General features: G+C 38.3%; 56 protein-coding genes, 1 tRNA gene and 1 other RNA gene (2 of these 58 only partly in view). 38 read left to right on the top strand and 20 right to left on the bottom strand.

Going from position 1 to position 57671, the window contains the following annotated elements; translation table 11 throughout:
- The 3 genes from thiD to OQX64_RS05085 all read left to right on the top strand — a co-directional run.
- Nucleotides 1-235: the 3' end of a bifunctional hydroxymethylpyrimidine kinase/phosphomethylpyrimidine kinase gene (gene thiD, locus OQX64_RS05095; protein WP_265817903.1), read on the top strand. It extends 602 nt beyond the left edge of the window; the window shows 235 of its 837 coding nt (coding positions 603-837); its start codon lies beyond the left edge, outside the window; the stop codon is at nt 233-235.
- Nucleotides 236-416: 181 nt separating this feature from the next.
- Nucleotides 417-2576 (top strand): FUSC family protein, encoded by a 2160-nt coding sequence (locus OQX64_RS05090; RefSeq protein WP_265817902.1) that lies wholly within the window; start codon nt 417-419, stop codon nt 2574-2576.
- Between the two features lie 139 nt (nt 2577-2715).
- Nucleotides 2716-3126 (top strand): organic hydroperoxide resistance protein, encoded by a 411-nt coding sequence (locus tag OQX64_RS05085; protein WP_265817901.1) that lies wholly within the window; start codon nt 2716-2718, stop codon nt 3124-3126.
- Nucleotides 3127-3241: 115 nt separating this feature from the next.
- Here the strand turns inward: OQX64_RS05085 and OQX64_RS05080 are convergent, their stop codons facing one another.
- The 4 genes from OQX64_RS05080 to OQX64_RS05065 all read right to left on the bottom strand — a co-directional run bounded on the left by OQX64_RS05080 (nt 3242) and on the right by OQX64_RS05065 (nt 6894).
- Nucleotides 3242-3496: a hypothetical protein gene (locus OQX64_RS05080; protein ID WP_322974937.1), complete on the bottom strand. Its 255-nt coding sequence runs from the start codon at nt 3494-3496 to the stop codon at nt 3242-3244.
- Between the two features lie 114 nt (nt 3497-3610).
- Nucleotides 3611-4960, bottom strand: a complete 1350-nt coding sequence (gene mgtE, locus OQX64_RS05075) for a magnesium transporter (RefSeq protein ID WP_088301807.1) — start codon at nt 4958-4960, stop codon at nt 3611-3613.
- Between the two features lie 201 nt (nt 4961-5161).
- On the bottom strand, nt 5162-6283 hold the full coding sequence (corA, locus tag OQX64_RS05070; RefSeq protein ID WP_265817900.1) for a magnesium/cobalt transporter CorA: 1122 nt from the start codon (nt 6281-6283) through the stop codon (nt 5162-5164).
- Nucleotides 6283-6894, bottom strand: coding sequence for a WbqC family protein (locus OQX64_RS05065; protein WP_088301808.1), 612 nt, complete (start codon nt 6892-6894; stop codon nt 6283-6285). Before OQX64_RS05065 ends, corA begins: the two co-directional genes overlap by 1 nt.
- Before the next feature lie 39 nt (nt 6895-6933).
- Here OQX64_RS05065 and OQX64_RS05060 point away from each other — a divergent pair, with 39 nt between their 5' ends.
- Entirely contained in the window at nt 6934-7806 is an 873-nt protein-coding gene (locus tag OQX64_RS05060) for a lysophospholipid acyltransferase family protein (protein ID WP_265817899.1), read from the top strand.
- A 5-nt stretch (nt 7807-7811) separates the two neighbouring features.
- Entirely contained in the window at nt 7812-8825 is a 1014-nt protein-coding gene (locus OQX64_RS05055) for a glycosyltransferase family 2 protein (RefSeq protein WP_416240465.1), read from the top strand.
- A gap of 100 nt (nt 8826-8925) precedes the next feature.
- Here OQX64_RS05055 and aroQ read toward each other — a convergent pair whose 3' ends face one another.
- Nucleotides 8926-9345, bottom strand: a complete 420-nt coding sequence (gene aroQ / locus OQX64_RS05050; RefSeq protein ID WP_265817897.1) for a type II 3-dehydroquinate dehydratase — start codon at nt 9343-9345, stop codon at nt 8926-8928.
- A 193-nt stretch (nt 9346-9538) separates the two neighbouring features.
- On the opposite strand from aroQ, the gene xerD reads away from it, so the two are divergent.
- Nucleotides 9539-10435 (top strand): site-specific tyrosine recombinase XerD, encoded by an 897-nt coding sequence (gene xerD / locus OQX64_RS05045; RefSeq protein ID WP_265817896.1) that lies wholly within the window; start codon nt 9539-9541, stop codon nt 10433-10435.
- On the opposite strand, the gene prmC is transcribed toward xerD, so the two are convergent.
- Entirely contained in the window at nt 10410-11273 is an 864-nt protein-coding gene (prmC, locus tag OQX64_RS05040) for a peptide chain release factor N(5)-glutamine methyltransferase (RefSeq protein ID WP_265817895.1), read from the bottom strand. The genes xerD and prmC overlap by 26 nt on opposite strands.
- Before the next feature lie 81 nt (nt 11274-11354).
- Between prmC and ribD the strand changes: the two genes are divergently transcribed.
- Genes ribD through OQX64_RS05020 form a run of 4 tightly spaced genes read left to right on the top strand, consistent with a single transcriptional unit; the run spans nt 11355 to nt 14747 of the window.
- A complete protein-coding gene (gene ribD, locus OQX64_RS05035) occupies nt 11355-12410 on the top strand; it encodes a bifunctional diaminohydroxyphosphoribosylaminopyrimidine deaminase/5-amino-6-(5-phosphoribosylamino)uracil reductase RibD (RefSeq protein ID WP_088301813.1) in 1056 nt (351 codons plus the stop codon).
- A complete protein-coding gene (locus OQX64_RS05030) occupies nt 12407-13273 on the top strand; it encodes a DMT family transporter (RefSeq protein WP_265817894.1) in 867 nt (288 codons plus the stop codon). The genes ribD and OQX64_RS05030 overlap by 4 nt, the downstream gene beginning before the upstream one ends.
- A complete protein-coding gene (locus tag OQX64_RS05025) occupies nt 13260-13874 on the top strand; it encodes an IMPACT family protein (protein WP_265817893.1) in 615 nt (204 codons plus the stop codon). The genes OQX64_RS05030 and OQX64_RS05025 overlap by 14 nt, the downstream gene beginning before the upstream one ends.
- A 12-nt stretch (nt 13875-13886) precedes the next feature.
- Entirely contained in the window at nt 13887-14747 is an 861-nt protein-coding gene (locus OQX64_RS05020) for a nucleoside phosphorylase (RefSeq protein ID WP_265818291.1), read from the top strand.
- Nucleotides 14748-14823: 76 nt separating this feature from the next.
- Here OQX64_RS05020 and OQX64_RS05015 read toward each other — a convergent pair whose 3' ends face one another.
- Nucleotides 14824-15219, bottom strand: coding sequence for a DUF1398 domain-containing protein (locus OQX64_RS05015; protein WP_265817892.1), 396 nt, complete (start codon nt 15217-15219; stop codon nt 14824-14826).
- 3 nt (nt 15220-15222) lie between these two features.
- Nucleotides 15223-16269 (bottom strand): aldose epimerase family protein, encoded by a 1047-nt coding sequence (locus OQX64_RS05010; RefSeq protein WP_088301818.1) that lies wholly within the window; start codon nt 16267-16269, stop codon nt 15223-15225.
- A gap of 76 nt (nt 16270-16345) precedes the next feature.
- On the opposite strand from OQX64_RS05010, the gene OQX64_RS05005 reads away from it, so the two are divergent.
- The 3 genes from OQX64_RS05005 (at nt 16346) to OQX64_RS04995 (ending at nt 19618) form a co-directional block, all read left to right on the top strand.
- Nucleotides 16346-17497, top strand: a complete 1152-nt coding sequence (locus OQX64_RS05005; RefSeq protein ID WP_265817891.1) for a galactokinase — start codon at nt 16346-16348, stop codon at nt 17495-17497.
- Nucleotides 17498-17561: 64 nt separating this feature from the next.
- The gene (locus tag OQX64_RS05000; RefSeq protein ID WP_265818290.1) at nt 17562-18092 is read left to right on the top strand and encodes an RNA methyltransferase; all 531 of its coding nucleotides are present in this window, start codon (nt 17562-17564) and stop codon (nt 18090-18092) included.
- 245 nt (nt 18093-18337) lie between these two features.
- Nucleotides 18338-19618 (top strand): OmpA family protein, encoded by a 1281-nt coding sequence (locus OQX64_RS04995; RefSeq protein WP_265817890.1) that lies wholly within the window; start codon nt 18338-18340, stop codon nt 19616-19618.
- 88 nt (nt 19619-19706) lie between these two features.
- On the opposite strand, the gene OQX64_RS04990 is transcribed toward OQX64_RS04995, so the two are convergent.
- Entirely contained in the window at nt 19707-21005 is a 1299-nt protein-coding gene (locus tag OQX64_RS04990; protein WP_265817889.1) for a DEAD/DEAH box helicase, read from the bottom strand.
- Nucleotides 21006-21342: 337 nt separating this feature from the next.
- Between OQX64_RS04990 and OQX64_RS04985 the strand changes: the two genes are divergently transcribed.
- From OQX64_RS04985 to OQX64_RS04975, 3 genes are all read left to right on the top strand, one after another.
- Nucleotides 21343-21504 carry a hypothetical protein gene (locus OQX64_RS04985; RefSeq protein WP_172406563.1) on the top strand — a complete coding sequence of 54 codons (162 nt, stop codon included), beginning with the start codon at nt 21343-21345 and terminating at the stop codon, nt 21502-21504.
- A gap of 7 nt (nt 21505-21511) precedes the next feature.
- Nucleotides 21512-21583: transfer RNA gene (locus tag OQX64_RS04980), tRNA-Met, on the top strand.
- Nucleotides 21584-22003: 420 nt separating this feature from the next.
- Nucleotides 22004-23026, top strand: coding sequence for a S66 peptidase family protein (locus OQX64_RS04975; protein WP_265817888.1), 1023 nt, complete (start codon nt 22004-22006; stop codon nt 23024-23026).
- A gap of 336 nt (nt 23027-23362) precedes the next feature.
- Here OQX64_RS04975 and OQX64_RS04970 read toward each other — a convergent pair whose 3' ends face one another.
- Nucleotides 23363-24679: a nicotinamide mononucleotide adenylyltransferase gene (locus OQX64_RS04970; RefSeq protein ID WP_265817887.1), complete on the bottom strand. Its 1317-nt coding sequence runs from the start codon at nt 24677-24679 to the stop codon at nt 23363-23365.
- A 183-nt stretch (nt 24680-24862) separates the two neighbouring features.
- On the bottom strand, nt 24863-25297 hold the full coding sequence (locus tag OQX64_RS04965; protein WP_088302615.1) for an Hsp20/alpha crystallin family protein: 435 nt from the start codon (nt 25295-25297) through the stop codon (nt 24863-24865).
- A gap of 67 nt (nt 25298-25364) precedes the next feature.
- On the opposite strand from OQX64_RS04965, the gene OQX64_RS04960 reads away from it, so the two are divergent.
- A complete protein-coding gene (locus OQX64_RS04960; protein WP_265817886.1) occupies nt 25365-25856 on the top strand; it encodes an acyl-CoA thioesterase in 492 nt (163 codons plus the stop codon).
- Nucleotides 25857-25941: 85 nt separating this feature from the next.
- On the opposite strand, the gene OQX64_RS04955 is transcribed toward OQX64_RS04960, so the two are convergent.
- Nucleotides 25942-27345, bottom strand: a complete 1404-nt coding sequence (locus OQX64_RS04955; protein ID WP_265817885.1) for an FAD-binding oxidoreductase — start codon at nt 27343-27345, stop codon at nt 25942-25944.
- 1 nt (nt 27346) lies between these two features.
- The gene (gene folB / locus OQX64_RS04950) at nt 27347-27715 is read right to left on the bottom strand and encodes a dihydroneopterin aldolase (protein WP_088302617.1); all 369 of its coding nucleotides are present in this window, start codon (nt 27713-27715) and stop codon (nt 27347-27349) included.
- Nucleotides 27716-27827: 112 nt separating this feature from the next.
- Here folB and OQX64_RS04945 point away from each other — a divergent pair, with 112 nt between their 5' ends.
- From OQX64_RS04945 to OQX64_RS04930, 4 genes are all read left to right on the top strand, one after another.
- Nucleotides 27828-29018 (top strand): acyl-CoA dehydrogenase family protein, encoded by a 1191-nt coding sequence (locus tag OQX64_RS04945; RefSeq protein ID WP_265817884.1) that lies wholly within the window; start codon nt 27828-27830, stop codon nt 29016-29018.
- A gap of 23 nt (nt 29019-29041) precedes the next feature.
- Nucleotides 29042-29422, top strand: a complete 381-nt coding sequence (locus tag OQX64_RS04940) for an SRPBCC domain-containing protein (RefSeq protein ID WP_088302622.1) — start codon at nt 29042-29044, stop codon at nt 29420-29422.
- Between the two features lie 48 nt (nt 29423-29470).
- On the top strand, nt 29471-29686 hold the full coding sequence (locus OQX64_RS04935) for a hypothetical protein (protein ID WP_265817883.1): 216 nt from the start codon (nt 29471-29473) through the stop codon (nt 29684-29686).
- Between the two features lie 226 nt (nt 29687-29912).
- Complete coding sequence (locus OQX64_RS04930; protein ID WP_088302624.1) at nt 29913-30104, top strand: pinensin family lanthipeptide; 192 nt, start codon at nt 29913-29915, stop codon at nt 30102-30104.
- Nucleotides 30105-30144: 40 nt separating this feature from the next.
- Here the strand turns inward: OQX64_RS04930 and OQX64_RS04925 are convergent, their stop codons facing one another.
- From OQX64_RS04925 to OQX64_RS04910, 4 genes are read right to left on the bottom strand one after another with little or no spacing between them, the layout of a single operon-like run.
- Nucleotides 30145-32040: a lanthionine synthetase LanC family protein gene (locus OQX64_RS04925; RefSeq protein WP_265817882.1), complete on the bottom strand. Its 1896-nt coding sequence runs from the start codon at nt 32038-32040 to the stop codon at nt 30145-30147.
- A gap of 5 nt (nt 32041-32045) precedes the next feature.
- Nucleotides 32046-32927 (bottom strand): thiopeptide-type bacteriocin biosynthesis protein, encoded by an 882-nt coding sequence (locus tag OQX64_RS04920; protein WP_265817881.1) that lies wholly within the window; start codon nt 32925-32927, stop codon nt 32046-32048.
- Nucleotides 32920-35592 carry a lantibiotic dehydratase gene (locus OQX64_RS04915; RefSeq protein ID WP_265817880.1) on the bottom strand — a complete coding sequence of 891 codons (2673 nt, stop codon included), beginning with the start codon at nt 35590-35592 and terminating at the stop codon, nt 32920-32922. Before OQX64_RS04915 ends, OQX64_RS04920 begins: the two co-directional genes overlap by 8 nt.
- A gap of 25 nt (nt 35593-35617) precedes the next feature.
- Nucleotides 35618-37819, bottom strand: a complete 2202-nt coding sequence (locus OQX64_RS04910; RefSeq protein WP_265817879.1) for a peptidase domain-containing ABC transporter — start codon at nt 37817-37819, stop codon at nt 35618-35620.
- 87 nt (nt 37820-37906) lie between these two features.
- On the opposite strand from OQX64_RS04910, the gene OQX64_RS04905 reads away from it, so the two are divergent.
- Genes OQX64_RS04905 through OQX64_RS04895 form a run of 3 tightly spaced genes read left to right on the top strand, consistent with a single transcriptional unit; the run spans nt 37907 to nt 43048 of the window.
- On the top strand, nt 37907-39352 hold the full coding sequence (locus tag OQX64_RS04905) for an ABC transporter permease subunit (RefSeq protein WP_265817878.1): 1446 nt from the start codon (nt 37907-37909) through the stop codon (nt 39350-39352).
- Complete coding sequence (locus OQX64_RS04900) at nt 39339-40763, top strand: ABC transporter permease (protein WP_265817877.1); 1425 nt, start codon at nt 39339-39341, stop codon at nt 40761-40763. The genes OQX64_RS04905 and OQX64_RS04900 overlap by 14 nt, the downstream gene beginning before the upstream one ends.
- Before the next feature lie 32 nt (nt 40764-40795).
- The gene (locus OQX64_RS04895; RefSeq protein WP_265817876.1) at nt 40796-43048 is read left to right on the top strand and encodes a TonB-dependent siderophore receptor; all 2253 of its coding nucleotides are present in this window, start codon (nt 40796-40798) and stop codon (nt 43046-43048) included.
- Between the two features lie 70 nt (nt 43049-43118).
- On the opposite strand, the gene lysA is transcribed toward OQX64_RS04895, so the two are convergent.
- Complete coding sequence (gene lysA / locus OQX64_RS04890; RefSeq protein ID WP_265817875.1) at nt 43119-44288, bottom strand: diaminopimelate decarboxylase; 1170 nt, start codon at nt 44286-44288, stop codon at nt 43119-43121.
- A gap of 165 nt (nt 44289-44453) precedes the next feature.
- Here lysA and OQX64_RS04885 point away from each other — a divergent pair, with 165 nt between their 5' ends.
- Nucleotides 44454-44618 carry a hypothetical protein gene (locus OQX64_RS04885; RefSeq protein ID WP_172406565.1) on the top strand — a complete coding sequence of 55 codons (165 nt, stop codon included), beginning with the start codon at nt 44454-44456 and terminating at the stop codon, nt 44616-44618.
- Here OQX64_RS04885 and OQX64_RS04880 read toward each other — a convergent pair.
- The gene (locus OQX64_RS04880; RefSeq protein ID WP_265817874.1) at nt 44607-45920 is read right to left on the bottom strand and encodes an aspartate kinase; all 1314 of its coding nucleotides are present in this window, start codon (nt 45918-45920) and stop codon (nt 44607-44609) included. The two genes, OQX64_RS04885 and OQX64_RS04880, sit on opposite strands and share 12 nt — an antisense overlap.
- Nucleotides 45921-46181: 261 nt before the next feature.
- Here OQX64_RS04880 and OQX64_RS04875 point away from each other — a divergent pair, with 261 nt between their 5' ends.
- From OQX64_RS04875 to OQX64_RS04820, 12 genes are all read left to right on the top strand, one after another.
- The gene (locus OQX64_RS04875; RefSeq protein ID WP_265817873.1) at nt 46182-47918 is read left to right on the top strand and encodes a phospho-sugar mutase; all 1737 of its coding nucleotides are present in this window, start codon (nt 46182-46184) and stop codon (nt 47916-47918) included.
- Between the two features lie 166 nt (nt 47919-48084).
- A complete protein-coding gene (locus tag OQX64_RS04870) occupies nt 48085-48294 on the top strand; it encodes a hypothetical protein (protein ID WP_088302638.1) in 210 nt (69 codons plus the stop codon).
- A complete protein-coding gene (locus tag OQX64_RS04865; protein ID WP_265817872.1) occupies nt 48294-48668 on the top strand; it encodes a type II toxin-antitoxin system VapC family toxin in 375 nt (124 codons plus the stop codon). Before OQX64_RS04870 ends, OQX64_RS04865 begins: the two co-directional genes overlap by 1 nt.
- A 145-nt stretch (nt 48669-48813) precedes the next feature.
- The gene (locus tag OQX64_RS04860; protein ID WP_265817871.1) at nt 48814-49128 is read left to right on the top strand and encodes a hypothetical protein; all 315 of its coding nucleotides are present in this window, start codon (nt 48814-48816) and stop codon (nt 49126-49128) included.
- Between the two features lie 151 nt (nt 49129-49279).
- Nucleotides 49280-50050, top strand: coding sequence for an MbnP family protein (locus OQX64_RS04855; RefSeq protein WP_265817870.1), 771 nt, complete (start codon nt 49280-49282; stop codon nt 50048-50050).
- The gene (locus tag OQX64_RS04850) at nt 50050-51087 is read left to right on the top strand and encodes a cytochrome-c peroxidase (protein WP_265817869.1); all 1038 of its coding nucleotides are present in this window, start codon (nt 50050-50052) and stop codon (nt 51085-51087) included. Before OQX64_RS04855 ends, OQX64_RS04850 begins: the two co-directional genes overlap by 1 nt.
- Nucleotides 51050-52027 (top strand): transporter, encoded by a 978-nt coding sequence (locus tag OQX64_RS04845; RefSeq protein ID WP_265817868.1) that lies wholly within the window; start codon nt 51050-51052, stop codon nt 52025-52027. Before OQX64_RS04850 ends, OQX64_RS04845 begins: the two co-directional genes overlap by 38 nt.
- A gap of 11 nt (nt 52028-52038) precedes the next feature.
- Nucleotides 52039-52494, top strand: coding sequence for a hypothetical protein (locus OQX64_RS04840; protein ID WP_265817867.1), 456 nt, complete (start codon nt 52039-52041; stop codon nt 52492-52494).
- Between the two features lie 415 nt (nt 52495-52909).
- A complete protein-coding gene (locus OQX64_RS04835) occupies nt 52910-53560 on the top strand; it encodes an SCO family protein (protein WP_265817866.1) in 651 nt (216 codons plus the stop codon).
- Between the two features lie 88 nt (nt 53561-53648).
- Complete coding sequence (locus tag OQX64_RS04830) at nt 53649-54071, top strand: c-type cytochrome (RefSeq protein ID WP_088302743.1); 423 nt, start codon at nt 53649-53651, stop codon at nt 54069-54071.
- Between the two features lie 48 nt (nt 54072-54119).
- An RNA gene (rnpB, locus tag OQX64_RS04825) (RNase P RNA component class A) lies at nt 54120-54498 on the top strand.
- 224 nt (nt 54499-54722) lie between these two features.
- Entirely contained in the window at nt 54723-56135 is a 1413-nt protein-coding gene (locus OQX64_RS04820) for a sigma-54-dependent transcriptional regulator (protein WP_088302651.1), read from the top strand.
- Between the two features lie 92 nt (nt 56136-56227).
- Here the strand turns inward: OQX64_RS04820 and OQX64_RS04815 are convergent, their stop codons facing one another.
- Nucleotides 56228-57457 (bottom strand): MFS transporter, encoded by a 1230-nt coding sequence (locus OQX64_RS04815; RefSeq protein ID WP_088302653.1) that lies wholly within the window; start codon nt 57455-57457, stop codon nt 56228-56230.
- Nucleotides 57458-57628: 171 nt separating this feature from the next.
- On the opposite strand from OQX64_RS04815, the gene OQX64_RS04810 reads away from it, so the two are divergent.
- Nucleotides 57629-57671, top strand: partial view of a MarR family winged helix-turn-helix transcriptional regulator gene (locus OQX64_RS04810; RefSeq protein WP_088302655.1) — the beginning only. The gene runs 401 nt beyond the window's last position; the window shows 43 of its 444 coding nt (coding positions 1-43); the start codon lies at nt 57629-57631; its stop codon lies beyond the right edge, outside the window.

The raw sequence follows: 57671 nt of genomic DNA, 5'->3' as shown, positions 1-57671 counted from the left end.
CTTCCGCTCAACGACAATCCAAACACCAAATACCCATGGAACAGGCTGCACGCTCTCTGCCGCCATTGCTGCCTTTATAGCGCTAGGCCATGATCTGCCCGAATCTATTCAAAGAGCGAAAAGTTTTGTGCAGGAAGCCATCAGCGCAGGTGCTGATGTTAAAACGGGAAATGGTAAGGGGCCTTTAAATCATTTTCATAAGACGCAGGATCTGATTAAGAAAGCGCTGGAATAAATGCGATTGACATAAATATTTCATCATGACAGTTCACTTCATAAATCATATTCTGACCATTTTTACATTATAGATATGGAAAATGTTGTCGGTTCTGAAAGTGCCTGAATGCAGTATCGAAATCCTCAAAAAACTTCATTTTCCGCCAACAAAAAGCTGTTGATAATGTTATTTTTGTAACATGCAGATCAGGCAACCCATCCGGAATATTCAGGATTTTTTATTGAGTACATATTTTGCCGATGGTTTGCGCATTACCATGGGCGTCCTCCTGCCCTCACTTATCCTGGCACAATTCTCCATGCTGAAATATGGCATGACTTTATCTTTAGGTGCCTTGTGTGTGAGCATTGTGGATAGTCCGGGGCCAATGGTACACCGGCGCAATGCCATGCTGGTTACAACTGCTTTAATTTTTGTTTTTTCTATTTTAACCGGCCTCACCAATAAAAGTGAGTATTTTGTCGCTTTCCTGCTTGCTGTCTCGAGTTTTGTATTTTCAATGTTTTACATTTATGGCATTCGTGCGGCATCTGTGGGTACAGCTGTTCTGTTGATTATTGTCTTAAGTATCGATGATCTTCGCCCCTGGCAGGAAGTGCTCAAATATGCCTTCATGGTGCTGGCGGGAAGCCTTTGGTATACCGGACTAAGCTATTTTTTTTACAGACTTCGCCCTTTCCGCCTGGTGCAGCAATCTTTAAGTGATTCTATTTTTGAGGTGGCCGAATTTTTAAGAGAAAAGGCAAAATTTTATCATCAGCATGCCAATTACGATAAAACCTACGCAGAACTGCTTCAATTGCAGGTTTCTGTTCATGAGAAACAGGATGCCGTTCGTGAATTATTGTTCAGGACAAGGGAAATTGTTCGTGATTCAAGTCCGGAAGGCCGGTTTTTGTTGTTGGTTTTTGTAGATATGGTTGACCTTTTTGAACAGGTCATGTCAACTTATTACAATTACGAGCATTTGCATGAACAATTTGATAAAGCCGGGATTTTAAAAGATTATGAGATGGCCATCAAACGGATCTCCTATGCGCTGGATGATATTGCTTTTGCCCTGAAAAGTGGTGGGAAACCAGTGCTTTCTAAAAGGTTGTTAATTGAGATTGAAAGGCTTAAAATTAAGATCAATGAACTGGAAAAGAATAACGTCAACCAGGAATATAATACGCTGGGCATCATTGCACTTAAAAATATTGAGGTAAACATCGAAAATATCCTGGCCCGGGTAAAAACGATCTTCAGTTACTTTAAGGTAAGAACGAGTCAGGATATCCGCAAAGCGGAGGTAGATACTGAAAAGTTTATCACCCGGCAGAAATTCGATTTTAAACTTTTTACAGAAAACTTAACTTACAGCTCCTCTACTTTCAGGCATTCGCTGAGGGTTACAGTAGTGATGCTCCTTGGGTTTGTAGTGGCTGAAATCCTGAATTTTTCGCATAGTTACTGGATTCTGTTAACGATTCTGGTGATTTCCAAACCTGGCTTTAGTTTAACAAAAGAGCGCAATTATCAGCGCTTAATTGGCACTACCGTAGGCGCTTTTATAGGGATGGGTGTACTGACTTATATTGATGACCGCCATACCCTGTTTTTTATCCTGCTGATCTGTATGATCGGCAGTTATAGTTTCCAAAGGAAAAACTATGTAGTGAGTGTGTTGTTTATGACGCCCTATATCCTGATCTTATTTGATTTTCTTGGGATGGGTTCTATTGCACTCGCAAGGGAGCGCATTTACGATACCTTTATTGGCTCGGGCATAGCCCTTTTGGCAAGTTATTCCCTATTTCCTACCTGGGAGCGTGAAAAGTTAAAAGAAGCCATGTTGAATATCATCAAGGCAAATAAGGCTTATTATGAACAGGTGGCCGGCTTGTATTTTGAAAAAAACTACAGCAGAACAGATTATAAATTAGCCAGAAAAGAGGTTTATGTGAGTACAGCAAACCTGGCCTCACTCTTTCAGCGCATGTTTTCTGAACCTAAAAGCAAACAGCTTTTTATTAAGGAGGTGCACCAGTTTACCACGCTGAACCATTTATTGTCTTCCTACGTGGCTACATTATCCTTATACAATAAAGAACATGCCTTTACTTTTGAGAGTTTCGATGCCCTGAAGCCAATGTCAAATAATACGGAATACTTATTTGATATGGCGATTGAAAACCTGGAGCAAAATAAGGGTACTTTAGATAATGTACCACTGATCAGAATGGCAGATACCGGTTTTAAAATTCATCAGGGACAGGACCTGATTCCGGAACAATTTGATCTGATACAGAAAGTGGCCTATGATATTTATAAGCTGACCTTAAAGATTAAAATATAATTTCCTTGCAGCGCACTTCCAGTGGTAAACCTTCTGAATAAGAAGGTCTTGAATCTTTTCAACGACCTAACCCATTCTGAGCGGCTCAAACAATGGCCGCAATGCTTTGTTAGATTTAAAAACAAAGACATATTTTATCATGGAAAAATTATATACAGCTGAAGTTACAGCTACAGGCGGCAGAGATGGTCACGTTAAATCAAGTGATGGAATTTTAGATTTTGAATTAAGAAAGCCAAAGGAAATGGGTGGCCAGGGTGGTGCTACAAATCCGGAAGAACTATTTGCAGCTGCCTGGGGACCATGTTACCTGGGCGCATTGGGTTCTGTTGCGGAACGTGAGGGCGTAGATATAAGTGAAGCAAATGTTAAGGTGTTGGTTTCGTTTAATAAGGACGGAAATGCTTTTGCATTATCTGCTGATTTGGATGTTCATATCCCGGGCATTACGCTGGAAGAATCTCAGTCTATTGCAGATAAGGCTCACCGTGCTTGTCCATACTCTAAAGCTGTAAAAGGCAATATTGAGGTAAGGGTAACAGCCGTATAAGCAATTCACTCTTATTATAGTTGATGTCAGTCTCGACAAATCGGTATTGGTTTGTCGAGACTTTTTTGCTGGTGATGAAAATAAATAACATTCAACAGTTTCCTGACTGTCAGGCTTATATAGCGGCATAAAAAATATTCGTTATATCTCCTACTTTTACAAGTGTGTGAGCAGGCCTGCCATTTTTAAACGCATCACGTGCTTTTAACCCTAAGAGTTCAAACATCGCCATATCATCAATAAAAGCAGGATTAGCTGTGGTTAGTAATTTGTCTCCTGCAAAAATGGAACTGGCACCGGCCATAAAGCAAAAGGCTTGTTCTAAAGTGCTCATTTCATTTCTACCAGCAGGTAAATTTTCCCGGTGGATGGTAGCTGCTTCATAAACCAGATCCAGAAATGGCCGGTTATAAATTTCGAGGATTTCTTATTTGCTCCGGTTGTGTCTTGTCGTTTTCATTGGATCAGAGTTTAGATTCATCATCTATAATAAAAGTTTACTGGCCAGGCCTAAAATCAGCATGAAGCCAAAAACATCGGTAAAGGTAGTAATGATGATGGAAGATGCAATAGCCGGATCAATTCCCACCCGTTTTAAAATTAACGGAATGCCGGCACCTGTTATACCTGCAATAAGGAGGTTACCTGTCATGGCAAGGAAGATCACCACCCCCAGCATCGGATTGCCGTCAAAAAAAACAGCAAATACAAATACAATTAAACCATTTACGGCACCATTGATTAAACCAACGGTAAACTCTTTCAATACCGTTCTGTACGCTTGTTTATCCGTCAGGTCATAAAGGGAAATACGCCTTACAGTAACGGCAAGTGCCTGTGTGGCAGCGTTTCCACCCATACCGGCAATGATGGTCATATAGGCCGCAAGTGAAGGAATGAGCTGAATGGTCGGGTCAAAATACCGCACAACCGATGAAGCAAGAAATGCTGTCCCCAAATTGATCACCAGCCAGGGCAAGCGCGATTTTACAGCTTCCACCCAATTTCCGCTTAATTCCTCATCTTCTGATACCCCTGAAATCTTTAAGATATCCTCCGTACTTTCTGCTTCCATAACATCGATCACATCATCGAAGGTGATCCTACCGAGTAATTTCTGATGTTCATCAATTACCGGAATACTGGTAAGGTTATATTGAGAAATCAGGTTGGCTACTTCTTCCTGATCGGTATCCGGATGCACATAAACCGCATCTATTTTAACCAGTTCGGTAATTTTAGCATTATGCCTGGCCTTAATAATATCTTTTAAAGAAACAATCCCCCTGAAAATGTCCTCATCATCTACGACATAAATGGTATAAAATTCTTCCATCTCCTCACTCTGGCGGATAATTTCATCGATTGCATCCTTTTTAGTGAGGTTAATGTTTACGCAGATCAGCTCGGTGTTCATTAAACCACCAGCCGTTTTTTCGTCGTAAGTTAAGAGGTTTCTGATTTCCGAAGCATGTTCATCCTGCAGATCTTCCAGAATTTCATTTTGCTCGTGATCTTCCAGTTGCGAGATAATGTCTGTGGCATCATCGTAATCCAGTTCTTCGATTACTTCTGTACGCTTATCCGGATGAAGCTGAAAAAGTAAATTCTCAGGGTGAGATTCCTCATCCATTTCTGAGATAATCTCAGATGCAATTTCTGCCGGAAGGAGGTTAATAATATGCTGCTGCTCAGATTGATCTAAACGCTCAAAGAGTATGGCAATTTCAGAGGCATGATAATCATCTAAAACCGCCTTTAAGATTTCATCACCAGCTAAAATTGCATTTTTAACCTTTAGTACGTCGCTTTTATCAATTTCGAATGACTGCATTTATAACCTAACCTAAAACTTTCTAAAGCTACTAATAAAAAGTTTTTAAAACCTATTCTTTGCCCATCATTTCAGAGATCACGTGAATGGTTTTCCACTTTTGATGTCCACTCACAAGCATTATTCAAATGAAATGCAGCATCAGAATGTTTAACCTGATTAGATTTCACAAGTCATTAATTAACGTTGGATGCAGTGTTTTTATTTAAACCAGCCCTTACGCCAAAAATAAATGACTTGCGCCAAAGCAATCACCCCCATTACAATCCAGGTCCATAAATAACCATGCGGACTATACAGTTCGGGCATATTGTGTGGCAGAATTTTCCCGGTTACCGGATCTTCGCGGCTAAAGTTCATGCCATAAATACCGGCAATAAAGGTTAAGGGAATAAAAATGGAAGAGATAATGGTGAGCACCTTCATAATTTCATTCATCCGGTTGCTGGTGATGGATAAGTTCATATCAATATTTGCAGAGGCAATCTCTTTCAGCGACTCTATAAAATCAATGATCTGGATGCAATGGTCGTAGGCATCCTTCATATAGGTCTTGGTTAAATCAGAAATCAAGGCGCTATCGGTCCGGATGATATCATTGAGTTTATCCCGTTCCGGCCAGGCTACTTTTCTGATGGTGATCAGCGATCGCTTGATGGCCTGCGTATCGTACATGATTCTTCTATCAGGATGATCATAAAGCCGATCTTCAATGGCATCTAATTCTTCTCCCCAGAAATTAAGCAAGGTAAAATAGTTATCTACAATCACATCCATGATGGCATACATCAGATAGCTGCTGCCGCCAATCCGGATATTGCCCTTCCCCACTTCCAATCGTTTTCTTACCGGTTCGAAACAATCTGCATAGGTTTCCTGAAAGGTGATCAGGGTGCGTTCTGACAAAATAAAGGAGACCTGGTCATTGCATAAAACATCTTCATCTCCTAAATATAAGTGCCTGCTTACTGCAAATAAGTATTTATCATTATCATACTCATCCAGCTTTGGCCGCTGGTAAGAATTGGTAATGTCTTCTAAAACCAACCTGCTGATATCGAATTTTTCAAAAAGTGTTTCAAAAATATTCGGATCTCCCAGTCCTTTTATATCAAACCAATAATAAAAATCTTTATTCTTAACCAGCTGGTCGATGTTATTGATATGGGGTAATTCTTCCTTTTTGTAGGTTCCCTCATGATAAGAATGCAGTGTTATTTTAGGTTTCAACGCATTATCATCAATTTCATACAGCCCCGGACTGGTGCCTGGAACAGGTACATTATAATGTTTATGCCGGTTGCGTGGTTTACTTTTTCCCATTACAGATATAATTTGGCCTGCGGCCCCTGATTAAACAGCAGGTCTACAATACTTAAATTTGGCAAAAATTCATGCCTGTCTTCAAAAACCTGATAATAAGGCTTATTGTTTGCCTGCAGTTCAGCTTTCTTCGGATTCATCATGCCCCGGTAATCCAGTTCAGCAGGAATATCATCCTGATAATCTGATGTTACTTCGAGTTCGAAAGGAAGTTTCAATTTTTTATTTAACCAGGCCAGTAATTCCAGGTTATAATCAAACAGGAAATCAAATTTTTCATGATAAAAACGTGCCAGCTCATCCTCATAAAATTCAAAGTAGGCAGAACTCCGGTAGCAGGTTTCTAAACTGAGCCAATGTAAACGCTGCCATTTAAAATCATAGCTGATGCGTACATCTTTCATTTTAGTATGGTTTTTAGCCCCTTTTATGATCGGAACAGTTAAATCCAGCTTACCATTGGGCGAATAGATACTGGCCCGGTTACGGTAGGTTTGTTTCGCCAGGTGTTCGTTTTTTTCAATTAAAAAATCCTGCCCCACCTTTTGCAATAAACTAAAATAGCCTACCGGCGGAAGATAAAATAATGGAAGTATAGCTGTATTCTGCATTTGAAAATTTATGTTTGTAGCTGAAACGTTTTAAAAATAATGATTAAAAGAGGATTTGCGCATATAGGCGTATTTTTTTTATTTCTGATTTCGCTGCTGCCTCTGCCCCTGCTCTTTTTTTTTGCAAGATTACTATATTATCTGCTTTATTACCTTATCGGCTATCGAAAAAAAGTGGTTCGCGGGAATTTAAGGCAATCATTTCCCGAAAAATCTGAATCTGAAATTATTGAAATTGAAAAAAAATTCTTTAGATTTTTATCTGAACTCATTTTCGAAATTGTAAAAATGACTACCATTTCAAAAAAGGAGACCCTGAAAAGAGTCACTTTTGAAGGTTTGGAACATCTGGAAAAACATTTCAAAGCTGGTGAGAGTGTGCTGGCCTGTACCGGTCATTATGGAAACTGGGAACTGGGAACGCTCGCCCTGGGCCTAAACCTATCTGCCAAAACACTGGTGATTTATAAACCCATGAGCAATAAAATATTTGAATCATGGTTTAGCAAAATCCGTACACAATACGGCAATATTTTTATTGCGATGCGACAAACCTTAAGAGGTATGACTGCGTATAAGAATGAACCTACCCTTTTATGTTTTGCCAGTGATCAGGCACCTACAAGAGAGGAAACCAGGTATTTCGTAGATTTTCTAAATCAGCCCACCGCGGCTTTGCTGGGCGTAGAAAAGATTGCAAAATCGACAAACAGACCGATTTATTATTTTAAGGTAACCGTTGTAAAAAAAGGTTACTACCATGTCAAAGTGCTGCCTATGTGTTTAAATCCTTCAGCAATGAAAGATTATGAAATCACAAACCTGCATTTCAAATTTTTAGAAAATATTATTAAAGAACAGCCTCAATACTGGCTTTGGAGCCACAAACGCTGGAAATTTAAACCTGAATAATGTCAATGAATCCCGCTGTAGCCGTTGTGATCTTAAACTGGAATGGAAAAGCATTTCTGGAAAAATTTTTGCCTGGAGTATTACGCTCTGAATATGATAACCTACAGGTTATTGTTGGCGATAATGCTTCTACAGATGATTCCATTTCTTTCTTAGAGGAGCATTTCCCCACGGTTGAAATTTTAAAGAATGATATTAATTATGGTTTTGCAGGTGGCTATAATAAGGTACTGGAGCGCGTATCAGCTGATTATTACATTCTCCTAAACTCGGATGTGGAAGTCACTGCCAATTGGATTAAGCCGGTTATCTCTTTAATGGAAAGCGATGTTAAAATTGCGGCGGCACAACCTAAAATCAAATGGCAGCTGAATAAAGAGCAGTTTGAATATGCCGGTGCGGCTGGTGGCTACCTGGATATCTATGCCTATCCTTTTTGTCGCGGCCGTTTATTTAATGTTTATGAATTTGACAGCGGACAATACGATGAACAATCAGAAGTGTTCTGGGCAAGTGGTGCTGCTTTTTTTATTAAAAGTCAATATTGGAAAGAAACCGGCGGGTTGGATGCCGACCTTTTTGCCCATATGGAAGAAATTGATCTTTGCTGGAGATTGAAAAACCTGGGTTATAAAATCATGTATTGTCCGGATGCTGAAGTTTACCATGTAGGTGGCGGTACCTTACAAACCGAAAACCCATTTAAAACCTATCTTAATTTTAGAAATAACCTGATTATTATGCAGAAAAACCTCCCTGCAACTGATGCCATTTTCAGGATTGCGATCAGGATGTGTATTGATTTTATTGCCTGGTGGCACTTCCTGCTCAGCGGAAAGCCTAAATTTACTTTAGCTGTAAGTAAGGGACACTGGCATTTTATCAAATCAATCAATAAAACGAATACCAAGCGAAAATTGCATCAGAAACCATATATACAACACGCCGGAGTTTATAATAATAGTGTGGTATGGGCCTTTTTTATAAAAAAAATCAGGTCTTTTGCAAATCTACGCTAGCAGCTTAGGTGATGTCAATAGCGTTTTTGATCTAATACATTAAATTTTTAACCGTGATAAAACCACCTTTAATAACCAAGGCTTCTATCCTCAGGTACTATTATTTAATGATCAAACTTTCCAAAGCCAAACGATAGCCATCCATTCCAAAACCTGTTAATACACCCTGGCAATTTTTTCCGGTTAAAGAGATATGCCGGTACTCTTCGCGAGCATAAATGTTAGAGATATGTACTTCAACCACTGGCGTTTTAATAGCGGCAATAGCATCTGCCAGAGCAACCGATGTATGTGTGTAGCCACCGGCATTTAATATGATTCCATCAAAACTAAATCCGATCTCATGAAGCTTATTAATTAATTCCCCTTCTACATTACTCTGGTAATAATCAATTTCTATGTTTGGGTAAAGTGCTTTTAGTTCCTGAACATAATCTTTAATACTGGTATTACCGTAAATAGAAGGTTCTCTAACACCCAATAGATTTAAATTCGGGCCATTTATAATTTGTACTTTCATGCTGATATTATCTTGTGGAGCTTGTAAAGCTAATATTATTTATCTCCCACACTTATTGAATTGCAATTATACGGAATCCTAATAAAATTATTCGTTATATTATATTGAATACGACGACTCCAGCAATTCATCCTATCTTTGGATTTAAAATGGAGTATCATTTCTGTTTTCAAATCCATTAAATTTATACACTGTGTGGGATTCATATATTAAAGGTTTCAGGTCTTACTTAAAACTAGAAAGATCGCTTTCAGGCAATTCAGTGGAAGCCTATCTGGGTGATATCAGTAAACTCACCCAATATTATGAATCCATCCACCAGGCACCCGGTTTAAATGAGGTTACAGTGGCCGATTTAAAGGCTTTTTTATCCTGGTTAAATGATTTAGGCATGCTGGCCAGTACACAGGCACGTGTGATTTCAGGGTTAAAGGCTTTTTTTACTTACCTCATGATGGAAGAGCTGATTACCCATAATCCGGCAACGTTAATTGATGCACCAAAATTAAGCAGGAAACTTCCTGACACGCTGAATATTCATGAAATCAATGAACTGATAGATGCTATAGATGCCTCCCGGCCGGAAGGTATGCGTAACAAGGCGATTATAGAAGTGTTATATGGTTGTGGTTTACGCGTAACGGAGTTGACAGAACTGAAAATTTCCAATCTTTACCCGCAAATTGAATTTATTAAAGTGATTGGAAAAGGAAACAAAGAACGTTTGGTTCCTATCGGAGGTGTGGCCTTGAAACTGCTCGATATTTATATGCATCAGATCAGGGTGCACATGAAGATTAAAAAAGGAAACGAGGACTTTATTTTTTTAAACCGTTTTGGCGCTAAACTGTCCAGGATTTCCATTTTTAACCTGATTAAAAGCCTGGCGGCAGCCATAGGATTGAAGAAAACCATTAGTCCACATACTTTAAGGCATTCTTTCGCAACACATTTAATAGAAGGCGGGGCAGATTTAAGGGCAGTTCAGGAAATGCTTGGACATTCCAGCATCACCACTACCGAAATTTATACGCATATTGACCGCGATTATTTACATGAAGTAATTACACAATTTCATCCGAGAGCTTAGCCCTGATCATCCTGTCTTTTCCCTGCATGTCTTTTTTTAACTCAATGTTGTTAAACCCTTTGTCGTTTAACATATTCACCATTTCTTTAGTCAGGTATTCATTGATCTCAAAATACAATGCGCCATTATGCTGGAGGTTATTCTTACCCAGTTCGGCAATGGCTTCATAAAAAACCAAAGGACTTTCATCAGTCACAAATAAAGCCAGATGTGGTTCATGCATCAAAACGTTTGCATGCATTTCACTTTTTTCCAGTTCCCTGATGTAAGGTGGATTGCTCACGATGATATCAAATTTCTGTTCTGTATGATAGTTACACGCATCAGCCATTACAAACGTTACCGGCATACCAATGGCTTCGGCATTCCTTGCAGCAACCGCAATGGCCTCAGGAGAAATGTCTATGGAAGTCACCACCGCATCAGGCAGGTATTTTTTTAAGGAAACAGGGATGCAGCCAGAACCTGTGCCGATATCCAATATATGGATATCTGGCCTACTTATTCCGGCATGATCCCGGATAATCCAGTCTACCAATTCTTCCGTTTCAGGCCTGGGAATCAAAACATGTTTGTTCACCTCGAATACGCTGCCATAAAAATGTGCCAGCCCAATAATATGCTGAATGGGTTTGCCGATTTTTAAATCGTTCAGGATGCTTAATAACTTCTGTTGTTCAACAAAACGAAGTGTGCTATCCTTTTCCATGCGTAATTTTACCGGCGATAAGCCCAATACATGTTCTGCAGATAAGCTGAATAAAGCTTCAGCCTCCTCCCCGCCATACATCAATTCCAGTTCAGTTTTATAGTGGGCTGCTAATGCTCCTATTTTCATTGGGCGTAAAATTACAGAATTGCAACCATAACATTTCTACATTCATCTAATCGATCGTTCATTTTTACTACTTTTGCCACAATGAGCGATGCATTTTATCTTAAAAGATGCCTGGAGTTAGCGGCCCAGGCCATTGGACATGTTAACCCCAATCCCATGGTAGGCTGTGTTATCGTAGCTGAAGGCAAAATTATTGGAGAGGGTTATCATCAGCAATATGGTCAGGCCCATGCAGAGCCTAATGCCGTGCGAAATGTAATTGAAAGGTTTGGAGACGAAGCTGCAGATTTATTTAAAAAGGCAACTGCATATGTTAACCTGGAACCTTGTGCACATTTTGGGAAAACACCGCCGTGTGCTGATCTTTTCGTAAAACATCAGCTTAAAAAAGTGGTAATTGGCAACCGTGATCCTTTTGATGGTGTAGATGGTAAAGGAATTGAAAAACTTAAAAATGCAGGTATTGAAGTTGTCAGCGGGGTTTTGGAAGAAGAATGCCGCTATTTCAACCGCAGGTTTTTCACCAGAATCGAGCAAAAAAGACCATATATCATTTTAAAATGGGCAGAAACCGCCAATGGCTATTTTGCCACTAAAGATGGTCACCAGAAATGGATTAGTGGTGCTTTGGCTAAACGGTTGGCGCATCAGTGGCGAACGGAAGAAGATGCCATTTTGATTGGCAAACAAACCGCATTAATGGATAATCCTCAACTTACATCAAGGGAGTTTCCAGGGAAAAACCCGATCCGCTTGGTAATTGATAAGAATCTGCAAATACCTTTATCAAATAATGTTTATAACGCAGCAGCTAAAACCATTATTTTTAATGAGGTTAAAACAGATGTGGTCGAAAATATTCACTACATCCAAATGGAAGATATGCATTTTTACCTCGCACAAAAAATAGCTTTTCAGCTTTACCTGATGGATATCCAATCCGTTATTATCGAAGGTGGCGCGCAAATTCTCCGGCAGTTTCTGGAAGCCGGACTTTGGGATGAAGCACGGATTTTTACCTCATCCAACAGCTGGCATGAAGGTGTAGTTTCACCCGCAATTAACGGCAACCTGGTAGAGCAGACTCAGATTCAAAAAGATCAACTTTCTATTTACATAAATAATTTAATTAAATGATATACATCATTTTAAGTGTTCTTTGCAGCGTTACAGTGGCTGTATTGTTAAAGTTGGCTAAGCGGTATCAGATTAATATCATTCAAGCGGTAACTGTTAACTATTTTACAGCTTTAACGCTTTGTTTTTTATTTTTTAAGCCTGATGTACATTTGCTTGGCACATCTGCACCATGGCCTGTTTATATAGCACTTGCCATCCTGCTCCCCTCTATCTTTCTGGTATTGGCTGCATCTGTAAAAAAACTAGGCATTGTTAAAACTGATATAGCGCAACGCTTATCATTATTCATTCCTGTTTTAGCTGCTTATTTTATTTTTAAAGAGGGATTTAACGAATATAAAATTATCGGATTAGCAATTGGTTTTCTGGCCATTATTTTAACCTTTATCCGTAAATCAGATCAGGAAGCACAATCCAAACAGTGGGTTTATCCTATTGCAGTCTTTATTGGTTTTGGTGTTATTGATGTATTGTTTAAACAAATTGCACTTTACAAAGCCTTGCCTTACACCACTTCGCTTTTTACTGTTTTTGCATTGGCTTTTATTGTATCAATTTTGCTGGTCTTTTTTATGGTCATCACCAGAAAAACCAAATTACAACTGGTTAACCTGGCCTGCGGACTAATTTTAGGCTGCTTTAATTTTGGAAACATTTTATTTTACATGAAAGCGCATAAGGCATTATCTGAAAATCCATCTACCGTGTTTGCGGCCATGAATATGGGGGTAATTGTAGTGGGCAGCTTAATCGGAATTATCATCTTTAAAGAGAAGTTAAGCAAATTAAATTACATTGGCATCTTTTTGGCCTTAGTGGCTGTTATATTTATTACTTTATCACAAAATGTTATTCGATGATGCTTATAAAACGATAGAAGGTACTGCAGCGGGTATTTTCCGTGATAAGGGAAGTAAATTTTTGGCTTATGCTTATCCAATCCGATCGGAAGATGAAGTGAAGCCTATTATCTTAAAACTTAAAGCAGAGCATGGTAAAGCCAATCATTTCTGCTATGCTTATCGTTTAACGCCTGATCGTTCAGTCTTTAGAATCAATGATGACGGCGAACCATCGGGAACAGCTGGCCGGCCGATTCTGAACTGTTTATTATCAGCAGACCTGACAAATATTTTAGTGGTGGTAGTCAGGTATTTCGGCGGAACATTATTAGGAGTGCCAGGTTTAATTAATGCTTATAAAAACGCTTGTTTAGAAGTAGTTAAGGAAAGTAAAATTATAACTAATACTGTAAACGATGTGTATGAGATCTGTTTTGATCACCTGCAAATGAATGACATTATGAAGCTGGTAAAAGATGAAAACCTGAAAATTTTAGCACAACAGTTTGATACCAGTTGCAGCCTTAAATTTGAAGTTAGAAAATCTCATTTAAACCAGGTTTTAGGTAGATTTGAAAAGATAGACAATATAAAACTAAAATACCTGCAAACCATTTAAAACCCAAACATGATGAAAATTGCAGAAAGCGACTTAATTATTAATCCTGACGGTAGTATATACCACTTAAATTTATTACCGGGTGATCTAGCAGATAATATCATCACCGTGGGCGACCCCGACCGCGTGAGCGATGTGAGTAAATACTTTGATCGCATAGAATACAAAAAGGGTAAACGGGAATTCATTACCCATACGGGCTATGTTGGAGAAAAGAGGATTACGGTCATTTCTACAGGTATCGGCACAGATAATATTGATATTGTTTTCAATGAATTGGATGCACTGGTGAATATCGATTTTAATACCAGGCAGGTTAAAGAAAAATTAACCTCACTTAATATTATCCGAGTGGGTACTTCAGGGGCTGTTCAGCCAGATCTTCCCATGGGAACCATTTTGGCTTCTTCATATGGCCTGGGTATGGATGCCTTAATGAATTTTTACCTCAGCGAACCATCAGCAGAAGAAAACGAATTGCTGGCGGCAGTTCAATTGCATTTCAGTCATCTTAAGAAGATTAATCCATACCTCACATCTGCCAGTAAAACATTACTAAATACAATCGGAAAAGGTTTGCCTCAAGGCATCACCATGACTGCACCTGGTTTTTATGCACCACAGGGGAGAATGGTCAGAGCAAAAAATGCAGTCCCGGATTTTATTAAACTCATCAACAGCTTTAATAACGGTCAGCAACGCATTACCAACCTTGAGATGGAAACTGCCGGAATTTATGCGCTGGCCAAAGTCCTCGGACATCAGGCTTTATCCATCAATGCGATCCTGGCCAGCAGGGTTAAATTTGAGTTTAGTCAGACGCCAAACCAAATTGTAGATCAGGCCATCAGGTTAGTTTTGGAGCGGATTTAACAGGAAGATATCAAGTGATAAAAGTGGCTGTATTACATTTCAAATTGATGATACAGCCGCTTTGGAAATCATATGATCAGGTAGCGGATATTTTTTCTTTAACCAGCTCATTCCCTGCTGTATCATAATAGGTGCAGGTCATATCTTTCAAATCTGTAATCCATTTTTCCACGCCGGCATCTGCAGCATGTTCACAAAACGAAATGAAACCTGTTTCTCCGGTTTGATGGATCTTCAACGCATGCTTCAACTTTTCTACAGAAGGTTCTACGCTAATCACCAAATCAGGATATTCTTCAGGACTAATCTGTAACACCTCTTCTTCGCTGGCAAAGTAAGCAGATAATCCGTTTGAAACATATACATCATTCCTTATTACCCCCATTTCATTAAGCTCTTGAATAAAATGAGGAAAATCTGATCCACTTTTAATCCTGGATGTTGCTGCGTGAATATCTTCTTTGGTAAACATATTTTATTTGTTTAATGAAACTTTATAAATAGTAGTTTGTGTATACAGATCCTCTGGTTGCAGAATGGTATTTGGAAATGAAGGAATGTTTACCGCGTTGGGATGATGCTGGGTTTCTACACAAAAGCCCTCAAAACTTCCATAGTCTCTTCCACCCTTTCCGTTTTTCACCTCTAAATACTTGCCGGTATATAAATGTGCAATGGGTTCTGTCGTATAAACACTTAAAGTTAAACCGCTTTGCATTTCTGTTGTTTTGCTCGCCAGAGAGAGATCGCCATAAATTTTATCCAATACAAAAGATTGATCATATCCGGTGCTTTCGTTCCAATCCTTGCCAATCTCTTTTATCGACGTAAAATCAAGTGGTGTACCTGCAACAGGGATCAATTTTCCGGTTACAGAATAACCCTCATCCTGTTCCAGGTAATTTGAAGCGAAGATTTGCTGCTGATGTTTACTGACATTTCCACCTGTTGGCGACAGATTAAAATAACCATGATGGGTTAAGTTTATCGGAGTAGCAGCGTCGGTTTCAGCTTCGTAACTTAAAATCAATTCATTATTTTCAGTTAATTGAAAGGTTAAATCGACAACTAAATTTCCCGGGAAATGCTCCTCACCATCTATACTTTCATATTGCAGGGTAACTGCGTTCTGGTCTTCCTCAATCTCGATGATATCCCATACTTTTCTATCAAAACCTACCAAACCACCATGCAGGGTGCTGTCAGCAGTATTCAGGGCCAGCTGATAATTTTCGGCACCAACAGTAAATTTACCACCTTTAATCCGGTTGGCATATCTTCCTATCACAGCACCTATGTAAGGGTATTCTTTTAAATATTCAGGATCAGTGTATTGCTCAAGCGTATCAAATCCAAGCACAATATCCTGTTTTTCGCCATTGATATTTTCGACGATGAATTGATTAATAATTGCACCATAATTGAATATTTTCACGTAAGTGCCTTTGCTGTTGGTGAGTTCAATGGCGAATACTTCCTCACCATCAATAAATTTACCAGTTGATATTTGCTGAACGCTCATAAATTGTAACTTAGGGCTTTTGTTTCTGAAACAAACATACCATTATTACTCGCTTTTAATAAATATTTTTAGCCAAATGAAAATTGAACTCGCACAAAAATTTGCTGAAGAATACAACAAAATTGCAGATGCAGTTTATTTTACTCCCGGACGTGTAAATTTAATTGGCGAACATATTGACTATAATGGTGGTTTAGTGATGCCTTGTGCCATCACAATGGGAACCTGGCTGGCTATATCAACAAATGAAATAGATTCTTACCGGTTGAAGAGTTTAAATTTTGAAGAAAAAATAACTGTTAAAAGTGCTGAAGTACAGGACAAAAAGGGAGGCCATTGGGCAAATTATCCGATAGGTATTATCAATGAATTTCTTAAAGATGGCAAGAAAATTCCCGGACTGGATTTTCTTTTTTTTGGAAATATTCCAATTGGTTCTGGCCTTTCCTCTTCCGCTTCCATTGAAATGGCTACCGCATTTGCTTTAAATGACTACTTTAACCTGGGATACGATAAGCTTGATCTGGTGAAGATGGCCAAACGCGTAGAAAACGATTTCATTGGTTTAAACTCCGGCATTATGGATCAGTTTGCTGTGGCCTTTGGTGAAAAAGATCAAGCCATCGTATTAGACTGTGAAACGTTGAAATATAAAATGGTTGATCTGGACTTGGGAAACCATGTTTTAGCCATTATCAACACCAATAAACCCAGGGAACTTGCAGACTCCAAATACAATGAACGTGTGGCGGAATGTCAGAAGGCTTTAAATTTATTGAATGAGGAAATTACCCTTCATTATCTTTGTGAACTGACTGCAGAAAAATTTGCCCTGCACAGTCATTTAATTAAAGATGAAATAGTATTGAACCGTGCCACTCATGTAGTTAAAGAAAATAACAGGGTGCATCAGGCGGTCAAAACATTGAATCATGGCGATCTGAAAGAATTTGGTCGTTTAATGTATGCCTCTCATCAATCGCTCAGAACCCTTTATGAGGTTAGCGGTAAGGAACTGGATGCAGTGGTTGATTACTGCTTAACTGATGAACATGTGCTTGGTGCCAGGATGACTGGTGCTGGTTTCGGTGGATGTGCAATTGCAATTCTTGAAAGGGGTTTTGAGGAAGACTTTTCCAAAAAACTTACAGATTTTTATATAGAGCGGATCGGTTACCCAGCTGCAATCTATATCAGTGAAATTGGTAGCGGCCCGCTAAAACTTTAAATTAAAATTCAATATTTAGATAATGCCATGAACGATGATTTACCTCTGCATGGCAAAGATGAGCATGAGAAAATTAAAATTAGACGAATTAAACCGTCCGGATGTTGAGGCATTTAAGGCACAGGAAAAATTGCCGGTAGTTGTGGTTTTAGATAATGTAAGAAGTATGCATAATGTGGGTTCCATATTTCGCACGGCAGATGGTTTTGCTTTAGAAAAAGTAATTTTATGTGGCATTACCGCGCAGCCGCCACACCGTGAAATTGAAAAAACTGCACTTGGAGCGACACAGTCGGTAGACTGGCTTCATTACCCGGATACCGTTTCTGCGGTGGAGGAGCTTAAAACATTGGGATATGAAATTGTTGCCATTGAACAAGCTGAAAACAGTACGATGCTGAATACCTTTAAACCAGATCCAAGTAAAAAGTATGCTTTAATTTTTGGCAACGAAGTAGATGGTGTAAGTGATGAAGTAATGGCTCAAATTGATGAGTGTATTGAAATTCCGCAGTTTGGAACCAAACATTCTTTCAATATTGTGATTTCTGCCGGAATTGTTTTCTGGGATTTCTTTGCTAAATTAAGGTTATAGGCAATCCTTCAGCAGCACATATCTTCTATCTACAAATAATTGGCTAAATGCTAAATTGTATACAAAACTATACATCCGATAACCTAAACTTAATCTTAATGTAACATTCTTGTGCAATTAATTTTACCTTCTAATCTCCTGACGGCTTGATGATTGACGTATTATTTCGACTTTGGCAAGGTTTTTTCTAACTAGTGACAAAACAGTAGGATCAAAATACTGTTTAACAAATATAAAATAGAGAAATGAATACGAGAATTACAAAATCAGCAATGTTGGTTGCATTATTGGGATTATCATCACAATTATTTGCACAAGAATCAACACCAACTACCTCTGGTAGATTTGGTAAACAACCTTTAAGAACCTGGAGTGTAGGTGCTCAGGGAGGTATATTCAGCCAGAATACTTTTTTAGGTGCTGGAAGTGTTACTGCCAGAGAATTTAAAAGTATCGGTTATGGTGCTTTTGTTAAAAAACAAATCTTACCGGCTTTAGGCTTACAGGCAGACTTTTTACGTGGTGAAATGAAAACCATCGTAGCACCTAACTTAGAACAGAAAAACAGCATCAACTGGGCTGGATCATTAACTGCAGTATTAAACATTGCTAACTTCAGCTTAAATACTGAAAACGCGGTATTGATTCCTTACATTAAGGCAGGTGCCGGTTATATGGCTTCTGATTCTCAGGTAGGAACTACTCAGGTTTTCACAGACAGAGAAGGCTGGTACATCCCAACAGGAGTTGGATTTAAATTTGGTGTATCAAAAGGCATCAACATTGATTTAGGTTATGATATTAATTTCATCAAATCATCACCAACAGTTAAAAGTGCTTACTTAGAAAACAGGTATTCTTACTCTCACGTAGGTTTGGAGTTTGCTTTGGGTAACAAAGAAAATTCTCAATTACAAAACTACAGTGCTGTTGCGGATCTTCGCAAACAAAGTGCTGAAGAAAGTGCTGAATTAAGAAGAGCATTATCTACTGCTGAGCAAAATGCACAACGTGACAGAGATCAATATGCTAAAGATATGGCTGATTATGATAATGATGGTGTAGCGAACAAATTTGACAAATGCCCTGGAACAGGTTCAGGAACTGTAGTTGATGGTTCAGGTTGTCCAATCAAAGTACAACGCGAAATCATCAGAGAAACTAAGGTAATCACTGAGGAAGACCGTAAAGTAGTTAAAGATGCAATTTCAAACTTAGAATTTGATTTAGGTAAATCAACTATCCGTTCTAAATCATACGCAAGCTTAAACAGGGTTGCTGGGTTATTGGTAGACAAAAACTTTAGCTTAAAATTAGCTGGCCACACCGATAACACTGGTGGCAGAGAGTTAAACTTACGTTTATCTAAAGAAAGAGCAGAATCTGTAAAAGCTTATTTGGTATCTCAGGGTGCTAATGCTTCCAGAATCGAAGCTACTGGTTACGGACCTGATCAACCGATTTCATCTAACAAAACTGCGACTGGTCGTCAGGAAAACCGTCGTGTAGAATTTACATTATACTAGTCAACAGTAAAATGAAATAGAAAAGCCCCGATGAAAATCGGGGCTTTTTGTGTTTTAAACTTTTCGCCATCTCACTGGCCATGGCCAATTAAGATAATCCCTTTTTATTTTTGTAGGTCATTTTAGCTTTAGTACCTGCGCTATAGTTGTAGTTTTTTAGGTTACTCGCTTTCTTTTCGTGAAATGCAGCGCCTCGTTCAGACTGCTCTTCCTCATCATCCCCCTTCTTTTTCTTCGGTTTGGTGGTGGGATCAACTATTTTCAAATCTTCCGGTAATTCCATGACATCCATCCGCTGGCCAATGGCCTGCTCAATCTTTTTTACTTCACTCAGTTCAATATCTGTTGAGAAAGTAATGGCAACCACTTCATCATCATTATGCTTAATGATCCGCTGAATTAAGGTTTCCTTTTGCTCCGGTAATTCAAAATGAATAATAAAAGGAATACCCTGAATATCAAGGCTATCCAGATTTTCATTGGCTACGATGAGTACTCTTGAATTTGGGTTAGACTTAAAATCTTCGATATCATCATAACCCTTATCATCAAAAAACAATGACCGGTAAATCGCATATTCCTCATCATTGGCATGATTGAAGTTTTTGTAAACGGTTTGTGCTGTTAATCGCGTATTAACAAATACCACTACTTTATCAAAAAACTCAGTATCGTTCATTAACAGGGTTAACAAATTCAGTTTCGTTCTAAAATTAGGAACCTGATATAACATTTGCTGATACACCTCTGCCTGCTTTTCGCCGATCTCATCCACTTCAATCGTAGTGGTTGAATCTTTCATGAAAGGTGATATCATATGATTTAATTTTTCATGTATTACCTCTGTAAACACAACATGTTGAGATTTATAAGCACTGTTTGCCAATTCAACAACAGGTAATTGCAAACCCTTTTTAACAATTAATTCGGCGTTATCAACGATAAATAACTGAATTTTGTTGGTATTAAGTGCAAGTTTGAGGTATAAGGCGCGTGCCCTGTCTGGAACAGCCACGATGATATCACAACCATCAGTGATCTCATTCATTTGTGCATCAACTGCTCCACGGCTATCGATGCCTAAAATTCTGAAAGTTTTATTTCTGTTTAATAAATTAAACTGTTCCAGCACATGATCTACATGTTCAGCATCAGGAACGAGGATTAAAGCTCTTGGTGCTTCTTCAAAAGCATATTTCAACTTCATTAAAGTAGCTAAAACATAAGTTGTTGTTTTCCCCGAACCCTCCGGTCCTACTGCAATAACATCCTGACCACCTAAAATTCTAGACATGGTTTTGACCTGGATTTCTTTTGGCGTTAAAAATCCTGCATCAGTCATGGCAGCAACCAGTGGTTTGCTAAGTTTTAATTTATCTAATGACACACTTATTATTTTAATGTTTGAAATTGCAAATATCCTTAAAATAATTAGCTTTTCAGAAACTGAATTTAAAGACCCCGAAAGGTATACACTCAAATTATACGAAACTTTAATGCTTAATCGCCTTCATTTCAAAGGCATATTGGAATGGCTATCCTCAACTTGCCTATTAAATCTATCAAATATTGAAATAATTAAAAAATTATTTATCTGTAAATCAGTAAGTTAATTAAACACAACTATAAAAGACTATAAAATCCATAGATATTATATACTAATTTATATATTTGCATACATAATCATTAACTAAACAAGTGTTAAACCATTAAAAACTCAAGTGATGTCTGTTTATTTTCAATATCCTGCCATAGCTGAATATCCAAACTTGATTGAGGTCATAACTTCTCAAGTGAAAGATCAGAAAAAAATAAAAGATGAAGATACCTTAAATGATGAACTGGTAAAAGAACTGAGTGATTTTTTAGCGCTTAAATCAGTTTAATAAATACGGCCAGTTGACCGATTGGAAGGTTGGGGTTTCATAAACCCATGTACAATGGTTCGAATCCATTACTAGGCCGCTAAGTGTATCTCAAGCACTTAAAACCTGATTATGCTCAAATCAGGCAAGATTTGGTTATCTTATATTTGTTTTGTTGTTAGCAAGGCTATTCGCGATGGATAGCCTTAACTTTTTTAAGAGATTCAGCTAGATGATGTAAATACCTTTACCTTAAAGTTTCATTTTGAATAAAAAGATTTCAGGATAGTTCTATTGAGAAGTAAATCCGTTATTTCTTCTGGTTGTAAAATCTAAAATATTTTTTTTTAAGGCAAAACATTTTATTTTATTCATGGTTATCTATATAATTCACATTATACTAATCTATTACAGATTAATTTGTTTGGTTTAAAAAAGGGATTTATGGATATGAATCCCTTTTCTTTTGTGCAAATTTTTAAAGGCTTATATTCGTTGTACGAAATCAATTCCCATAATTGTGAACAGAAAACATTTTCTTTCTTCATTTATTGCTGCTGCAACGGTCATGCCTGCATTTAAAACATTAGCTAAAACAGTTGAAAATGAAGGTTCATCTTTTAAAATTCCACCGTATCTAAAACAAGGTGACATGATCGGTATCACCAGTCCTGCAGGTTATATCAATGCTGAACAAATTCAGCCATCAGTTCTGCTTATGCAAAGCTGGGGGTTCCAGATTAAAATTGGCGAAACTATTGGAAAACGTGATTTTACCTATGGCGGAACTGATAAAGAAAGGTTAGCTGATTTTCAAAAAATGCTCGATGATCCGGGTGTTAAGGCCATTATGTGTGCCCGCGGAGGCTATGGTTTTATCCGGATTATTGATCAGCTTGATTTTTCATCATTTAAGAAAAGGCCTAAATGGATTATCGGCTTTAGTGATATCACTGTGCTGCATTGCCATCTGACTAAGAATTATGGTATTGCCTCAATTCATGCGAAAATGTGCAACAGTTTCCCGGATAACTGGGCAAAGGCCGAACCCATTCAGATTGAAACCATTTTATCCATAAAAAGTGCATTAACGGGTGAGCAAATGGGTTATGCTGCCCCGGCTAATTCAAACAATCGGTTAGGAAAGGTTGATGGAATTTTAGTCGGCGGTAATTTAAGCATCATTGAAACATTGGCCGGAACTGATTCTGATTTAGATACCAAAGATAAAATGCTGTTTATTGAAGATACGGGCGAGTACCTTTACAGCATTGACCGGATGCTTTGGAATTTAAAAAGAAGTGGTAAACTGAAAAATTTAAAAGCGCTCATTATCGGTGGCTTTAAAGTTAAACCTGATGATGCAGACGAAGAGTTTGGTAAAACCATCTACGAAATTGTTCTTGAGAAAGTTACAGAATACAAATACCCTATTGCTTTTGATTTCCCTGTTGGTCACCAGCGAAATAATTATGCGCTAAAATGCGGTGTAAATCATGTGTTAGAAGTGAACGAGCTTGGCTCAGTATTAAGAACAGTTTAACTCAACTCTTGGCATCTGAATTTGTTAAGATATCAAATGAGCATATTTAAGATTGAAATTTGTTTAAATGTTCCTTTTCAAAAGAAAGATGAAAGCCCTTATAATCCCCCAATTTGTAGTAAAAATAAAATTACGTATGAAAAGTGCTGAAAAAGGCAATGTTATCAGGATTAAAGATTCCAAAAATATATGAGGAATATTTTATAGCAGTTGAAAAGCAAGCCAAAGAAAGATTTAGAGGTTCAATTTAAATCTGGCGAAAAAGCACATATTAAAAGAATACATCCTTACCGTTACTATTGTCTCTGGTCTAGGTCATTATGGCGATAAATAATGCTAAACCGTTTTCACTTCATCTTCTGCATAATCTTCAATGTCTGTGATATAATTGTTAATCAGCAGGAAATCAAATAAAGGCTTCGCTTCTGGAGTAACAGGCATATTAGAAGTAGTAACCACCTCATTTGTCTTTTTATCAAGATAAGGATAAGCAAATAACCGGACATTTGTATTGAACATATCATTCACATAGCTTAAAAGCTGACCGGAATAGTTCTCTCCTTTAAAATTAGTGGAGTTAAATACAAATTTCAGGTTGTTAATGTTTGTTGCTAAACCTACGCTTTTGGGTTTACACCGGGCCAGGTATTTGGCTAAACGATTGTGCCTGGTAAAGTTGGATACAATCACAATATTACCCGTATCGCACATTTCCTGCGCACGTTTCGCCACTGATTCCAGGTCAATATCATCAGGTGTTTCCTGTTCATCAGTTAAAACATTGGTTAATAAAACTTCAATCATCACCGCGAGATTCCCCTCCACTACCTGATTGGTACGTTTAAACTGATCGGTGGCCTTATTAAACAGATTGAAGTTTGGCAATGATTTCTGGCCGTATTTAGTCCTCAAAATCATGATATCCTTCTTATATAATAAATCCTTAGCCTGGCGGGGATGTGCATCAGCATCAAAAATGGCTGCTGCTGAAAAATCTTTCATAATCATGTAAAGATTAAGCAAGATATTATCTACTTCAGGAAAGGCAGGGCCTTTAACGGAAATTAAATCTATTTCTACCGAGCCTATGGTAAGGTTATCCGCTAAAGATTCAACCATTAACTTCGGATCCTGATAATGATAAAAAGCAGCGTAAAGCAAATTCACCCCAATAATTCCCAGTACACGTTGCTGCATGTTAACATCTGTATCCAGCAATCGGACGTGAAAGAATATTTCATTCGGCAAACCTCCGGGTTCATTCTGAAAGCGAATACCCACCCATCCGTGAGGTTCATTCGTACGTTTATAATTGAGCGTGGTTACCGTATCGGCAAAGGCAAAGAAGGTTCTGCTTTCATATTTCTCACCAGATAGCCGCTCATTCAATAAACCAAATTCATGATCAAGCATCTGAAGGAGCCTGTTCTGGGAAACATATCGTCCGTTTGATTCTGCACCATAAATGGCATCACTAAAAGTCATGTCATAAGCCGACATCGTTTTGGCTACTGTTCCGGATGCTGCACCGGCGTTAAAGAAGTTCCTGGAAACTTCCTGTCCGGCACCGATCTCGGCGAAGGTACCGTAAATTCTGGGATCGAGGTTTATTTTTAATGCTTTACGTTTAGTATCCAGGATTTCTCTTGCCATGGCGCAAAAATAATAAAAATCATTAGTTCATTGGTATTATTGGCCCATTTGTTTAATTACGGCTCATAATGAACTTTTCTATAATCGATATCCTAAAATAAAATAAGGTTAGCACCATCCGGCACTAACCTTATAAAAACCTAAACTTAAACTATGATGAATCCTTTTCAGGAATTCTAGATATTATGATACTACAATTTCCCTGTGTTTCAATTTAGCATCATCCTTTTTACTGATGTTGATGTTTAAAATTCCATCTTTATATTCAGCACTGATGTTATCACCATCTGCAGTATCTGGCAAATTAAATGAGCGTGCAAATGAGCTGTAGTCAAATTCTTTACGGGTAAAATCTTTGGCTACCTGGGTTTCGTCCTTTTTAACTTCTGCCCAAACAGAAAGTGTGTCTTTTTTCAGGTTGATCTGAAAATCTTCTTTTTTTAATCCCGGCGCAGCCAATTCAATTACATAAGCCATTTCATTTTCGTAAATATTGACGTTTGGTGACTGGCTGATCATTTTGTTTTTAGTTACAGCGTCGCTAAACAATGAATCAAAAACATTGTTAAAGTAAGGAGCTGTGTTGCGGGTTCTGTTGTTAAAATTTACAAGTGTCATATCTCTAATTGTTATTTTTTTAATTGATATTAACCCTTATTCAACTTACATACCAAACCAAAATTTTATGATTTTAAAGACATTATGGCAAAAATTTACAAACAACAAAGACAAATTGTCAGAAATAAGATCTTTTTCAGACAAATTCAACTATAAAACGAATATTCACTTGCGGTTTATAGACTTTGATATGATGGGCCATGTAAATAATTCTGTATATTTCACTTACCTGGAAATAGCCAGGACCAAGTATTGGGAAGAGATTGTAAAATGGGATTGGAAGAAAACAGGAATTGTAATCGCTCATGCTGAACTGGATTATATTTTACCAATTGTCATGCATGATAAAATTGCAGTTCATGTTAAAACTTCGAGGATTGGACTAACCAGTTTCGATTTGGAATATCAAATTGTAAAACTTAAGGGCACTGAAGAAATAATTTGCAGTAAAGGCAAAACGGTTTGTATTGCGGTTGACTATAATACAAAAAGACCGACAACCATACCTGAAGCTGAAAAACAAAAGATGCTGGGGTTTGAGCAGTTAACTTACAAGTAAGTCGTTGTGCTGAATTTTGTTTCAGTATCTTAATGATGATAAAAAACATTAAGCCACTGAATCAAGTTCAGGGTGACGAACTACATTAATCTGGCATTATCTTTCCGGGATTTAAAATTCCATTCGGATCAAAAACACTTTTAATACCCCGCATCAGGTTTAAATGAATTTCAGAATATTTGATGGGCATAAATTCTTTTTGAACCAAGCCAATTCCATGTTCACCGGATAATGTTCCGCCTAAAGCTGTTGTCAATTCAAAAATTTCAGTAATACCAAATTTCAGTTTATCTTTCCAGTCTTCATCACTCATCCCAGCTTTAATAATATTCACGTGCAGGTTTCCATCGCCGGCATGACCATAACAAACGCTTTCAAAGCCATATTTAGAACCAATTTCTTTAATTCCGCTGATTAATTTTGGTAATGCTGCACGAGGAACGACCGTATCTTCTTCTTTATAAACAGAATTGGCCTTAACCGATTCAGCCATTGTTCTGCGCATCCGCCACAATTCTTCCTTTTGAGTTGCAGTATCTGCAAATAATACTTCGGTACAATTGTGTTCTTCCAAAACGATGTTTGCTTTCTCACAATTCTTAAAAATATCATCCAAATCATCGCCATCAAACTCAATCATTAATAAGGCGGCCACTTCATCTTTCAAATCAAATTTGATATCGTCAAATTGAATTACCCATTCCACTCCTTTCCGTTCCATAAATTCCAGGGCCGAAGGCGTAACTCCAGCTCTAAAAATGGCCGAAACCGCTGCACAGGCAGCCTCATTGGTACTGAAAGATCCCATCATTAAAACAGACTGACCAGGTTTTGGTAAAAGCTTGGTCACGATTTTGGTTACCACACCCAAAGTACCTTCTGATCCAATCATAAGTTGCGTCAGGTTATAGCCTGATGCATATTTTAACGTATTGGCACCTGTCCAGATGATGTCTCCGTTAGGCAAAACCACTTCCAGGTTTAAAATGTATTCACGGATGGTTCCGTATTTTACTACCCTTGGTCCGCCAGAACCATGTGCCACATTTCCTCCAATAAAGCAAGAACCTTTACTACTGGGATCTACCGGATAAAGCAATCCCTGTTCTGCTACTGCATTAATAAAATCTTCTGTAATCACACCAGGTTCAACTGTTGCCTGCAGGTTTTCAGTATCGATATTGATGATGGATTTAAACTTTTCCATGGATAAGGAAATACCACCAAAAATCGGCAGAGCAGCACCGCTTAAGCCCGTTCCCCCACCGCGTGGCGTTACCGGAACATGATGGTGGTTACAAATCTTGAGCAAAGCAGACACTTCTTCGGGAGAGGTTGGCTTTACCACCACCTCCGGCTGAAAATGTAAGTCTTCCGTTTCATCATGACTGTATTGATCTAAACTTTCTGCATCGGTAAAAACCTTTTCATCACCCAGGGCTGATTTAATTTCGGCTAAAATTGCGGCATTTATTTTGGTAAAAATCATTTTATCGGGCTGAATTATAGGATAACTGTACAAAAGAATGCCCAATTTGTCCGGGCATTGGCGGGTTTAATTTTTTTACACTCACACTTACATGTTGCACAAAGGGATAAATATCGATCACTTTGGAAATAATATTTTTTAAAACCGTTTCTAAAAGCTTTTGCGTATTTTTCATTTCATTCAAAACAATAGTATTTAAATCTTCATAGTTAACGGTTTGAGCAAGTTCATCATCAAAGCCCTGAGGTGTAAATTCCGTTTCCAGATCGATAATAAAATGATTTCCGGTTAACTGTTCTTCCGGATAATAACCGTGTAGCGCAAAGCATTTGATATCTTTTAAGGCAACGGTTTGTTTGAATTGATTCATGTATGTTTTGTATGCTGCAAAATTAAATTTTTATTCATGAATATCACGCCCCTTACCGTAAATTGTTACCTTTGAAAGGAAAGCTATTTCTTAACCAGCGTATAAGAATGATATGAGCAAATCAGCAAAAAAAGACCTTTATGAGGCACCAGATTACTATTTATTAGATGAATTATTAACCGACGAACATAAATTAATTCGTTCTACCGCAAGGGAATGGGTAAAAAAGGAAGTCAGTCCGATCATAGAAGATTATGCGCAACGGGCAGAATTTCCTAAACATTTAATTAAAGGTTTAGCAGAAATCGGTGCATTCGGACCAACTATTCCGGTGGAATATGGCGGCGCAGGTTTGGATTATACCGCTTATGGAATCCTGATGCAGGAAATTGAACGTGGCGACTCCGGGATTCGCTCTACGGCCTCCGTTCAGGGTTCTTTGGTGATGTATCCGATTTATGCTTATGGAACTGAGGAACAGCGTAAAAAATATCTTCCAAAATTAGCCAGTGGTGAAATGATGGGCTGTTTTGGATTAACTGAACCCGATCATGGTTCAAACCCTGGCGGGATGGTAACGAATATTAAAGATGCCGGCACTCATTATATATTAAATGGTGCTAAAATGTGGATCAGTAATGCGCCCTTTGCGGATATTGCTGTGGTTTGGGCTAAAGATGAGGCTGGTAAAATTCGTGGGATGGTTGTAGAACGAGGAATGGAGGGATTTTCTACACCCGAAACGCATAACAAATGGAGCTTACGTGCATCTGCAACAGGCGAACTTGTTTTCGATAATGTTCAGATTCCGAAAGAAAATGTTTTTCCGGAAATCAGTGGATTAAAAGGACCATTAGGTTGTTTAAATCAGGCGCGTTATGGCATTGCATGGGGCGCTTTAGGTGCAGCGATGGATTGTTATGATACTGCTTTACGTTACTCAAAGGAGCGTGTTCAGTTCGGAAAACCAATTGGCGGTTTTCAGCTTCAACAAAAGAAACTGGCCGAAATGGTGACTGAAATTACCAAAGGTCAGTTGTTGATTTGGCGCCTGGGTACGCTAAAAAGCGAAAACCGCGCTACGGCTGAACAAATATCAATGGCTAAACGAAACAGTGTAGAGATTGCATTGGATATTGCCCGCAACGCCCGCCAGATGCTTGGCGGAATGGGCATCACCGGTGAATATTCGATAATGCGTCACATGATGAACCTCGAATCGGTGGTAACCTACGAAGGAACACATGATATTCACTTACTGATTACAGGAATGGATGTGACCGGATTGAATGCGTTTAAATAACAAAAGATTTAATAATTAAGTTAATGAAAGATTTTAAAAAATATACCTACATACCTGCAACACCTGAAGAAGTTTATTTAGCACTGACCAAAGATATCAGCATTAAGCTCTGGACTGGTGCTGAAGTAGAATTTGAGGAAAAACCAGACACCGAATTTTCTTTCTGGGATGGTGATATCGTTGGTAAAAACCTGGAATTTGAAACCAATAAAAGAATTGTGCAACAATGGTATTTCGGCGAAGATGCTGAACCTTCCATTGTAACCATCAAACTTCATGAAGACAAAAAAGGTACTTCTTTAGAGTTTAAGCAGACCAATATCCCAGATGCGGATTACAAAGACTTTACCGAAGGAATAGATGAATATTTTCTTGGCGGTCTGGTGGATTTCTTTGACGAATAAAACATAAAGTTAAGCGGGCTGTTTAGTTTTTAACCAATTTATAACGTCATGAACAGAACTGTAGGACTCATATTAATCATTGCTGGCATTGCCATGCTGATCTGGACCGGCTTCTCCTATACTAAAAAAGAAAAGATAGTGGATGCGGGTCCGATTCAAATTTCTGCAGACAGACAAAAGTCTGTGAACTGGCCTCCTTACGCAGGCGGTATTATTTTAGTGGCAGGTGTTATTGTATTCATCGCATCTGGAAAGCGAAAATAGCTTGCCTTTCTTCTTGATCTCTTCATTTTCTTCCTGTCTCCTATTAAGCAAACGCGTTACGTTTGTAACAAATCTTGTCGGCTTAAATTTTATTGCAACAATGTAGCGATAAATAGATTTTTTATTTTGCAACATAGTTGCAATTGTATATCTTAGTGCTGTTGCAACCGGGGATAAGCCGAAACCCCGTAACCACCAGTAGGCATCATATTTAATCACTTATGTTATGAAAAATCAATCAGAAAAAATCACATTGAGCTTAGAAGACCTTCAGTTAGAAAGTTTTGTAACCAGTATTGACAGTGAAGTTGCGATGCGTTTATCAGGTGGTTTAGGTAATGTATCAGAACCTACGCACACAGAACAAACAGATGACCATCATACCCCACCGGTAAGATGCACCACGGTAATCTGCTAGTTAATTAATTCAATTTCAAGGCGCCAATTTGGCGCCTTTTTTATTCCTCAACACATAAAAAGCCACTCTTTATCAACAGGCGGATTTGCAACACAATTTTTTGACTGATTTGTTCCTTTTCAGTAGCCGGCTTAAAATATTCACTGGTAATTTTATCAATCAATTTGCCCATTTTCATTTTACCATTGATCAAAGATTTAATGATGATGGCTGGAAAGATTCCGATTTTAATTTCTTCTACACCATTTTCATGGCTATATAAAAGAAGCTTATTGCCGTTTTCATCTTCTCCAAAATATTGTACATGATCATTCAGTTTTAAACTCAGCGCAATGAAATCGGAATCTGATTTTTGACTGGCACTTTCTGCATTTTTTTTGAGGTAAATGTTTCGTTGCTGATAACTAAAATAACCTTTATGAAGTTTCCATAGCTTCAACAGCTCTGATTCCAACCGGAATGATTGCGTAATTGCTTCATGCACTCCCTCTATCTGGCTGATTCTGACAGATAACACCTCACTAAATTCATCAATATTCTTTACTTCATACAGTGCACTAATGCTGACACCTAACAGATCAAGTTTTCCAATAGTTCTTTTGAAGTATGATGAAAAAATCTTCCGTTTAATATCAAGCGTTGAGAACCTTCCTTCCAGATTGGTTGTTTTTGTAGGTTTGGGTAAAGCTGGTTTTGCCACTGAATCGGATTGATCGCCAGCTATCAGCTGTAAAAGCATATAACCTACACCTGCTTTTCCGGAGAAAAGGCCATAATCATCGGCTCCGCATGATAGGTATTCGCTGTAGCTGTTTGTTTTTCGATATTGTTTAATGGCTCCGTCAATCGCATCACAAATATGATCGGCTATTCCGTCTATGTCCTTATTGTACATCAAAAACGGAATCATTCCGGTATAGCCGCTTACCAAAGTGAAATCTGGCCGGGGTCTGTTTTGAAGATCTGATAAACATTTTTCAAGTGCCTGGTTACACTGCTTAGAATAGATGTTTTTTTGAGTGAGCGCATATGCAAGACTCCTTGATAAACCCACTCCTGCCGCGCCATGTGCCCAGGCATTTGCCCCTGCCATATCTGAAATAAAAGTTTCCAGTTGCCAGAGATGTGCGCCTGGTTTTGAAAGTTCATAATTACCCATCCGCAAATCAAGCCAGTTATTCGCCGGGGCATAATAATATTGCATTTCATAAGCCAATGCTTCTTCCGCCAGATACAACAAACCTGGTTCATCGAAATACATGCTCAATTGCATAAGACAATATGCAATACCTGATGCCCCGTGAGAAAACCCGGTCATGCTATCGTATGCCTTTTTCGATTGATGATAATCCCATTTCAAACCCATCTCTGATACCCGTGCTTCCAGAATCAACCGGTCTAAGAGCAAACGGATCAATTGTAAAACTTGTTCATTTTGGCTGTGGTGATAAAGTAGAGTGAATACCAGCAAATTACCTGTATAGCCACTTAATAAATCGGCTTTCAGTAATTTCGTACTGAATTGGTTCTGGTTGGACAATGTTAAAAGCAATGCATTATCCAGGTATTTCTGAATTCCTGTTACCTCATAAATTTTTAAATTTGTATAAATCACTCCACCAAGGCCAGTGTAGAATGCAAAAAAACTGGGTTTGAGAATGGCCTCAGATTTCATCATTCTGCTCATCATTTTATCAATTAAACTGATGTGCGCTTCGCTTTGATCAAAACGATAAAGTTCAAGAAAGAATAAGGCAATGCCGCAATTGCCATTAAAAATATCATAGCTTTCCTGGAAGGCATATTCATCGGGATTGATGTAATAAGGCGTTGGCCACCAGGCTTCATCTGCTGTTTCTTTTTTATTTAAGCGCAAATCATTTTTTATTTCATGAAGATGATTGATGAAAACTTCAATCTGAGCAGTTGTAAACATAGATTTTAATTTGAATGATACACTTGGAAAATATATTCGATGCAGGTTTTGATCACATACATCAGGTAAGCTTCTTCCTGATTGGCAATGCCCAGTCGATTATTGGTCATGTGTATCAGGCTTGAAACGATTTCCTGGAACTTAAATTCATCAAATTCTGCTGTTTGGTACTGATCCATAACTTTCTGGCTGCAAGTCATGTATTTTGCTAAACCATCATGGAGATTGTTTGTGGCCAGTTCTTCCCAGAAAGAAGCAGCTGCCAGGCAAACAATTTCTTTTTTTGATAAAAATGCCTGCTCAAATTGGTGAAGCCAAAATGCCTTTTCATGGTCATTAGAAAAATCTGAACGGTAAAGTTTTGGTAACCATCCATTTATAAAAAAATCACATAACCTGATGATTTTGTCAGGCTTTAATCCAGCACAGAATAATAGAACCAGGTGAAGCTTTACCGCCTGTAAAGTAACCTGACTGCTATTTTCCCTAATCAGTAACCAGTTTAAAACATAGGTAGATGAAGCGGCAAAATGCTGTTCTGCCCAGGCGATACTTTCCCCGTTCCCATAACGGCTGATTTCCTGCTCGTATTCAACGGACAGAACTTTTTTCACCCGGAAAGATGCGCTTTGAAAATGACAAAGATCTTTACTTAAAGCACCGGTCATCTGTTCATGGTAAAACGGGTTGGCATGAAGCCTCAACCGAATATGACTTCCTCCTTCCCAATAGCGGATAAAGAACCAGGGCGACTCAGCAAAAAAACAAGATTTCCAGTGACTGATGAACGGGGCAATGGCCTGTTTCAAAAGCTCATCAGAATTTCCGGTATAATAAATATGCAGACTGAGCCAGGTATAACTGATGGGGTTGATTGTGCTATTCATTATACCACTGCATTAAATATTCTTTAACTCCACTTTCCAAAGGTACCGGAAGTACCTCTTCTATGGTGATGTTATTTCCTGCTCTTGCCAAAAGTCGTTTAAACATAGACACAAACAGTGGCTTATCTAAAGCTAAATATTGTGGTTTATAGTCATCATGCAAGCCCTCTTTTTTGTTGATTTCGCCATCTACAGCCTTGTTTTGATAAGCACGTTTTCTTAGAAATAAAAAGAATTTTATTGGTATTTTGTGCAATTCGAACCAGTCATGTAAGCGAATAAAATAATCAAAATCCTCCTCCGTTGTTTGCTGAACAGGGATTACAGCAGTTTTTATTCTCCATGTTTTTCTCCTGATAATTACTGTTTCTTCAAATGTGATTCTCGGCAGCAGGTAAATGTCAGGCGCTGAATTTGCAAATCTGCCTAGATCATACTGATCTATCAGCTGGATAAAAGGCTGTAATGAAATCCTCGCATCAGGATTAAAGTGTGCCAATAACTGGTATAAGTTGGAACGGTTATAAAAAGATTCCAAACTCAAATCATAACTGTAGAGTTCATGATCATTTAGCCATAGTTTAAGGTTGTTCGTTTCTAAATCAAGGCAAACTCTTAAATCACCAACATTAATTTGCTGATCTGCCGGATAGATATTATTTCCAGAGGGAAGCGTCAGCTCGCGACTGAGCAAAGGAGGGTGAATGTTTGCGTTAAAGGTTGAGGCATCATTTAGTTCAGCTTTAATTACTTCTGGATTTAATGATGCATTCTGAGTAATAAAATCTTCCTGTATTTTTGAATCAAACAAAGACAGAAATCTTCCGCTTACCTTTCCCATTCCAGGCAAAAGCGAATTGATTACCCCATAAAGCTGGTCTTGTCTCTCGCATGCATAAAATTGTACAAAAGCACCTGCCGATAATATTTTCCCAAGATCCGGTGGAACAGGTAAATCTGCAAAAAAATCAGCACTCAGGTTTAATGTATCATTTAAAATCGTTTGCTGCTCCAGTTTGGCCAGAACAGCTGTTTTCCAGGGCGTTGGATCTGTTAATGCCTGATCATCCTGATTTATCTGCTCCTTTTCGGGCTTTTTAACATAAAAATAGTAATCCCGGTAAAACTCGGTGATTTTTATCTTTTCATTTTCTGGATAGTGTTTGATATAAAAATCGCGCATTTTGATACGCTCTTTTCGCATCACATCCAGCGGCAGCAGAAATTTGGCAAGCGCGTTCGTTTTAGAAGCAAAATCAGCTATCCCTTTTTCGGGCAATACTTCAGTTTCACTTGTAAAACAATCTTCAAAAAAAATATTACGTGCCGAGAAATAGTAAGGAACAAAGTTATTTGTTAAAAAGGCCTCTTGATGTTGAGATTCTTTTTCTCTGATGATTTTTTTCTCCTCAGCACTCGTATAGTATGGTAAGTTTGCTTCCTTTTGTAATGGAAGAAAAGTGCTGTTCACTGCTCTTTCTGCCTGCTGTAAAAGAACATAGCGTTCATCAGTTCCTGCTGCTGAATAACTTTCACGGTGGACTTGCAATATTTCGAAAAGGCTGATTAAGGGCTTTACCAAGTGGTTTTTCTCTGGTACAGATTTAAAAAACGCCAATAGTTTTACGTCCCAGTTTTCATCCATCCCTGTAAAGCCAAAGCCTGCCTCGAACAAGCCGGTGTTGATCAATTTTATGACATAAGCTTTTATGCTTTCTTGGACGGCATTTTCTACATGTTCTGACAGATATTTGATTAATTCTGCTAAAGTAACTGATTGGTGGTTTTGATGAAAATAATTGACAATCAACAGCTGCAGACCATTTGCGGGCAATTGTTGAAAGGATTCAATGTTGTTGAAATTAGTCAGGAATTGTATTTTATCACCTTTGATTTCTGCTGTGATATTAATTTTAAGCAATAAATATTCATTCAATACCGGATGCTGCCTCAGTATGGATCGTAAGTATTCGAAGAGAATATTGTTCAGCTTCAGCTTACTCCGAACTTTAGGATTTTTATTTGGATGGTTTACCGGGTGAGTACTGGTAGTCATCACACCAGTAAAGGTAAAGCTGCTAAATGGCGACGTTTTGAAAGCCATCCGGCTGAGATACCGCAATACACTAAATTCCATTCGCAACTCTTTTTGCTTAAAACTTTCCGGGTCTTTTGTGACAAAGTTTTTCAGTTGGGTATAAAGCACCGGGCTGGATAACATTAAGCCATTTTGCAGCGCAGGGTTTAGTGCCATTTGCTGAACAATTTTTTGATGTAATGTTGATTCGTGGTTAAATAGCGTCTTGTTTACCTTAAAAAAATTGTTAATCAGGGTTTCGTTTAACAGGTAAGCTTCAAAAGATTCAGATAATAACTTAGAATTCAATCCTTTAACAAGAGTCGATTGTTCTGCATCTACCCGCTTGTTATTAAATATTTTTCTTTTAAGATTAATTAACTGTTGCCTCAATTGATCGTCGGTTTGCTCACTGATGATCGGAAATAAGGCATCACATAGAGTATTTTTTAATTCTTCCCTTTTTTTGAGGTGGTCACGGTGTGTTTCTATCAACTTTTCGCCCTGATGAAATGTAAGCTGATTGAATACATCGTGGTTAAGATTCGCATATCGAACTAAGGAATAAGGGAAAATTCTGACTGACATAAGATGGTTATAGGTTAATGGAAGGTCATTGGCCGAGTTCAAGCTGATTTTTGATCAGGTGGTAATAGTGTCCTTTGATTTGAAGTAGTTGCTGATGTGTACCAACTTCTTTAATTTCACCTTGCTGAAGCACCACAATTTGGTCTGCATTTTTTACTGTACTAAGCCTGTGGGCGACAATCAGCACCGTTTTACCCTGAAAAAAAGTGTTAAGATTATTTACGATAGAAAGTTCATTCTGTGCATCTAATGAATTAGTGGCTTCGTCAAGAAAAATGTAATCCGGATTACGGTAAATCATTCTGGCGATTAATAAGCGTTGTTTCTGGCCTTCACTTAAGCCAAATCCATCTCTACCAACAACGGTTTCATAGCCGAAGGGCATTTTCAGAAAAAAAGCATGCATGTTGGCCATTTTAGCTGCCTCATGAAGACGATTAAAATCTTTAACCTCGGCACCAGCAAAAATATTATTGGCGATGGTATCCATAAAAACATATCCATCCTGCATCACTACGCCGCAATGGCTTCGCCATGATCTGGCATTAATGGCTTCGATTTTTTGCGTGCCAACTTCTATACTGCCTGCGGAAGGAGCATAAAATTTAAGTAAGAGCTTAATTAATGTTGTCTTCCCGCTGCCACTGGTCCCTACAATAGCTGTTACTTTTCCGGCTGGAATGTTCAAACTGACATTTTTTAATACCTGTGCACTGTGTTTGCCGCCGTATTGGAACGATACCTGATTCAGCACAATATCTACCGGCTCATCCCCATTCAATTCCTCATCCACACCAAAATCTTCTTCAGTTTCTTGTTGCACTTCATCTATACGCAATAAACTGAATGCTGCATTTTGCGAAACCCTCGAAAATTCCACCAACTGATTTACCGGAGCATTTAACTGTCCACAGATATAGGTGATGGCCAGCATGCCGCCCAATGTTACCTGGCCATGGATCACCAGCATGGCTGCAGCATAAGTGATCAGCACATTCTTTACCTCATTAATAAAAGCACCAACTCCCTGCATCCGTTGATCAAGTTGCAATGCTTCAAGTTTGAGATCGAAAGATTGATCTTGTAATCCTTCCCAAAGCTGTTTTTTTTCATCTTCACTCCCCGTTAATTTGATTTCCTGCATGGCATAGAAAATTTCCAGGAGCAGTTGCTGGTTGGCAGAAAGTACCTTAAACTTTCTCTGATCAATCATTTTTCGCTTCTGTTGAAAAGAGTTAGACCAGATTACGCTGATGCCAGCACCGACAATAAACAGCAGAAAAATCTGCCAGTTGTAATGAAGCAAAACGCCACCAAGTACAATTAAGGTAATTGCCGATAAAATAAAATTGATGAGTGAATTGGTCAGGAACTCCTCTATGCGCTGATTATCATTCACACGCTGCATATTATCTCCCGCCTGCCGGTTATCAAAAAATGAAAAGGGCAATTTCATCAGTTTTGCCAGAAAATCTTTCAGCATGGTGATGCTCGTTCGGGCACCAATTCTAAATAACAATCTTCCCCGTACAAAATCCATCAGCATCCGGCCAGAAAAAAGCATGAGCTGTCCTAAACAAATCAGCAATAACAAATTGGTGTTTTTTCCTTGAATGCCCTTGTCTACGATCATTTGGGTCAGCAAAGGAATCACGAGTGAGAAACCACTAGCCAGCGCCAAACTCACCGCTATCGGGAACCAGCCTTTCCGGTGTAATTTCAGGTAAGGAACCAGGTTCCACAATGAAGTTTTATGCTCAGGCTTGCCATCCATTTCATGAAATGAACGGGTTGTCTCTAATAACAATACCCGGCCAACCTGTGTATCATCATTAATATTCCAGCCCGATAAAAATGCAGCTGTATCTAATTTTATTTTACTGTTAAGCGCCGGATCTGCAAGATAGACCGATTCATCATTTACTTCATAAACCACCACATAGTGTTCTTTTTGCCAGTGTACTATGCAAGGCATGGGCAATCTATTCAGTTTATTAAATTCCAATTCTGCAGCCATGGTTTTGAAGCCAATGTTTTCTGCGGCATCAGTTAAATCAAGCATCGTAGTGCCTTGCTTCCCGATTTTGCAGAGCTTTCTTAAATGCTGCATGGAAAAATTCTTACCATGATAGCCGGCAACCATTTTAAGGCAAACCGGACCACAATCCATGGCATCTGGCTGCTTATAAAACGGATACTTTCTCCTGCGGATAAAATCTTTAAGCATGATTAATTTCAAAAATTGTAAATGCAATGCAGTTGCAAATATGTAAAATATAATGCAACTTTGGTGCATTATTAAATTAATCTTTGAATGAAAAAAACCAACATTGCCATTTGGCAAATGCTGATAAAAAAAGAGTTACTGGTGATTTACCGGAACAAGACAATGCTCATCTCCACGGTAATGATCTGGACACTTTTTATGGCGGCTGCCATTTGTACATACTTAGATTATCAATCAGCGCACAAACAAAGAATTGAAGCCAACACAATTTTCAGGGAGCAATGGGCGCATCAACAACGCAATCCACATGATGCGGCACACTTTGGCACCTACCTTTTTAAATCGATTAATCTGTTAAATGTATTTGATACCGGATTAGATGATTATGCCGGGAATACCTATCGTATTGAAGCCCATGTGCAACACGAACCCGATGCAGCAAATGCGGAAGGAAATGACAGCTCCATGCGTTTCGGCAGGCTCACACTTGCATTGATTTTGCAATTGCTCATTCCGCTGCTCATCCTCTTTATCACAGCAACCAGCATTACCATAGAAAAAGAACAGGGTACATTGAAAATGCTGCTGGCTCAGGGATTAAGCACTTCAAGGTTAATATGGGTTAAGGCTATTTCAAGTTATCTTTTCATCATAACAGTGGTTTTGCCAATCTTTTTACTGATGATCATGATGCTATTGATCTCTCCCGGATCTGACGTACTGCTCACCAGATTACTTTGGATGATATTGGCATTTCTATTGTATTTTTTATTCATTGCCTTGCTGGGCATATTGATTTCAGCCTGGAGTGGTAATTCAGGAAAGGCACTTTTAACCGCGTTGAGCTGCTGGATATTAATGAGCATTATCTCGCCGAAATTACTCACCGGAATTGCCGATCGCAGCTATCCGCCAATGTCTCGCACCGCTTTTACGGATCTTGTTGAACAAGGATACAGAAAGGGACTTAACGGCCATGATCCTTATGCAGAACGTGGGGAACGTTTCGTTCATCATATTCTTAAAAATTACCATGCAGACTCCGTTAGCGAGCTTCCTTTTAATATTGAGGGTTTAACTTTTCAATACCATGAGGATTATCGTAATATGGTGTTTAACTATTATCTGGCACAGGTAGCACAACAGTTTGATAAACAACAAAACTTTTTAACGATAGCGGGAGTCTTTAATCCGTTTCTTTCCATCAAACGGATTTCGATGGCCCTCTCTGGTACCGACTATTATCATCATCAGTACTTTTTTAAACAGGCGCAAACTTACCGCAATCATTTAATTAAAAAGCTGAATCTGCAGCTCGCCATGCACAGTAAAGATGTAAAGGGAGAGTATATCCTAGGTCCTAAGTATTTTGCAGGGCTTCAAAACTTTGATGATCAGCTTCCACCTGTCCATAAGGTCATTCAGTTAAACCAGATTGGACTATATGCTATCGCCGGATGGATTCTGCTGCTCGCTGCATTGATCCAGTTTATTGCTTCACGTTCTTTAGCCCGCCATTATGAACCTGCTTAAAATCGTATTTAAATTTGAACTGCGCATGCTTCTCAGACAGCGATTGGTATTGTGCTTAATTTCTTTCTTCTTTCTAACCGGTCTTTACAGCATCTATGATGGTTACCATTTAACCAAAAAACAACTTACGGCTATAGATAGTCTGGAACGAAATTACGATCAGAAATTTAAGGAGCTGGCTAAAAATTTCACCGCAGATACCACTACATCAGCAGGAAAAACCAGCTATGCACAGGCAGGAATTCCAGCTGTGATTGAATACAGGAATCCGCTCAATGCGGTACACAGACCAGCATCACTAACGTCACTATCTGTAGGTCAAAGGGATCTGTTGCCTTATTATGAGGTGATTACCAGAAAACGAAATGCAGTAAATGCACCAAATGCTGAAATTGCAAACCCGGAAATGCTGGCAGCCGGTAACTTTGATCTCGCCTATGTGATCATTTACCTTTTTCCATTATTGACTATCGCATTGTCATATAATACCTGGTCGAAAGAGAAAGAACAACAAACTGATCGCCTATTGGCTGTTCAGGGAAAGTATCTTGAACACATCATTATTTATAAACTCGGCTTCCGTTTTACCGTGGTGACTTTATTGGCCTGGTTGCTGAGTGCTATCGGAATCATAAGTGATTCGCAGCTCAGCCCCTTTAACCTGACAACTTCCTTATTATGGTTTTTTACCGTTACAGCCTATTTGGCGTTCTGGTTTTCAATCTGTTTAATCCTGATCAAAATCGGTAAAAGTTCTGCTGCGAATGCACTTTACCTACTGGCTGCATGGTGCTTCTTTCTCCTGGTATTGCCTGCCATTACCAATGCCTTCATTCGCCAGTTATATCCTATTCCATTAAAAACGGATGAAGCCGTTGCTTTACGGGAAAACAGTGAAGCCATATGGGCAATGCCCAAACAAGCACTTATTGATACTTTTTACGCTAATCATCCAAAGTATAATTCCTTAAAAAGCGCTGCGGATACCAGCGAGAATAGCACCGTTCGTTTCAGTGCCTATTATGATCTTCTGGGCAGAAAAATGACTTCGGCGATAGCACATTACAATCAATATCCGCGAAAGCAAAATTTAATTTCAGCCAAATTAAGCTGGATTAATCCTGCTACGAAAACACAATACTTGCTGAATTCAATCGCTGAAAGTGGCCTGACGGATTATTTATCTTATCAAAACCAGGTCAATTGCTTTCAAAAAACATGGGTCGATTTCATGACAGGTTATATTATTCATAATAGAAATTTAAGCCTTGCTGAATTACATCATCTTCCTGAATTTAAAATGAAACCAGCTCCTGGAAAGAACACAAATATCTTAACAGATATCCTTGGTCTGCTGATTATATCTTTCTCTATCCTATTCTTAAGTACAAAAATCAAATTACCATTATAACACAATTACCATCCATTTAACAAATCACAGAAATGAAGAAAAAACTTTACTTGTTATTAGTCATCCTTATTTACATTCCCCGGCTATTTGCACAACAGCAAGGCAAAACAAAATCTACCTTAGATTCTAACAGAACGCAGCAGTTGAGCGAAATTAGTATTGCCGGAAAAAAAGCAGTAAAATTGCGAAAAGACACTTTATCTGCAGCCTTAAGAATGCAGATTCCGCTGCTTCAGATGCCTCAAAACATAATTAGTATTTCCGCTGCATTGATACAGCAGCAAGGAAGTTTTCAATTAAAAGACATGGCGAGGAATGCCAGTGGAATCTATTTCGGATACAACAGTTCGCCTTTTGACAATTCTGCTTCCATTAAAATCAGAGGATTTAATGCCGCTACCACCATTAACGGGATGCCCAGCCGACTGGTACTTGGTGCAACACTTGATGATGAAGCTTTAATTGAAAATCTGGAATTTATTAAAGGTCCGGCAGGATTTATCAGTGCCGTAGGCGAACCCGGCGGAACCTTAAACATTTCTACCAAAACACCGAAAGAAAAGCTACTGAATGTGCAGCTTACGGGAGGTAATTACAACCTTTTCAGATCTACCGTTGATGTTGGCAGTAAAGTTTTAGATAAAGGTTTCTCTTATCGTTTCAACGCAGCATATCAGCGGCAAAATTCTTATCTGAGCCATATGAAAACGGAGAAATATGTAATTGCTCCGGTAGTTCAGTATAATTTCAGTCCGCGGACTTATGTCATTGCCGAATATAATTACATTCGCGGTGAAGTAAAAAACGGTTCATCAATTAATAAACTTCGCCAGGATAAGGATGTGTTGCAAGATCAGATTGGCGTAAATTACAGCGCAGGTATTGGCCTTCCATTGAGTGTTGCACAAACACATACGGGCAGATTTGTAGCCGTCCATAAATTCAATTCAAACTGGCAGTTGACTTCACAATCTAATTATGTGAAGGCCCCTTCTACGCAATGGTATATGGTTTCATCAAATAACAGAACTTCCATCAGCTTTGATGATGCGGGTAAAACCAGGCGGATATCCAGTAATTCTAATTTGTTAGGTGAAACCTATAACACCAACTTATTTCTGAATGGTAAATTTAACACCGGGCAGTTTAAACATACAATCCTGGTTGGTGGCGATTATACTAAAGGAAAAGATTCGCTTTCAACCTATTATGGAACCAATTCCATCGCGTTCGATCGAAATAATCCAAATTATGATGTCGATCCAAATACGGTAGCTGTAACCAAAAGATCCATCAGGCAGGAAAACAAAATTCATTACACGGCGGCGTACGTTTATGATAACATTGCCTTTGATAAATTTCTACTGACTGTTGGAGCGCGGTATACGGAATACAGAAATCAGAATATTTTAACAACCACAAGAGGCCCACGTACGCCTGATCAATACAAGCAACATGCTTTTTCACCCCGTTTAGCCCTGACTTTTACGCCGGATTCTACTTCTTCCATCTACTTTTTGTATGACCAATCTTTTGTTCCGCAAACGGGTCAGGTAGTCACTGAAACCACAGCCAGCGCAACAGCAGGACAGCGGACAGTTACCGGAACGAAACCTATAGACCCTCAATTCGGAAATAGCTTCGATCTTGGTTTTAAGAAAAAATGGTTTAATGGGAAACTGCTGACCACCATAAATGGTTTTCACTCGGCAAAACAAAATGTATCTGCCAGGGATTTCCGAAGTTACACAGCTGCCGCGGGCGCTGTAGCTTATTACCTGCAATTGGGTGAAGTAGTGAGTAACGGGGTTGAAGTTGATGTAATTGGAAACATCACCGATCGGCTTTCATTAGTAGCGAATTACACCTATGTAGATGCAAAAATTACCAAAGACAATAACCTTGATCCTACGCCGGACAATCCTTCTATTGTAGGACAAAAAATGCCCGATGTACCTCAACAAATTTTTAATACCTGGATTCAGTACAGCATTCCATTAAAGGGGTATAATAAAATTGCTCTGAGTGCCGGCCAAACCAGCATTGCAAAGCTCTCTGCAATTAGTCAGCGGGATGTTTTCTTACCTAATTATACCAAGTTTGATGCTGGGGTGAGCTTTACAAATCCGAGGTATTGGGTTAGGGTAATTGCAGATAACCTGGCGAATAAACGTTATATTTCTTCCGGAGATATTACAACTGATTTCCCCTATACCGGAAATAACTATTTCTTTGTGGAAGGAGAACCCTTTAACATCAGGTTTTCTGTTGGCCTTAAATTTTAAAACCAGATAGCCTAAATAAAAAGATCGCCGATACGTTTGCAGCATTTGCTCCACGTATCGGCGATTAATATCAGATTTCGTTACTATAAACCGATCTTATGGCATCCCGAAGGTTATACTTGGAAGCCATTACCTCTCCGTAAGCACCTGCGCTGCGGATGGCAAAAATATCACCCCTGAACGAAATTGGCTGTTCTACCTCTTTACCAAAGCAATCTGTACTTTCGCAGATTGGTCCAACGATGTCGTATTTAACGACTTCGGACTTCGGACTCCCGACTCCGGACTGACTAAGATTTTCGATTTTATGATAGGCCTGATATAAAGCCGGACGCATCAATTCTGTCATGCCAGCATCTAAAACCACGAAGTTTTTTTTCTTCCCGTTTTTGATATATAAAGCTCTTGTAATGAGTGATCCAGTTTGTCCGACAAGCGCTCTACCTAACTCAAAATGAACTTCCTGTCCTGTTTTGATCTCCAAAAATTCATCAAATATTTTGAAATAAGATGCAAAGTCAGGTATTTGATGGTCAGGGTTATAATAGTCGATACCTAAACCTCCGCCAACATTTAAAACTTTCAAAATAAAGCCTCTATCTTCAAACCAGGTAGCAAACTCATTCACCCGAACACAAAGATTTTTGTATACATCCAGGTTGGTAATCTGAGAACCAATATGGAAGTGAATGCCAATAAATTTCAGGTTTGCAGATGCTTTTAAAGTCTCCGCGCATTCTGGCAAATCCCACGAATTAATGCCAAATTTATTTTCATCTAAACCCGTGGTGATGTTGTGGTGCGTATGGGCATCAACATTTGGATTGATGCGGATAGCCACCTGCGCCACTTTTCCTTTTGCAGCAGCCAGTTCATTTAGCACTTCCAGTTCCTGGATAGATTCTACATTGAAACAGAAAATATCCAGATCCAGGGCTTCATTAATTTCTTTATCGGATTTACCTACGCCTGCAAAAACGATTTTCTGATGATCGAAACCAACTTCAACCGCTCTTCTCACCTCTCCGGCACTCACACAATCTGCGCCGAAACCAATGCCTTTAATCTCTTCAAGCAAAACAGCATTGAAGTTGGCTTTTAATGCATAATGGATATGAAAATGATACGGAGCTGCCGCTGCGGCACAGTTACGAAGCGTCTTTTGCAACAAATCGGTATCATAATAGTAAAAAGGGGTTTCTATATTGTTAAACTTTGATATATCTTTATCGGCGAACATGTTCAAATTCCTTATTATAATTTTAATTTTATTCTTTGGGCTGGTTTACTTCGGTAATTACCTCGATTTAAAGAATGGAAGAATTACCCAAAAACAATACAATGGAAAAATCCGGTTTTCTATAGTTTTGCTCCTGATTGTACTGTTTATATTATTTATTAAAAAATGAAGATTGTAGCCGCTATATTTATTGTATTCATCATTTCCCTGGGATTATTCAATTCATATAAAAAATACAAAAATGATTTGCTTCCAAAAGGCTTTTTAGCTTTGCACATCTTACTTGGCCTTCTGGTCATCACCGGTGCATTCTATCTCCTATTCGAATAACCTGTTGTGTAAGCTTCTTAAAGCCTCGGTTTTATATTCGCTTAAAATAAGTAAAGACACATTGTAGTTGCTTCCTCCGTAAGAAATCATCCGGATTGGAATATGCTTTAAACCTTCCAGAACCCTGCTGGCAAAACCGTGTTTCTCTGAACCGAAATCGCCCACCACGCATACAATACTATGGTTGGTATCTACTTCAACGGTTCCGAAACTTTCCAGTTCTTCAATGATCTTTGGAAGATTTCCAATTTCATCAATGGTTAAAGAAACGGCAACCTCAGAAGTCGTGATCATATCGATAGGCGTTTTATAGCGTTCAAATACCTCGAAAACGCGACGAAGGAAACCATAAGCCAGTAACATCCTGCTTGATTGAATCCGAATGGCAGTAATGCCATCTTTTGCAGCGATAGATTTTATTTTTCCTTTTTCACTGTTATGGGTAATCAATGTTCCGGCTGCTGAGGGTTCCATCGTGTTTAGCAAACGAACTGGAATTTTATATTTCTGAGCAGGAAAAACCGACTGCGGATGCAAAATTTTCGCACCGAAATAAGCCAGCTCAGCCGCTTCATCAAAAGACAATTGTGCAATAGGCTTTGTACCTTTTACAATTCGCGGATCATTGTTATGCATTCCATCAATATCTGTCCAGATCTGAACTTCTTCCGCTAAAATCGCAGCGCCTAATAATGATGCAGTATAATCACTTCCTCCACGGCGTAAATTATCTACCTCTCCAAAACTGTTGCGGCAAATAAACCCTTGCGTAATGAACAATTTATTGCCTTTGTGCTGCTCTAAAAGCGGGGTTAAATGTTTCGTGGTAAATGGAATATCCGGTTCGTTATCCTCATCGGTTTTCATGAAATCAAGGGCAGGCAACAACACAGACCCGATTCCAATCGATTTTAAATAAATGTGGTATAAAGTGGTAGACAACAATTCACCCTGCGCCAAAACCACTTTCTCTTCAACAGGAGTAAAAATATCGTTGGTTAAAACCGCTAAAAAGCTGAAATGATAATCAATTACTTCATTCCCCATCTCCTGAAAATCAGCATCAGGCAAAAGTTCAATCACAAAATCTTTATATTTCTGGTATAAATTTTCTACTGCGCTGCTCCCCTTCTGCTTATCTCCGGACAAAAAATAATTAGAAATTTCAACTAAACTATTTGTAGTACCAGAAACGGCTGATAACACTACAATCTGCTCTTCATTTGGATTAATGATATCCAATAACTTCGTCATGCGCTCGGGACTACCAACAGACGTACCCCCAAATTTTAATATTTTCATCTACTTAAATTATATGAACTGTGATAAAAACTGCCAAAACTTTACATAATTCCTTTCGGACTGTGAAAAAGTTTAGATGGTTTTATTTTAATACCGGAATTTCTTTATTATTGTATCGGGGCGTGAAAATAAGCAAAACAAGCTTAAAAGCAACATCCTCAACAAAATAAAATTTGGATAAATAGAAATAAAATTCAATTCAGCCAAACTTCATTCATGAAATTTTGTTCAACACGAGATATTTAATTAAAAAACAGCTCAATGCAAGCAATTGACCAATCTACACAAGCCACCATTAACCAATGGCTAGGCGGTAATTACGACGAAAAAACAAAGGCAGAGATACAAGCCTTAGTTGATCAAAATGCAACAACAGAACTTATTGATTCATTTTATAAAAGTTTAGAGTTCGGAACAGGTGGCTTACGCGGAATTATGGGTGCGGGATCTAACCGCATTAATAAGTATACTATCGGCACAGCTACCCAAGGTTTAGCCAATTATCTGAATAATAAATATCCTGGTGAAAAAATCAGTGTAGCCATTGCGCATGATAGCCGCAACAATTCTGATTATTTCGCCAAAATTACAGCTGATGTTTTCTCAGCCAACGGCATTTATGTTTACTTTTTTGAAGCATTAAGACCTACACCGGAACTTTCTTTTGCGGTACGTCATTTCGGTTGTAAAAGTGGTGTGATGTTAACGGCTTCTCATAATCCAAAAGAGTATAACGGTTATAAAGCTTACGGTGCAGATGGCGGTCAGTTTACTTCTCCTGATGATAAATTGGTGATTGATGAGGTAAACAAAATCAGCAGTATTGATGAAGTTAAATTTGATCGGGTTGAAGGCAATATCGAATTAATCGGGGAAGCAGTAGATAAATTATATTTAGATGGTATCACCGCGCTTTCCATTTCTCCTGAAGCCATAAAGAGACAGCAAAACTTAAAAATTGTTTACTCTCCTATTCACGGAACCGGAATTACACTGGTACCGAAGGCTTTAGAACAATTTGGCTTTACCAATGTAACCATTGTGGAAGAGCAAAGCAAACCCGATGGTAATTTCCCGACGGTTGTTTATCCAAATCCAGAAGAAAAGGACGCTTTAACTTTAGCGATAAATAAGGCGAAGGAAATTGATGCTGATTTAGTTTTGGCAACAGATCCTGATGCAGATCGTGTGGGTATTGCAGTGAAAGACAATGACGGCGAATGGGTTCTGTTAAACGGTAACCAAACTGGAAGTTTACTAATTAATTACCTGCTAACAGCATGGCAGGAAGCAGGTAAGTTAGATGGTAACCAGTTTATTGTAAAAACAATTGTAACCTCAAACCTGATTGAAGAAATTGCCAAGAAGAAAGATGTGACTTATTATAATACGCTAACCGGATTTAAATACATTGGTCAGGTGATGACTGAGCTGGAAGGAAAAAAATACTTTATTGGTGGTGGCGAAGAAAGTTATGGTTACTTAATCGGCGATTTGGTTCGCGATAAAGATGCGGTGGTTTCTGCTGCCTTCATTTCTGAAATGACGGCTTACTATAAAGATAAAGGGGCCAGCTTATATAATGCCTTGCTTGATATGTATGTAGAATATGGCTTGTACAAAGAAGACCTGGTATCACTGACTAAAAAAGGAAAAACAGGTGCAGAAGAAATCAAAGCCATGATGGTGAAATTCAGAGAGAATCCGCCAGCTACATTGGGTGGTTCGAAAGTTTCGGTATTGAAGGACTACGAATTGGGTCAGGAAACAGATTTGGCAACAGGTAAAGTGACCAAACTGGATTATCCAACTTCTGATGTTTTACAGTTTATTACAGAAGATGGAAGCATTGTGTCTGCCCGTCCGAGTGGTACAGAGCCAAAAATTAAGTTCTATTGCAGTGTGAATGCACCTTTAGCTTACCGAGCTGATTTCGCTAAAGTAAACGAAGCATTAGGTGATAAAATCAAGGCGGTAATGGCTGATTTACAGGCTTAAGAAAAAGTTGCCTATATCGAAGATAAGAACCACAGGTGATGTTTTCATCTGTGGTTTTTTTATTTGAATAATGTAATTTTATTTGTAAACTATTGTAGTTCTTTAGAAATGAAAAGTTATAATTCAGAATTGTAATTCTTATATTTACACCACAATATCAATTATTATGACAGAAATCATTTTGAAAGACGATGTAGAACAAAGTAAAATTGATGCTTTGCTGTTCTTCCTTAAATCATCGAATATCGATGCAGAAGTGAAGATTACTGATGTAAAAAAAATCCAAAAATCAAGTGCTTTTTCTCTTGCTAAAGGAATATGGAGTGATTACAATGTTGATGCAAATGAACTTAGAGATAAGGCCTGGAAAAGATAATGGTATTATGTGATACAAATATCTTTATTGAAATTTATAAAGGAAATTTATTGGTAATAGATACTTTTACAAAAATTGGCCAATCTAATGTTGCTATTTCCGATGTTACCTGTGCAGAATTATTATATGGAGCAAGAAATAAAATTGAGCTTGAATTGATTAAACGAGATATTAACAAGCTATTTATTTTACCTATCTCTTCTGCGATTTCATCTCATGCCATAAACTTAATTGAACAATATACACTATCCCATAACTTAAACCTTCCTGATTCCCTTATTGCATCCACAGCTATTATCCATAATATTAAATTATACACACTCAATCTGAAAGATTTCAGGTTTTTAGAGGAAATCGCTCTATTCAAAGTTTAAATTTTTTGTTTACTAATATCTGATTGCAGCGTTTCTAATTTTTATTTGCTAACCTCAATTTCGTTTGTACATTTGCAGCTGAAATACAATGTTTAAAAAAGCCCTTATATTTTTTCTGATGATCTGTACCCTATCCAATTGCTATATGCAATTGATTGTATATTCAGGTTATCAAATGAATAAGGAATACATTACCTCTGTATTTTGTATTAATAAAGCACATCCCGAATTGCATTGCGATGGCCAGTGTTTCCTAGCCAAAAGATTGAAAGATTTAGATGGAAAAAATAAGCAAATCCAGGAAACGCTGAAAAGAATTGTAGAGACTGACCCCGAGTTCCGGGTTTTGGCACTCAATCACCATCTTCCCTACTTCATTATTAAATCCGAAAGCCTTTATCTGGAAAAACCCATCAGAGACCTTTCTATTTCTATTTTTCATCCACCGAAAACGGTTTAAGAAAATCTTTTTTTGCGATCGTTACCCTGATTTTTTTAAGGGTCTATCATGTATTTTTAAAATGTTGAACTCAATCCGATAGCTATCGGATCAGCAGGACGATCGTATTAGAATTTCTTTAAATACTTTTTACTTATTCAATTTTCAAAAAATGAAATTATCTCAATACTTACTGGCATTGTTATGTCCTATTATACTCCTGTCATCATGTAAAAAAGATGCAGATGAAACCACTCCAGATTCCAAATCCAGTTTCACTTTAGAATTCGAGCACCAGGTAAATGGAGCTGCCCTGAATTTAAACACCACCACCTATAAAAATGCAAAAGGTGAAGATTTTAAAATTAATGTATTCAAATATTACGTGAGCAATGTTAAATTAAGCAAAGCAGATGGAACAAGTTACCTCATTCCGGAGAGTTATTTCTTAATTGATGAATCTAAACCGGCAACAAAATTGATTACGGTAAGCGACGTGCCAACAGGCGATTACACCAAAATTGAATATACCATTGGTGTAGATTATGCCCGCAATTTCGCAGGCGCACAAACCGGAGCATTGGACCCGGTAAATGGCATGTTCTGGACCTGGAACAGTGGTTACATCTTTGTTAAGCTGGAAGGTACATCGCCGCAATCTACAGCAGCAAATCAATCTTTAACTTTTCATATTGGTGGTGTGGTAGATCCTAATAATACCATCAGAACCTATTCTACTGAGATTAATACTGCTAATCCATTAAGAATCAGAACAGATTCAAAACCAGATATGCACTTTATTGTTAATGCTGCCTCATTATTTACTGGCACAACTGATGTTAGTTTCGCAACCTTAAACTTCACAATGGGCGGAGCCAATTCTGTCGTCATTGCTAATAATTATGCAAAAGGTTTATTCCGTTTAGATCACATTCATAATTAATGGTTAGGCAAGTAGTCGTCTTCGCAGTGCTTATGTTGAGCATAGCGTTGATGTATGCCTGTAGTAAAAATGAAGATAAGATTAAACCGGACGAAAAGCCGGTAACATTTTCTATTCCTTCAAATTTTCCTGCTCCGGCATACCATTTCGAACAAAACAAAATCAGCAATGCCGGCTTTGCTTTAGGTAAAAAGCTATTTTATGACGCCAGGTTATCTGCCGATAAAAGTGTTTCCTGCGGTAGCTGCCATCAGCAGTTCGCTGCTTTTGCAAACCTTGATCATAAAGTAAGCCATGGTGTAAAAAACTGTCAGGGGAAACGCAATGCTCCGCCCCTTTTTAACCTGGCCTGGCAAAAAGCTTTCTTTTGGGATGGCGGTGTTAAAAATATAGAAACATCCCCATTAAATGCCATTACAGATGCCTGTGAAATGGGTACTGATATCCAAACCATCATTACTTTTTTGAAAAGCACCGCTCCTTATCCGGAGATGTTTAAACAGGCTTTTGGCACGAATGAGATCAGTTCTCAATTGCTATTAAAATCACTCACTCAGTTTACCGGAGTATTGGTTTCGGGAAATTCAAAGTACGACCAGGTTATCCGGAAGGAAGCTGGCGTGTCATTTACCGCCGAAGAACAGTCTGGTTATATGCTTTTTAAAAAGAAATGCAGCTCCTGCCATGCAGAACCCTTTTTTACAGATTTTTCTTATCGCAATAACGGACTTGATTTAGTTAGTTCAGATGAGGGGCGTTCTCACATCACAGGTGTGCTAGCAGACTTTGGAACATTTCGTATACCCAGCTTACGCAACATTGAATATACGGGTCCATATATGCATGACGGTCGTTTTTACAGTCTGGATGAAGTGCTCGAACATTATAATTCGGGGATTAAAGCGGCAGAAAACTTAGATCCATCACTCAAAAATGGCATTCAGCTAAATGGTACAGATAAAGCACAAATTAAAGCATTTTTAAAAACCTTAACTGACAATGAGTTTATCAAGAACAAATTATATAGCGAATCGTAAGTTGCTGTTTGTGATACTATTGCTTTTCACCAGCAATGCTTTTGCCTGCGACATCTGCGGTTGTTTTATGGGCATCACACCCTATTATAACCGAAACAGCATCAGTGTATTATATCGTTACAGATCATTTAGCGGTTATGAAGGTCAGTCACATTCATTGTTTCCTAACGGAGGAAAATTTTTCATTCCGGCAAGAAGTCAGGATTCACCCATCACCGGTCATGACGGGAATCCCAACGATTATGAATTGTATCGTTCGATGGAAATACGTGGCAAATATTTTATTAACAGCAAACTGGAAGTTAACGCCATACTTCCATATGTGTCAAACAGCGAACGCTACAATGGATATACTGCTACTATTGGAGGTATAGGCGATGTTAATCTATATGCAGGCTATCATTTGATTCAAAAGTTTGATGAGAACTTCAAACAACAACTCATTGCTGGCGCCGGGATCAAGTTACCTACCGGTAAAAACGATTTCAAAAATACAGCCGGAATCCGTTACTCCTCTTTAATGCAAGGCGGTACAGGCACTACAGATGGGTTTGTATACCTGAATTATCTGATTGGCTTAGGAAAGTTTGGAGCGAGTTTAAATACCTCCTACAAAATAAATGGAAAGAACAAACGTGAAGAAAGTATTGTAAATAGCACTGCGAGTTTCCTGAATATTTTTTACACCCAAAGCATCGGGAAAGACATGCAGGTAATGCCATCCGTTCAGTTTTTCTATGAATATTCTGGCGGAGAAAAGTATAATGGTGTTAAAACCGGGGAACATGTCATGAATAATTTAATGGGAGGCATTGGAGCTGACATCTTCTACAAGAATGTGGCGCTAAATGCCGGTATACAAAAAAACATCTGGGAAGCGGAAACCGACCATCCCATGAGTGCAGGTAAAGTTTATGTCGGAATTACTTATAATTTTTAATTACAAATCATATGAAAAATACAATAACACCAGCATTATGCTTAATCGTTTTTCTTTTTAACGCTTGCAAAACAGAACCGGACGCCAAGGCAATAAAAAAAGAAGTACTTAACCTGCATGATAAACTGATGATTGATGGCGGAAAAGTAATGTCAAATAAAATGCGATTAGATTCCGTTTTGAAATCCGGTAAAATGAAATCTCCCCAGGATTCCTTAAATATAGCTGATCTGATTACAAATCTAAATCAAGCTGATGAACGTATGATGGATTGGATGCATGGTTTCAAAGATGACTTTAAAGGCAAAAATGAACAGGAAGATTTGGACTACTACAAATCTGAAATGGTGAAGGTTAGACAAGTTGAAGACGATTATATCAAAGTAACCAAAGCATCCGATTCACTCTTAAAGGAGTATAATATTGAGCCGGCAGTTAAAATGAATATGGAACACCATAAACACTAAATTTCTCCCGCTGATTTTATAGATTTTCGCAGAGTCTAGAAAAAATCTGCGTTTATCCTTTTAAATCAGCGGGAAACTATTTAAACATAATAAGAAAATATAAAAATGAAACACTATAAACACTAAACTGCTCCCGCTGATTACACGGATTTTCGCAGAGCTTTAAAAACACTATCTGCGTTTATCTTTTTAAATCCGCGGGAAACTATTTAAACAAAGTAAGAAAATATAAAAATGAAACACTATAAACACTAAACTGCTCCCGCTGATTACACGGATTTTCGCAGAGCTTTAAAAACACTATCTGCGTTTATCTTTTTAAATCTGCGGGACACTATTTAAACAAGGTAAGAAAACAACAATTAATTCCCTCCTGAAATACAGAGGTTGTATATTTACACTTTAATAAAACAACATGAATAAAATTATTTCTTCGATAGCCATTTGCTTGCTATCTATTTCCATACTTTCATCCTGTAAACAGGATAAAAAACTTCCGTTTTATGGTGAACGCCATGCCGAAACGGTTAGAGACGCGAATGGTACAGAAAAGATAGATACCGTTTATCAAACCATTCCCAATTGGGCATTCTTAAATCAGGACAGTGTGCTTACGACAAATAAAGCTACAGATGGAAAAGTTTATATAGCAGACTTCTTTTTTACTTCCTGCAGCACCATTTGTCCGACAATGCACAGGAATCTTATGACAGTTTACAATGAATATAAAACAAACCCTGATGTGATGTTTGTGTCGCACACCATTGACTTTAAATATGATAAGCCATCCGTATTGAAAAAATATGCTCAAAAACTTGGTGTGGATGGCTCAAAATGGCAATTCCTTTATGGAAGCAAAGACAGTGTTTATACATTGGCGGAAAAGAACTATCTGGTAGCAGTTGGTGAAGATAGTACTTCAAAGGATGGTTATATCCATCAGGGTTATCTGGTTTTGATCGACAAGGACAGACGCATTCGCGGTGCTTACGATGGTACAAAAGAAGACCAGGTAGAGCAATTAAAAAAAGATATTCCGGTTCTTTTGGCTGAATATAAAAAATAGAATTTAGCCACGGAAATATAGATTTGTATGGAATGAAAATTAATTTATCCATGATTTCTTTGTTTTCGTGGCAATTAACAAAACATCAATGCGCAAATACATCATTAATGCTATTTTTCTGCTTTCAGTTATTGCCTCTGTTTTTTCCTGCCAGAGCCAGGGAACCATTGATTTACAGAATTATATGTCGAATGGGAAGGATATTTATAAAGCGAAATGTCAGAATTGCCATGGCGAAAATGGCGAAGGTTTAGGTAACCTCGCCCCACCTTTAACGGATTCGGTTTTCTTAAAAAACAACAAAACACGTTTGGCTTGTATCATTAAAAATGGAACAAACGAAAAAATCACAATAAATGGTAAAGTATATCAGGAAAAAATGCCCTCATTTCCTGAATTGGCTGATATTGATGTTGCCCAGGTGATGGTTTACATTACCAACTCATTTGGAAACAAACAGGGATTTGTGCCATACAGTAAGGTTTCGCTCCAATTACAAAAATGCAAATAATCAAAGTTTTTGGTGCCTTTTTCATTTAAAACAGGCATCTTTGTCCAAAATGCAGGTTGTTCTATCGCTGTTCCGATTGATCGGAAGAGAGGAAAGTCCGGGCAACGCAGGGCATCCCGCTTTCTAACGGAAAGGGATTGAGGAATGAAAACCTGAATCACGGATTAGTGCAACAGAAAATATACCTCCTGATGTAAAGTTGGGGAAGGGTGAAAACGTGCGGTAAGAGCGCACGAGCATTGCAGGCGACTGCAGTGGTTTGTAAACCCCGGGAGTTGAAAGACCAAATAGGCTAACGCATGTAGGGCTGCCCGTCCGATGTTAGTGGGTAGGTCGTTAGAGATAAACGGCAACGTTTATACTGGATTAATGATAGAAGTTCTGAGTAATCAGAAAACAGAACCCGGCTTACAGACCTGCATTTTTATTTTCTTGTCTTATCATTACTAAAATTTATAACAGCTTAGATTCTGCGGTAAATTCCAACAAATTAATATCTTTCCATATCAAATTCGCTCCTCAAATATTATTTAACATTATTAAAACTTTTTAGTGAATTGACCGTTTATAGCCTAAATTATTGTACAAAAAACTATACATTAATTTAAAAATAATATATTCGCACTAGAACTAGAATAAACAAATAACCAAATGGCCAAACTATTAATTATTGATGATGAAAGGGCAATAAGAAGTACTTTACGCGAGATCCTGGAATATGAAAATTACGATGTTGAAGATATTGATAACGGTATCGACGGCCTTGAAATGATCAGGAAGACCAATTTCGATCTGGTACTCTGCGATATCAAGATGAATAAAATGGACGGTATGGAAGTGCTGGAGCAGGCACAACTGATTAAACCTGATCTGCCTTTTATTATGATTTCCGGTCACGGAACGGTTGAAACCGCCATTGAAGCCAGTAAAAAAGGAGCCTTTGATTTTATCTCCAAACCACCTGATTTAAATCGTTTATTGATTACGGTACGCAATGGTTTAGATCGTGGAAACCTGGTGACCGAAACAAAGGTTTTAAAACGCAAAGTCAGCAAAACCCGCGAAATTTTAGGCAAATCAGAAAGCATATCCAAAATAAAAGAAACGATTGAGCGTGTCGCTCCTACTGAGGCTCGAGTGTTAATTACCGGTGCCAATGGTAGTGGTAAAGAACTCGTGGCTCGCTGGTTACACGAAAAGTCGAATCGTGCTGATAGTCCGTTAATTGAAGTAAACTGTGCCGCAATACCTTCAGAACTGATTGAAAGTGAATTGTTCGGACATGAAAAAGGTTCATTTACTTCAGCGGTGAAGCAACGTATCGGTAAATTTGAGCTGGCCAACGGCGGAACACTGTTTTTGGATGAGATTGGCGATATGAGTCTTTCTGCCCAGGCAAAAGTTTTACGTGCCCTGCAAGAGCATAAAATATCACGCGTAGGTGGAGAAAAAGAAATTGAAGTGAATGTTCGTGTGCTGGCCGCAACAAATAAAGATTTACTTAAAGAAATAGAAGATGGTAATTTCAGGATGGACTTATACCACCGCCTCAATGTGATTAACATTCATGTTCCGCATTTAACGGAACGAACCGATGATATTCCGGTGATTGCGCAGAACTTTCTGGAAAGTATTTGTGGCGACTATGGCATGCCGGTGAAGAAAATTAATGATGGTGGAATGGCCGCCCTTCAGGCTTTACCATGGACAGGTAATGTGCGGGAGTTGCATAATATGATCGAACGTTTAATTATTTTAAGTGATAAGGTAATTACGGAAAATGATGTGCGTGCCTTTGCCAATCCTGGCGGCGGTACCAATATTGGGTCGGCTACAAGTACACAGATTGCGGGTTCGGTCAATGGTGCTTCCGGTATGTCATCATCATTTGATAGTTTTAATAATTTCCAGGATTATAAAGACCACGCTGAAAAGGAATTTATCAAATTTAAGCTGGAAAAAAATAACTGGAACGTGTCAAAAACGGCTGATGAAATAGATATTCAGAGAAGCCATTTATATAGCAAAATTGAAAAGTTTGGTCTGAAGAGAGATATGGTTTAAGCCGTACAATACTTTCAACAGCAATTATTTAGGCTTTAAAAGCTGGAAGGTAAACTAAACTTCCAGCTTTTTTTATGGTGATCAGCATATACCTATCCAAAGAATGACAATTTGTTCTCCAGCTGATTCCGGTGTTTTTCATGGTAAAGAAAAGCCCCGACAATAAGCAGGCCTGCTATTCCTTCAAAAGCCACAATAACCTGCGTACCATACTCATGCGCCAGAAAGCCCATCAACAGACTGCCAACAGGCAATACGCCCTGATAAGCCATGATGTAATAACTTAATGTCCTGCCCCGCATCAAATCGTCGGCATGGGTTTGCAGATAGGTATTGATGGAAGAAGTTTGTGCCATCAGTCCAAGTGCTGCCAGTCCGGTACAAACGAGTGCCAGTATCAGCGTTGGTGCAATTGATAAGGCAATTACTGCCAGGGCAAGCAATCCACCCGATACAATTACAATCTTCTGTAAATTCTGCCCAGCCTTTCTTGTCGCCATATAGATGGCTCCGAAAAAGGCACCAAAGCCAGCAGCACTTTCAAACCACCCAAAGGTAGTGGCATCTCCGTTAAAAATATCTTTCGCAAAAACAGGAAGCAAGGTGGTGAACGGAATGACCAGTAAACTGGAGGCGGCCATCATGAGGATCATTGAAGATAGATCAGGTGAGGTTTTGAGGTATTCATATCCCTTTTTTAAATCTATCCAGATGTTTTCTTTAGATTTTACCTGTGCAGTAAGTTTTAATTTCATCATCGCCAGACAACCAATCACCGCAATGAAACTGACAAAATTAATCAGAAAACAAATATCCTCTCCCAATGTACTTAATATAACGCCAGCCAATGCCGGACCAATTAAACGGGCTGCATTAAACATGGATGAGTTTAAGGCAATGGCATTCGGTAAATCTTCCTTATCATCTATCAGGTTAACCATGAGAGATTGGCGTGCGGTTACATCAAAGGCATTTATCAATCCCTGTACCAGAGACAAAGCCGCAATCCAGAACATATCATAAACTTTAAACCAGATCATTACGGCCAGGGCGCCAGCCTGTAACATCAAAATAATTTGCGTGATCACCAAAATCTTAAATTTATTATGCCTGTCTACATAACTTCCTGCATAAGGCGCCAATATTAAAGATGGAATTAAACTCAGGAAGGTAATTAAGCCCAGTAAAAAAGCTGAGCCCGTAAGGCGGTAAACCAGCCAGCTGATGGCTACCCTTTGCATCCATGTACCAATAAGCGATATGGCTTGTCCTGTAAAAAATAGTCTGTAGTTATAATGTCTTAATGAACGAAAAATACTCATAATTAAAATAGTAAAGTAACTTTACAAAAATATAAAAATACACTAAATAAGTAAAGTTACTTTATTATTTTTTTATCATATCAAGATCATAATTTTAAACAAAAATCCACAATAACACCTTTTATACCTTATAAATTAACATTACCTTTGTCAAGTTAATTTACCAAAGGTATGTCAAAACAAACACAGGAAATTGCAGCAAAGCTGAGAAGTA

The organism is Pedobacter sp. GR22-10 (genome assembly GCF_026239715.1).
Lineage (GTDB): Bacteria > Bacteroidota > Bacteroidia > Sphingobacteriales > Sphingobacteriaceae > Pedobacter.
The sequence above is the reverse complement of the archived record's forward strand: the minus strand, read 5'-3'. Positions and strand labels throughout refer to the sequence as shown.

Excerpts from the sequence above, each read along its gene's own strand:
- OQX64_RS04940 (WP_088302622.1), top strand. The coding sequence starts at position 29,042 with ATGAAAGATTTTAAAAAATATACCTACATACCTGCAACACCTGAAGAA.
- OQX64_RS05020 (WP_265818291.1), top strand. The coding sequence starts at position 13,887 with ATGAAAATTGCAGAAAGCGACTTAATTATTAATCCTGACGGTAGTATA.
- OQX64_RS04920 (WP_265817881.1), bottom strand. The coding sequence starts at position 32,927 with ATGAATAGCACAATCAACCCCATCAGTTATACCTGGCTCAGTCTGCAT.
- OQX64_RS04935 (WP_265817883.1), top strand. The coding sequence starts at position 29,471 with ATGAACAGAACTGTAGGACTCATATTAATCATTGCTGGCATTGCCATG.
- OQX64_RS04925 (WP_265817882.1), bottom strand. The coding sequence starts at position 32,040 with ATGTTTACAACTGCTCAGATTGAAGTTTTCATCAATCATCTTCATGAA.
- OQX64_RS04895 (WP_265817876.1), top strand. The coding sequence starts at position 40,796 with ATGAAGAAAAAACTTTACTTGTTATTAGTCATCCTTATTTACATTCCC.
- OQX64_RS04910 (WP_265817879.1), bottom strand. The coding sequence starts at position 37,819 with ATGCTTAAAGATTTTATCCGCAGGAGAAAGTATCCGTTTTATAAGCAG.
- OQX64_RS04905 (WP_265817878.1), top strand. The coding sequence starts at position 37,907 with ATGAAAAAAACCAACATTGCCATTTGGCAAATGCTGATAAAAAAAGAG.
- folB (WP_088302617.1), bottom strand. The coding sequence starts at position 27,715 with ATGAATCAATTCAAACAAACCGTTGCCTTAAAAGATATCAAATGCTTT.
- OQX64_RS04955 (WP_265817885.1), bottom strand. The coding sequence starts at position 27,345 with ATGATTTTTACCAAAATAAATGCCGCAATTTTAGCCGAAATTAAATCA.
- OQX64_RS04985 (WP_172406563.1), top strand. The coding sequence starts at position 21,343 with ATGTCTGTTTATTTTCAATATCCTGCCATAGCTGAATATCCAAACTTG.
- OQX64_RS04850 (WP_265817869.1), top strand. The coding sequence starts at position 50,050 with ATGGTTAGGCAAGTAGTCGTCTTCGCAGTGCTTATGTTGAGCATAGCG.
- OQX64_RS05010 (WP_088301818.1), bottom strand. The coding sequence starts at position 16,269 with ATGAGCGTTCAGCAAATATCAACTGGTAAATTTATTGATGGTGAGGAA.
- OQX64_RS05085 (WP_265817901.1), top strand. The coding sequence starts at position 2,716 with ATGGAAAAATTATATACAGCTGAAGTTACAGCTACAGGCGGCAGAGAT.
- OQX64_RS05090 (WP_265817902.1), top strand. The coding sequence starts at position 417 with ATGCAGATCAGGCAACCCATCCGGAATATTCAGGATTTTTTATTGAGT.
- OQX64_RS04900 (WP_265817877.1), top strand. The coding sequence starts at position 39,339 with ATGAACCTGCTTAAAATCGTATTTAAATTTGAACTGCGCATGCTTCTC.
- OQX64_RS05055 (WP_416240465.1), top strand. The coding sequence starts at position 7,812 with ATGAATCCCGCTGTAGCCGTTGTGATCTTAAACTGGAATGGAAAAGCA.
- ribD (WP_088301813.1), top strand. The coding sequence starts at position 11,355 with ATGAGCGATGCATTTTATCTTAAAAGATGCCTGGAGTTAGCGGCCCAG.
- OQX64_RS04835 (WP_265817866.1), top strand. The coding sequence starts at position 52,910 with ATGAATAAAATTATTTCTTCGATAGCCATTTGCTTGCTATCTATTTCC.
- corA (WP_265817900.1), bottom strand. The coding sequence starts at position 6,283 with ATGGGAAAAAGTAAACCACGCAACCGGCATAAACATTATAATGTACCT.
- OQX64_RS04930 (WP_088302624.1), top strand. The coding sequence starts at position 29,913 with ATGAAAAATCAATCAGAAAAAATCACATTGAGCTTAGAAGACCTTCAG.
- OQX64_RS04820 (WP_088302651.1), top strand. The coding sequence starts at position 54,723 with ATGGCCAAACTATTAATTATTGATGATGAAAGGGCAATAAGAAGTACT.
- OQX64_RS04845 (WP_265817868.1), top strand. The coding sequence starts at position 51,050 with ATGAGTTTATCAAGAACAAATTATATAGCGAATCGTAAGTTGCTGTTT.
- OQX64_RS04865 (WP_265817872.1), top strand. The coding sequence starts at position 48,294 with ATGGTATTATGTGATACAAATATCTTTATTGAAATTTATAAAGGAAAT.
- lysA (WP_265817875.1), bottom strand. The coding sequence starts at position 44,288 with ATGTTCGCCGATAAAGATATATCAAAGTTTAACAATATAGAAACCCCT.
- OQX64_RS04830 (WP_088302743.1), top strand. The coding sequence starts at position 53,649 with ATGCGCAAATACATCATTAATGCTATTTTTCTGCTTTCAGTTATTGCC.
- OQX64_RS04815 (WP_088302653.1), bottom strand. The coding sequence starts at position 57,457 with ATGAGTATTTTTCGTTCATTAAGACATTATAACTACAGACTATTTTTT.
- aroQ (WP_265817897.1), bottom strand. The coding sequence starts at position 9,345 with ATGAAAGTACAAATTATAAATGGCCCGAATTTAAATCTATTGGGTGTT.
- OQX64_RS04965 (WP_088302615.1), bottom strand. The coding sequence starts at position 25,297 with ATGACACTTGTAAATTTTAACAACAGAACCCGCAACACAGCTCCTTAC.
- OQX64_RS04880 (WP_265817874.1), bottom strand. The coding sequence starts at position 45,920 with ATGAAAATATTAAAATTTGGGGGTACGTCTGTTGGTAGTCCCGAGCGC.
- OQX64_RS04860 (WP_265817871.1), top strand. The coding sequence starts at position 48,814 with ATGCAATTGATTGTATATTCAGGTTATCAAATGAATAAGGAATACATT.
- OQX64_RS05030 (WP_265817894.1), top strand. The coding sequence starts at position 12,407 with ATGATATACATCATTTTAAGTGTTCTTTGCAGCGTTACAGTGGCTGTA.
- OQX64_RS04875 (WP_265817873.1), top strand. The coding sequence starts at position 46,182 with ATGCAAGCAATTGACCAATCTACACAAGCCACCATTAACCAATGGCTA.
- prmC (WP_265817895.1), bottom strand. The coding sequence starts at position 11,273 with ATGAAAATAGGAGCATTAGCAGCCCACTATAAAACTGAACTGGAATTG.
- OQX64_RS05000 (WP_265818290.1), top strand. The coding sequence starts at position 17,562 with ATGAGAAAATTAAAATTAGACGAATTAAACCGTCCGGATGTTGAGGCA.
- OQX64_RS04915 (WP_265817880.1), bottom strand. The coding sequence starts at position 35,592 with ATGTCAGTCAGAATTTTCCCTTATTCCTTAGTTCGATATGCGAATCTT.
- OQX64_RS04945 (WP_265817884.1), top strand. The coding sequence starts at position 27,828 with ATGAGCAAATCAGCAAAAAAAGACCTTTATGAGGCACCAGATTACTAT.
- OQX64_RS05015 (WP_265817892.1), bottom strand. The coding sequence starts at position 15,219 with ATGTTTACCAAAGAAGATATTCACGCAGCAACATCCAGGATTAAAAGT.
- OQX64_RS05060 (WP_265817899.1), top strand. The coding sequence starts at position 6,934 with ATGATTAAAAGAGGATTTGCGCATATAGGCGTATTTTTTTTATTTCTG.
- OQX64_RS04970 (WP_265817887.1), bottom strand. The coding sequence starts at position 24,679 with ATGGCAAGAGAAATCCTGGATACTAAACGTAAAGCATTAAAAATAAAC.
- mgtE (WP_088301807.1), bottom strand. The coding sequence starts at position 4,960 with ATGCAGTCATTCGAAATTGATAAAAGCGACGTACTAAAGGTTAAAAAT.
- OQX64_RS05025 (WP_265817893.1), top strand. The coding sequence starts at position 13,260 with ATGTTATTCGATGATGCTTATAAAACGATAGAAGGTACTGCAGCGGGT.
- OQX64_RS04840 (WP_265817867.1), top strand. The coding sequence starts at position 52,039 with ATGAAAAATACAATAACACCAGCATTATGCTTAATCGTTTTTCTTTTT.
- OQX64_RS04855 (WP_265817870.1), top strand. The coding sequence starts at position 49,280 with ATGAAATTATCTCAATACTTACTGGCATTGTTATGTCCTATTATACTC.
- OQX64_RS05065 (WP_088301808.1), bottom strand. The coding sequence starts at position 6,894 with ATGCAGAATACAGCTATACTTCCATTATTTTATCTTCCGCCGGTAGGC.
- OQX64_RS05005 (WP_265817891.1), top strand. The coding sequence starts at position 16,346 with ATGAAAATTGAACTCGCACAAAAATTTGCTGAAGAATACAACAAAATT.
- OQX64_RS04870 (WP_088302638.1), top strand. The coding sequence starts at position 48,085 with ATGACAGAAATCATTTTGAAAGACGATGTAGAACAAAGTAAAATTGAT.
- OQX64_RS04885 (WP_172406565.1), top strand. The coding sequence starts at position 44,454 with ATGAAGATTGTAGCCGCTATATTTATTGTATTCATCATTTCCCTGGGA.
- OQX64_RS04960 (WP_265817886.1), top strand. The coding sequence starts at position 25,365 with ATGATTTTAAAGACATTATGGCAAAAATTTACAAACAACAAAGACAAA.
- OQX64_RS04995 (WP_265817890.1), top strand. The coding sequence starts at position 18,338 with ATGAATACGAGAATTACAAAATCAGCAATGTTGGTTGCATTATTGGGA.